The organism is Bacteroides sp. Ga6A2 (assembly GCF_000702225.1).
Lineage (GTDB): Bacteria > Bacteroidota > Bacteroidia > Bacteroidales > Bacteroidaceae > Ga6A1.
Window position 1 is genome coordinate 1 of record NZ_JNKX01000039.1, and the last position, 40,620, is coordinate 40,620.

The following is a 40,620-nucleotide window of genomic DNA, read 5'->3' on the forward strand; positions in this document are numbered from 1 at the left end:
ACCAAAGCCGAGCACTACTAATTGCCCGTCAGCTTTCTTACAGGGATATGTGCTTTGAGTTGTAGGACTGTCGGTTCTGCTGTATTGCTTCAATATGTTGAAAGAACTGAATGCTGACAGAAAATAAAGAAAGAAGGTCAGAAAAAGATATTCAGGTGGTTATAGCAGTGAGGTTCCACCTCTTCCCATTCCGAACAGAGAAGTTAAGCTCACTCACGCCGATGGTACTGCGATACAATGTGGGAGAGTAGGTAGCCGCCGTTTTCAGTGAGAGTCCTCCTCAGGTCAATGTCTGAGGAGGACTTTTTGCGTTTGTGTGAATCTATCTAAAACGGGTCAAACTCTAAAAAGTATCTGTCTGTACGAAAAATTCAAAATAAATTTAAAACCATACAGGCAACAAGGTTTTCAGACATATATCATTATTTAAAGAATGTTCTTTTATATTAAGAAAAGCAGTCCCTTAATCTTAAAATATGAAAAGATGTGTTGTTCCATTTTTGTTTGATATGCATGCATTATTCATAAAATATTAAATAAGTATGATATTTGAAGTATATATATGTAGTAGTTGTTGAATTGCTCCTTATACTTGTCTGATATGTCGCAGAACTGAAGGTCTTATCTATCTGATGTTTGTGAATTTTATCTACGATACTTGTTTCTTTATGGATTATCCCTGAATAGTTATGTATTTCCCTATTTTGCGAGAGAGAATTTCCTATTTTATGTTAAAAAATATATTTTTTAGTTGTTTTTGTATCTTCTTATGGATTTTATTGTTATATTTGCATCCGATTTTGATAATTAGGATAGTACAATTAATTTAATATTTTTAATCAAAAATGAAAAAGTATTTTCTAATGATGGTTGCATGTGCATCAGCATTCGCTGCTAATGCACAGACACAGGCTCTTTCACAGAGCAAGTTGTCAGACAATTGGTATGTAGGTGTGAATGGTGGCGTTGTTGCTCCAGCACATCACTACAAGGTACTTGACAATCTTAATGGTCAGGCTGGTCTTACTATCGGTCGCTACATCACTCCAGTTTATGGTTTGAGCGTAGAGGGTAACACTATCTTCGGTCTTACAAACAGCGCTACTGTTGTTGATCAGTTGAATGTTACTTTGATGAACAACGTGAACCTTAACAACTTGTTCGCAGGTTACAAGGGTGAGCCACGTAAGTTCGAGATCGTTGCACGTGCCGGTGCAGGTTGGGGCCACACTTTCATGAATGGTGGTTTCGATGCTAACCAGATCATCGCTAAGGCTGGTCTTTCATTCAATATCAATGTTACTTCTGCTTTGCAGATTAACATCAACCCAGAGATTACTTGGGCTTTGACTTCTGCTCAGGCAACTTGCCCAACTCTGAACTCTTACGGTACAGCTGCTACTCAGAAGTTCTATGTTGGTCAGGCACAGCCTTACTTCAACTTGAACAATGCTCTTCTTGGTTTGAACGCTGGTATCACTTACAAGTTCAAGAACTCAAACGGTACTCACAACTTCACATATGCTAAGCTTTACGATCAGGCTGAGATCGACAACCTTAACGCTAAGTTGAACGAGCAGAAGGCTAAGATCGCTGATCAGGACAAGGCTATCAAGAATGGCAAGAAGACTATCAAGGATCTTGAGGATGAGTTGAACGAGTGCAAGAACCGCAAGGTTGAGGTTAAGCAGGTAACTGTTGACTCTACTAAGCTTGCTCCAGTTGTAATCTTCGATCAGGGTAAGACTACAGTAAACAACGCTCAGATGCCATCTGTATCTATGATCGCTACTTACATGAAGTCTCACAAGAATGCTAACGTACGTATCAAGGGTTATGCTTCTCCAGAGGGTTCTGCTGAGATCAACGAGAAGATCGCTCAGGCTCGTGCAGAGGCTGTTAAGACTATCCTTGTTAAGAAGTACAAGATTAAGGAGTCTCGCCTTGAGGCTAAGGGTATGGGTGTAACAGACGAGTTGTTCTCTGAGAACGACTGGAACCGTGTTGCTACATTCGAGACATTCCAGAAGTAATAAAATAATATTACGATAATAAATGGCGGTCGCTTTACAAAGGCGACCGCTTTTTTTTCGTTTTAAATTATTTTTTTTATCTTTGCCTTCAATAAAGAGGCTGTAGCCTTTAAAAAAGATAACTATGACTGATATTTGCAAAGACTTTGCCAGAGAACTGGCCCGTGTGTATCACACCCTTTCGTCCGAGGATTTGGAAGCCTTGGCTGAGATTCTTGTCCCTATGAAATTCAACAAAGGAGAACAGGTATTGAGAGAGGGCGAGGTATGCCAGTATATGTATTTCGTTGTGAGGGGGCTTGTCAGACAGTATTATTTCAAGAATGACAAGGATTTGACCGAGCATATATCTTACGAAGGCAAGATGGTTATTTGTCTTGAGAGTTTTCTTCAGCAGAAACCGACTTACCTTATGGTAGAGACGCTCGAAAACTCGCTGCTATGCGGAATCCCTTACAAGGAACTGCACGAACTGGCGGCACAGCGTCCGCAGGTGGAGGTCTTGTACAGAAAGGTTCTTGAACGCTCTTTGCTCGACTCTCAGGAGAAGGCCGATATCATGCGTTTCGAGACGGCTTCGGACAGATACAAGCGACTGGTTAACACTCAGCCTGAGATTCTGAGAAGAACACCTCTTGTCTTTATTGCTTCGTTCTTGCAAATGACACCCGAAACTCTGAGCAGAGTAAGAGCCAAATATCTTTCAGAAAAGAAGTGACGAGACTGCTTTACATAATATTGTTGATGATAGGATTTGGCGTAAATGCCAAGGCCTATCCTTCCATGCTCATTGATCACTACACGCAGACGCAGGGATTGCCCAACAATACAGTGTACTGCTCTCTGAAGGGAAGCGACGGCTTCATGTGGTTCGGAACGTGGTTCGGACTCACGAGTTTCGACGGTTCTGAATTCAGAAAATACAATATCAGAGACAACTATGAGTCTGAGATTCCTCCGCGAAAGATTCAAATGATGGAGGAAGACCGAAATGGCTACCTATGGATTAAGACTATAGACCACAAACTGTATATTTTCGACAAACGCCGAGAGGTATTCTCAACGGTCTATGACAAGATGAAACGGCTGTCGAAAAACGTGCAGATAATCAAACTACAGCGTACTACCGACGGAAAAATCATTCTTCTGACAAAGGATAAGAACATCATTCTTGCCTCTACCAACAAAAAAGGTGAGGTGAGCATGAAACTCGTGCTCAATTCAAAAGGACATGTAGACAACCTGACGCAGAAGATTACGCACAATATCCTTTACGAAACAGCCGATTATATCTGCTGGCTCGGAACGGATTTCAAGATTATATATGTTGAGAAGAAAGGTGTAAAAGCCAAAATTGCGTCGGGATACGACCGATGCGCGAACTTCAGCAACGGTGTTCTGTGCCTTGCCTCGGACAAGGAGTTGCTGACCTACGATGGCAAGAAGAATGTTGGCAGCAAATATTTGTTTGCCAATGTCAGCGGAGTGGTGCAGCAGATTTATTATTCAGCCGACAAACAGCTTTATGTCGTTACATCGACAGGTGTTTATGCCCTAAAAGGCAAGACGTTCAGTCTGCTTTCTGCTCTCGACGGAACTGGTGTGAAGTATGCGATGAAGGATAATAAAGGCTTTCTGTGGCTTCTGAAAAACAACAAAGGCGTTTATTCTGTCGATGTAAAGAACGGAAAATCTACTTTCATTCAGATTCCGCATACTGCCGATATTACCGATACGAAAATCATAGATTCGGGCGTGTACGGAATGTTTCTGTTGTCGTCATCGGCTTGCCTGTGGCATATAGACCGCAACACGATGCAGGCGAATGCGCTTATTCCGTCGAGTGTGCAATCGCTATTGCTCGATAATTCTAATGTATTGTGGATTACAAGCAGCGCAGACGGCGTATTTGCAATAAACTTCCCTCGCGAGCAGTTCCGCATGATTTCTCTTGAAAAAGAAACAGGCGTTCGTGCCATGCACATGTGCCGAAACGGTGAGATGTGGGTAGGCTCAAACCAGAAGAAACTTTATCTCTTTGACAGAAATGGAAACGTGAAGCGCGTTTTCGACTCGCGAAACTACGAGATAGGCAATGTCTACGATGTTTTTGAAGACAAGAGCGGAACATTCTGGTTTGCCACGAAGGGAAATGGCTTGGTTCGTGCCGTTCCTAATGCAAAGAGCGCGCTTGGCTATGATTTTACGCGCTTTCTGAATGATCAGAAGAACCGCAATAGTATATCGAGCAACGATGTGTACAGCGTTTTTCAAGACAGGCACGGACATATCTGGATTGGTTTGTTTGGCGGCGGAATAAATCTTTTGCAAGAGCACAGCGACGGCTCGGTTTACTTTATAAGCAGGCTGAATGGACTGAAGAACTATCCGACATACGGACTCTATCTTGAGGTCAGAGATATTGTAGAAGATAAGGACGGACGAATATGGGTAGCCACAACCGATGGTCTGATGTCGTTCCGTTCATCGTTCAATCGCCCCGACCAGATAAACTTCGAGGTCTATCCAACCCGAAACGGCGAGTCTTTTATCACGGATAACGATGTCTATGCCCTTTTCATCGACCATAAAAAACAGTTGTGGATGAGCGTGTTTGGTGGCGGACTCAGTAAGATGGTTGAGTACGACGCTAAGAATCATTATCCGCGATTCGTGTCATACGGACAGTCGCACGGCTTGATAACCGATGCCATTATGGCGATAACCGAGGATAAACTCGGCAATCTGTGGTGCTCAACCGAAGGAGGACTTGTCCGGTTTGACGTGAAGGACGAGATATTCAGCAATTTTGACAAGTACGACGGAATGCCAACCACCCGAATGATGGAAAATAGCTCGATGGCAACTGCCAACGGCGAAGTCTGGTTCGGCTCAAAGAACGGCATTCTTGTGTGCAAGCCCGAGAAGATGAAGCCCGAGGGTGATGTTTTTCCGCTGTACCTTACTGACATGAAGATTTCAAACAAAGACTTGAAATCTCTGCCTAACGACCCTTCGAAAGGCGTTTCTATAAAATATCTCGACGGCATTACGCTGAAGCACGACCAAGGAATGTTTTCTATCGTATTTTCGGCTTTGTGCTACGTCAATCCGTCGCGAATAAGTTACCGCTATATTCTCGAAGGCTTCGAGGAAGAATGGCACAACAACGGAAAAGGACGCATCGCCTCTTATAGCAGTATGCCTCCGGGCGAATATCTGTTCAGAGTTCAGGCGTTCGACGAATCGAATGCCGGAAAGGTGTTTGAACGTACATTTGCCATAACCATTCTGCCGCCTTGGTGGTGGTGCTGGTGGTCAAAGACCATCTACGCGCTCGTCTTGGCAATCATCGCATATCTTGTTTACCGAAGCATCAGGGAGAATGCCCGAATGCGTCGCGATATCTACATCGAACAGCGAGTAGCAGAGATGAAGCTGAAGTTCTTCACCAATATCTCACACGAACTTCGCACACCGCTCACGCTGATAAAAGGTCCGATTAGAGAAGTGATGCAGACCGAGAAACTGTCGGCGAAGGGCATGAAGTACATGGGCTTGATGGAGAAAAATGCCGACCAGATGCTTACACTCGTGAATCAGATTCTCGATTTCAGAAAGATTCAGAACGGGAAGATGCGCCTTCATGTCTGCGAGTTTGATCTCAACGATTTTGTTGGCAGTTTTGAGAATGAGTTTGGAGTGATAGGCGAGGAAGGCAACATAATGTTCGATTTCAAACTCTCCGACAGTCCGATAAAAGTGTGGGCCGACAAGGAACGAATGCAGATTGTTGTCCGAAATATCTTGACGAATGCGTTTAAATATACGCCACCAGGAGGCGAGGTTCATGTGAGCACACACCTGTCAGATGACGCGAAAAAATGTTACATCGAGTTCCAAGATACTGGCGATGGAATACCAGAGGATAAACTCGAGGAGATTTTCGAACGGTTCACCCAAGCCGATAATGCTCGGCTGAACAGTAATCCGGGCACAGGAATCGGTCTTGCGCTTGTACACGAGATTATAGGGTTGCATAACGGTAAGGTCTACGCCAGTAACGTAGAGCCTCACGGTGCGCTCTTTACCGTTGAGTTGCAGATGGGCAAGGAGCATTACGATGCCAATGAGGTTGATTTCTACATCGACGAGCAGATGCCAATGCAGAGCAACGCCGAGACGCTAAAGGTTCAGGAACAATATGACGAAAGCGAGCCTGAGATGAACGAACAACTGTCGTCGCTTCTGCTTGTTGAGGATAACAAGGGCCTGAGCGACATGCTTCAGATGCAGTTGAGCGGCAAGTACAATGTATATCGTGCTGTGAATGGTGTCGAGGGCTTGAAGAAAGTCCGCCAGTACAGTCCCGACCTCATTGTTACCGACCAGATGATGCCGGAGATGACGGGAATGGAAATGCTTCAGGAGATAAGGAAGGATTTCCAGATTAGTCATATCCCTGTCATCATGCTTACTGCCAAGAATGATGATGCAACTCGAACGAAAGCAATCACGCTCGGTGCTAATGCCTTCATAACTAAGCCGTTCAGCAAGGAACATCTTGAGGCGCAGATTGCGCAGTTGCTTGCCGAGCGCAGGGCATTCAGAGAGCGGCTTATTCGTGAATTGCAGAAGAAATCGGTCGAGAGTGTTGAAGTCGTCAATGATGTTCAGAAATCTGAAGCAGAGCCGAAGGATGAGAAACTGCTCGTAAAGGATGTAGAGGGCAGACTTCAGTTTGTAAACGAGTACGAGAATACTCTGAGTGCTCCGGACAGAGCTCTTCTGGAGAAGATAAAGAAGGTTATCGAGGAGAATATGGCAGACCCCGATTTCAATATCGAACTGATTGCCGTCCAACTTGCCGTGAGCCGCAGCGTCTTCTTCAAGAAACTGAAGGCAATAACTGGACTTGCGCCTGTCGAACTTGTAAGGCAGATAAGGCTTGCCAAATCGTGCGAACTGATAAAGACAACTACGTCATCGTTCACCGAGATTGCACAGATTGTAGGCTTTAACGACCTTGGCTATTTTGGCAAGTGTTTCAAGAAAAGATATGGCATGACTCTGAAGGAGTATGCGGCAAAATACAGGGAGTTTTAATTAAGAATTGACAATTGACAATTCATAATTCACAATTGACAATTCACAATTGACAATTCATAATTCACAATTCATAATTCACAATTGACAATTCAAAATTCATAATTCATAATTGAGAATGAATAGACAAAATAAAAACCCGCTTCTTTTAAAAGAAACGGGTTAAATTTTTTAAGCTCTTTGTAAGGATTACTTACGAAGACCCAAAGCCTTGATGATAGCACGGTAGCGGTTGATATCGCGGTTCTTCAAGTAAGAAAGAAGCGCACGACGCTTACCTACCAACATAGTCAAAGCTCTTTCAGTGCTATAATCTTTACGGTTAGCCTTCATGTGCTCCGTCAAGTGGGAAATACGGTATGAGAACAAAGCAATCTGGCTCTCTGCTGAACCAGTATCAGTGTTAGACTTTCCGTATTGTCCAAAGATTTCCTGCTTTTTAGCTTGATCTAAATACATTATGAATTGAATTTAAATTGTTTACGCCCAACCTCTTGGTTAAGCGGTTGCAAAGATAAGGATAATTTTCTTAATATCAAGCATTTTTCTTAAAAAATATAAAGTTTGTTTTGCAGTTAGCGCACTTTGCAGTATCTTTGCACCCGAAATTAAAGGTAAAATATGCAGAATATTAGAAATATTGCTATTATCGCACACGTCGACCACGGAAAAACTACATTGGTCGACAAGATGATGCTTGCAGGACATTTGTTCCGTAACGATCAGGCAAAGGGTGAACTTATGTTGGATAACAACGACCTTGAGCGTGAGCGTGGTATAACCATTCTTTCAAAGAATGTGTCGATAAACTATAAGGATACAAAGATAAATATCATTGATACTCCGGGACACTCCGACTTTGGTGGTGAGGTTGAGCGAGTGCTGAATATGGCGGATGGATGTATTCTGCTTGTTGATGCTTTTGAAGGTCCTATGCCTCAGACTCGTTTCGTGCTCCAGAAGGCACTCGAGATTGGCTTGAAGCCTATTGTCGTTGTAAACAAGGTAGATAAGCCAAACTGCCGTCCTGAGGAGGTTTACGAGATGGTATTCGACCTTATGTTCTCGCTCGGCGCAACAGAGGAGCAGCTCGACTTCCCAGTTCTCTACGGATCTGCCAAGAACAACTGGATGGCTGAGGACTGGAAGACTCCAACAGACAACATCCTGCCTTTGCTCGATGCAATCCTGAAGTATATTCCTGCTCCAAAGCAGCTTGAGGGTACTCCGCAGATGCTTATCACATCGCTCGACTATTCTGCATACACAGGTCGTATTGCTGTGGGCCGTGTGCATCGCGGCACTCTGACGGAGGGCATGAATGTAACAATCTCACACCGCAACGGCGAGACTGAGAAGGTTAAGATTAAAGAACTTCACACTTTCGAGGGAATGGGCAGAAAGAAGACTGATTCTGTTTCTTCGGGCGATATATGTGCAGTCGTTGGTCTTGAAAACTTCGAGATTGGCGATACAATCTGCGACTTCGAGAATCCAGAGCCACTTCCTCCAATTGCAATCGATGAGCCTACAATGAGTATGCTCTTCACTATCAACGATTCGCCATTCTTCGGCAAGGAAGGTAAGTTCTGTACCAGCCGTCACATCAACGACCGTCTGGAGAAGGAGTTGGAGAAGAACCTCGCTCTTCGCGTAAAGAAGGCTGAGGGCAACGACAAGTGGATTGTCTCTGGTCGTGGTGTGCTTCATCTTTCTGTGCTCATCGAGACAATGCGTCGCGAGGGCTATGAGCTTCAGGTTGGTCAGCCACAGGTAATCTACAAGGAAATCGACGGCGTTAAGTGCGAGCCTATCGAGGAACTTACAATCAACGTGCCTGAGGAGTTCTCAAGCAAGATGATTGATATGGTTACACGCCGCAAGGGCGAGATGGTTTCTATGGAGAGTCAGGGCGACCGTGTAAACATCGAGTTCGACATTCCTTCACGCGGAATCATCGGTCTGCGTACAAACGTTCTTACTGCATCACAGGGCGAGGCTATCATGGCTCACCGCTTCAAGGAATATCAGCCATTCAAGGGTGAGATTTCACGTCGTACAAACGGTTCGATGATTGCGATGGAGACAGGTACGGCATTTGCTTACTCAATCGATAAACTTCAGGATAGAGGCAAGTTCTTCATCAGTCCTCAGGATGAGGTTTATGCCGGTCAGGTAGTGGGCGAGCATGTTCACGACAAGGACTTGGTTGTAAACGTAACAAAGGCAAAGCAGCTTACAAATACCCGTGCATCAGGTTCTGATGACAAGGCAAGAATCATTCCGCCGGTAATCATGTCGCTCGAGGAGGCTCTTGAGTACATGAAGGAGGATGAGTATGTTGAGGTAACTCCAAAGAGCATGCGTTTGCGTAAGGTAATCCTTAACCATCTTGAAAGAAAGCGTTATAATCGCGAAGATTGATAGATAAAAAGTAAAAAATAAAGCCGCATATAATTGGTAGCTCCATTTATATGTGGCTTTTTTGTTTTTGAAAAGTGTGAAAAATATTTACGCGATGATTCTTTTATTTTATCAGATTGAGGAAATTCTTCACCACCTCGAACGAGCGTGTAGCCATCATTCCGAAGAAATCCTGATATTGGGCGTAGCGGTTATCAACTCCCGGAATGTCGCTAATTATTCTGAAACTGAGGAACGGCGTTTTTAGCAGATAGCAAGTCTGTGCAATCGAGTTCGACTCCATATCCACGGCAAGACCTTGCGGGAAGTTTGCCTTTATCTTATGAAGTTGGTCGGCATCGCTTATAAACTGGTCGCCGGTACAGATGAGACCGCTTACCACCTTGCTGTCTGCCTTCACTTGCAGGGCGATGTTGCGAAGATTCTTGTCGCCCTCAAAATAAGTCGGAAGATCCTGCACCTGTCCCCAGTCGTTGCCATCGCCGCACCACATATCGTGGTACACCGTCTTTTCGCCCACAACAACGTCCATCACGTCCAGCGAAGTGTCTATTCCGCCAGCTACGCCGGTATTTATTATCGCGTCGGGATGATGCTCGTTAATCATCTCCATCGCTCCCAAGGCTGAGTTTACCTTTCCTATGCCGCTCTGTGCCAGAATGATAGTGTTGCCGCCTATCGTTCCCTCGGTGTAGCTGAAAAGTCTGCCTTTGTATTCGTGCTTGTTTTCGAGAAGCTGTGCCGTAAGGTTTCTTTCTGACGACATAGCCGTAATAATTCCTAATTTCATAAAACTAATATTATTTTTAATGTTGCAAACTTACACAAAATTATATAACTTTGCCACCTTAAGCGAAACTATTTGAAAACAATGAATAAATTAAAATCATTTTTGCCAGACATAATTGCCGTTGTGGCATTTGTGTTGATATCGTTGGTGTATTTCTTTCCTGCCGATATTGAGGGTAGAATCCTTAATCAGCACGATGCCGGGGCAGGCATCGGAGCAGGGCAGGAGGTAGCCGAATACCATGAACGAACAGGTAAGGAGACGCGCTGGACAAACGCGCTCTTCGGCGGAATGCCGACTTACCAGATTAGCCCTTCGTACAACAGCAGCGCTGTGGTTCGTGTTGCGAAAGATGTTTATCATCTCTTTCTGATGAACTACGTGCAGTTTGTGTTCATCTATCTGCTTGGATTCTACATCCTTATGCGCGCCTTCGACTTCAAGGCGTGGATGTCGGCTCTCGGTGCGATAATGTGGGCTTTCTCATCCTATTTCTTCATCATCATCGCAGCCGGACACATCTGGAAGGTGCTCACCTTGGCATACATTCCGCCAACAATCGCCGGAATGGTGCTCTGCTATAGAGGAAAGTATCTGTGGGGCTGTATCGTTACGGCAATTTTTGCCGCATTCCAGATTTCGTCTAACCACGTTCAGATGACATACTACTTCCTGTTCCCGATGGCATTTATGTGGATTGCCTATCTGGTTCAGGCGGTTAAGAACAAGAAGATGGCCGATTTTGCCAAGGGAACGGGCGCACTCGCAGTAGGTGCGCTGCTTGCCGTGGCCGTGAACCTTTCAAACCTGTACCACACTTACGAGTACAGCAAGGAAACGATGCGTGGGGCAAGCGAACTTACGCATAAAACCCACAACAATCCCGGCGACCAGACAAGCACAGGACTCGGTCGCGACTACATAACCCAGTGGAGTTACGGAATTGAGGAGACATGGACTCTGATGATTCCTAATGCCAAGGGAGGCGCGAGCGTTCCGCTGGTGGAGAACAAGACTGCCATGACAAAGGCTGATAACGAGTTCTATTCTATTTATCAGCAGGTTACGCAATATTGGGGCGAGCAGCCTATGACATCGGGTCCGGTTTATGTGGGCGCATTTGTGTGTATGCTCTTCATTCTCGGACTTATTATCGTAAAAGGTCCGATGAAGTGGGCTTTGCTGGCAGCAACAGTCCTTTCAGTCCTTCTTTCGTGGGGACGCAACTTTATGGGCTTCACCGACTTGTTTATCGACTATATGCCGATGTATGCCAAGTTCCGCACCGTGTCGTCTATCCTCGTGGTTGCTGAGTTCACCATTCCGCTGCTTGCAATGTTTGCTCTTAAGCGCGTTGTGGAAATATGCGGAGAGATTAACGAAGGCGGAGCAAATGCTGCCGTTCTGAAGAAGAAACTCCTCAGAAACATAGCCATCAGTTTTGCGCTCACAGGCGGATTCTGTCTGTTGTTTGCCATTGCTCCGGGCATCATGTCAACACCTATTGCTACGCAAGAGGCATCGGCAATCAACAACGGACTGGGCGAGATGGCAGGTGCAGTTACATCTAACCTCATCGAGATGCGTACCGCAATGCTCACAGCCGATTGCTGGCGCAGTTTCTGGATTATCGCCGTATGTACCGTTCTTTTGGTCGGATATATATATAAGGTGATGAATTTCAGCGCGAAATGGATGGTCGGCATAATCCTTGCCATCACCCTGTTTGATATGTGGGCGGTGAACAAACGCTATCTCTACGACGGGATGTTCAAGCCTGAGTATGAGAGAACAGAGGCTTACCAGATTACCGAGACCGACAAGCAGATTCTTGCCGACAAGACACTCGATTATCGAGTTCTGAACTTTGCAGGAAGCACGTTCAACGAGAACACAACATCATACTTCCATAAGAGCATAGGCGGATATCATGCAGCCAAGATGCGCAGATATCAGGATATGATAGACTATCACATTCAGCGCGAGATGGGCAAGTTGTACAAGCTCGTTGCCGATGCCAACGGCGATATGACAAAGATTGACGGCTCGCAGTTCCCTGTCATTAACATGCTTAACACACGCTACTTCATCTTCCCAATTCAGGGCGGAACAGTGCCTGTAAAGAACGAGTACGCCAACGGAAACGCGTGGTTCGTAAGCAAACTCGTATATGTAGATACTGCCGACGATGAGATTGGCGCGATTGGCAAGGTAAGTCCTGCCACAACGGCGGTGGTAAACAAGGAGTTTGCGTCTGTTCTGAAGGAGAGCGGAAGCACCTTCGAGTTGCCGCTTGCTCAGGCATCGGCAGCCGAGGCAACGATAAAGAACGCAGCAGCCGAGGCAAACCCAGTGCCAGATTCTCTGAAGACATATTCGGCAGCACCGCTAACCAATGGCTCTATCGGTACGGTAAAGATGATAAGCTACGAGCCTAATGCCCTTGAGTACGAAACAAACTCAGAGAAGGGTGGCGTAGTGGTATTCTCAGAGAACTACTATCCGGGTTGGACGGCAAAGATAGATGGCAAGGAGGTAGAGATTGGCCGTGCCAACTACATTTTGCGCGCCCTGCAAGTGCCAGCCGGCAAGCACAAGATTGAAATGACATTCGAACCATCATCAATAGATACAACCGAAACCGTGGCATACGCAGCCATGGCACTTATTGCTTTGATGGTTTGCGGCGGTATTTTTGCTAAATATCGCAAGAAAGATTAAAAATAATTGGCAAAAAGTTTGCGGGTACGGAAATAATGTGTATCTTTGCACCCGCAAACAAGCCAATACGGTGCCATAGCTCAGTTGGTAGAGCAAAGGACTGAAAATCCTTGTGTCCCCGGTTCGATTCCTGGTGGCACCACACAGAACGCTGAATAAATCTTTTTCAGCGTTCTTTTTTTGCATTTTGTCAAGATTTTCCCTTTTTTGTTTTATATTATCATATAATTCATTATATTTGCAGCGGATTTTTTAATTTACTATTTGCGAAATGTTTTTTATAGGTAAAATTTATGAAGAAAAAAAGAAAATACAACACAACGACAGGGCTTATTTTGCATTGTCGAGATTATGTTTTGGGGTAAATCTTAATGACATACATTGCGTTTTTATACGATAAAATGATACTTTTTAACTGATGTCGCTAAGAATTTTAACATTTTTTATGATTTGAATAAAAAAAATGTTATATTTGGTGCGATTATCTACATTTGTGTTAATACGTAATTAATAATTACATAATAATTGATCTATGTGTCTTGATAAAGAAAAAGGTAAAGTTTTGGAACATGTAAGCTTTGCGAAGCCTATGTGTGCAGCTGCAATACTTTGCTCTTGTCTGTTCGCAAGCCCTTTGCAATCCTATGCGGCAGGAAGTCAAAGTCCAGCAGCGGCAGCAGCCGACTTGATTACTATTAAGGGTGTTGTTATCGATCCTATGGGCGACCCTATTATCGGTGCTAATATTGTTCAGGTTGGTAGTGCCGGTAATGGTACAATTACCGACTTCGACGGTAACTTCCTTATTAAAGTGCCTGCTGCTTCGTTTATAGATGTGTCTTACATCGGTTATGAAACACAGCGCGTAAAGGTAACTCCGGGAAAGAATATGCGTATTATTCTTACTGTTGATACCAAGACTCTCGAAGATGTTGTTGTTATCGGTTATGGTACTGCTAAGAAGCGTGACCTTACTGGTGCGGTTGCTCAGGTAAAGAGCGACGAAATTACTCTTGCTCCAACAAACAACCCAATGCAGGCTTTGCAGGGTAAGGTTGCTGGTTTGGATATCACTCGCGAATCTGGTCAGGCTGGTGCTAGTGTAAACATACTGTTGCGTGGTACTCGTTCTATCAATGCAAGTACTAATCCATTGTTCATTATCGATGGAATGCCCGGAGATATAAAAACTCTTAATCCAAACGATATTGAATCTATCGATATCTTGAAGGATGCTTCTTCTACAGCAATTTATGGTTCTGAAGGCGCGAACGGTGTTGTAATCGTTACAACAAAGCACGGTTCTGAGGGTAAGCTTACTGTAAACCTCAACTCATATATCGGTATTAACAGCTGGTCTATGAATCCGGAACTTCGTTCGGGCGAGGCTTATATGGAGACAATCCGTCAGGCTTACAGAAATGCTAATGCATATACTGATGATGCTTCAATGTTTAATAGTGGTCATCTCAAGGAGAACTTATATAATGCATATAAGGCTGGTCAGACTATTGATTGGATTGATGAGATCTTGAACGATGGTTATATTCAGAACTATAGTTTGTCGCTAACTGGCGGTACAGAGAGAACAAAGGCTTATTTGTCTTTGAACTTCTCAGACGAAAAGGGTCAGTATGCAAACGATAAGTATAGTGTATACTCTACAAATATCCGTATAGACCATAGTCTAAACAAGTATATTTCTGCAGGTGTAAACTTGCAGGGGTCATATGTTTGGAAAACAACTCCATACGCTAAGCAGGCTGATGCTATCACTGCAAAGCCTTTCGGTACTTTGTATAATGAGGATGGAACAATCAATCCTTATCCACTTGGCAACCAAGAATCTGTCAACTTGTTGTTGAATACGAATAGCGATGTATATCGTAAGCGTACAGAAAATACAAAGTTGTATATAAATCCATATATTAAGGTCTCTCCTTTCGAGGGCTTTACTTGGGAGTCTCGTCTAAATTGTTCTCTTGTATATGGAAAGCAGAACTCATTTGAAGGTTTATATTCAAATCGTTATTATTCTGGTAGTGAAGATGCTTCTGTAACTCTGGCTTCTGTAAATCATAGCCACAATTATGATTACAAGTGGGAGAATATTCTTACATACAACTTTACTCTTAAGGAGGCTCATGATTTTACTGTTACTGCTGTAAGTTCATGGCAGCATACACAAGCTGAAAATGAAACACAGACCGGCAATGGTATTAAAAACAATAAACTGCTATGGTATAATATGGGCTTGAATTGTGCTACAACTTCTGTGGACACAAAGTATTCAATGACAAAGACTTTAGGTCTTGTTGGTCGTATCAATTACCAATATAAGGGAAAGTATTTGGCTTCTGCTTCTGTTCGTTATGATGGTAGCTCTGTTCTTGCCGATGGTCACAAGTGGGCAACTTATCCTGCTGCTTCTGTGGGTTGGCGTATTTCAGATGAGGAGTTTATGGAGAGCACTCGCGACGTGATGAATAACTTGAAACTTCGTGTTGGTTATGGTGAGGCTGGTGTTGCAAGTATTGAGCCTTATTCATCTATCACTCAGGTTGCTCAGGGACTGACCACTATTGGTGGACAATTGATACAGCCTACATATTTCCCAACTAAGACAATTGCAAATAAGGAACTTACTTGGGAGCGTTCAAAGACATGGAATATCGGTTTGGATGCAAATTTCTTTAATGATCGTATCACAGTAGTAGTAGATTACTATAATACCAATTCGGATGGTGTTATTTGGGATATAAATGTTCCTGTAACAAATGGTGCGTATTCATATAATCAGCAGTATGATACCAATTTGAATATGGCAAAGACAAATAATAAGGGTATCGAGTTTGCTGTAAATACTCGTAATATTGATACTCCAAACTTTAAATGGAATTCGTCTTTGACATTTGCTTATAACAAGGAGAAAATTACCAAATTGTTAGGTTCTGAGGCTGATTTTGTTAACTCAAAAGACAAAGTTTATGTGCATCAGGTAGGACAGGCTGTGTATTCATTCCGTAACTATAAACTGGATGGAGTTTGGAGTCAGTCTGAGGCTGAAGATGCTGCAGTATTTGGCCAGGAACCGGGTGATTTGAAGATCGCTATTCCGGGCTTGAAGCATGTAGCTTCAGGTGTTTATACAAAGGTTGTTGATGGCGAGACTGTTACATACGATGAAGCAAATCCGTATAAGATTGGTGAAAACGATTTTCAGGTAATCGGTCATAAAGCACCAGATTGGTCACTAGGTTTCCAAAACTCATTCATCTACAAGAACTTCGACCTCACGCTTTATATGTATATGCGTTGGGGACAGATGATAAGTTATGAAACTATTACCGACTACGACCCAACAGGTATTAGCAACTTCCCAACATATTTGCTCGACAAGGTTGGTACAACTCTTCCTGCTCTGAATTCTTCAATAGACAATAAGTTGGCATTGACAGGATTTAATGCTCTGAAGTATGTAGACGGTTCGTTCTTTAAGGTTAAGAACATTACTTTGGGTTATACTCTTCCAAAGGATTTGATGAAGAAGATAAATATTCAGAAGTTCCGTATTTACGGTACAATGACAAACCCACTTGTTCTTGCTAAGAGCGATATGATTCAGGATTACGACCCTGAAATGAGGGGTAGCCGTAACTACCCACTGACAAAGCAGTTGGTATTCGGTCTTAACGTAACATTCTAATCTTTAAAAGGTAAAAGAAATGAAGAATAAAATATATAGTGCAGCTTTAGCTCTATGTGCAATGGCTTCGCTTGCTTCGTGTGAATTGGATGAGTACAATCCAAATAATATTTCAGGCGATGAGGAACTTGCAACATACGAGGGCTTATATGGATTGGAGGCTAAGTGCTACGAGCCAATCTACGGACAGCTTTACACCGTATTCGACTTTATGAGTATGGCTGAGTGCGGTACAGATACTTGGTGGGCACAGAACAACAAGACAAACACCGAGCAGATGTTCTACTATGAAGGCTTAACAGTCTCAGATACAAAGGGATGGGATAAGGCTTTCACTCAGATGTACAGTGCTTTGGGTATTTGTAATAGTGTAATAGCAAAGGGAGATAATGTAGAGGCTGAGGAGATTCAGAAAGAGAGCGTAAAGACTCTTATAGCAGAGGCACATTTCTTGCGTGCATACTATCATCTGTTGCTTACAACATACTACGGTCCTATCACACTTGTTACTGCTCCATCTGACGAGAAACCAAAACTTTCAGCACAGCGTAACACATTGAGCGAGATTTACTCTCTCATCGTCAGTGACTTGAAGTATGCCGTTGCAAACCTGCCTGTAAACCCACTTGAGGGTAACAGAGCGCGTGCAACAAAGAAGGCTGCTCAGGGTATGCTTTGCCGTGCATACGCACAGGGTGCAGGTCAGGGCTTGACAGAGAACGGCGTTTCTTACTGGGAACGTGCCAAGGCTGAGGCTGAGGCTATGATTAAGAACCCAAGCGAGTACGGCGCTTATCTTTATGACAATGTAGAGGATGTATGGGCTGATGCCAACAACCGTAACAACAAGGAGGCTCTCTTTGTTGCTGCCGGTATCGATGCTCAGGACGATTCTAACACATATTGGTATGCAAACCCATCTAACAATAAGTTGTTTACTTACTGCTACTTCGGTTTGCAGAGTTTCTCTGACCTTAACAAGGTTTCAAACGATAAGGGTAATTATTTGTATGGTCGTGTAAACAATAACTTGCTTGCACCTTCATACTATCTTGTTCATTGCTTCAACCCATCATGGGACAAGCGTTGGGAGAACTCATTCCAGACTGCCTTCGGTTCATATTCATGTGAGGCATGGGGTGTGGCTTACGACAAGTATTCTGTATTGTGGACTCCTGAACTTGTAAATAAGTATGATCTTGACAAGGAGACAATGCTTGAGAAGATTGACTTTACTCTGGCCTTCGGTGTGGAAGCAGGTATAGACGGTGATGATGCATTCCAGTTAGATGAGGATCGTCTGAAGAAGACAGAACAGGAAGGTAAGCCTGAGTACAAGTGGAAGTCTTATTCAAAAGGCCTTGCAGATAAGGGCTATGGATATGCAGTTGATCCAGACGACTATCCAAAGAAAGTAATTTACAAGTGTCAGTATGTCCGTCCTTATGCAAACGTTGGTACAGATGTTATCAAGAGTTATGCAAACGGTGGTAACCAGTACACTGCATACGTTTGGCCATACGGAACAGGTCGTGTAAACGAGGAGACTGGCGAGTATGGTGCAGCAGACCTTGCTAAACTTGAAACTCCAAAGAAGGTTTACAATGTGGCTTATCCAATGGATTCACTCGACAACCGTTTCTATCTCTACTTGTATCATCCGGCAGATCATGCAAGATTCATGGATAAGAAGGGCTTCCACTATGCTCTGTTCAATATCGACGATTTGTTCAACAATAATAAGGCATACTATACAGATGCTGAATATACAGAGTTGGGAGCTAAGTCTTCAATTTACAGAGCATGTCCTTGCTTGACTAAGTTCAACTGGAGCTATGACAAGGTATTTATGGGTAACAACCTTCAGGTTAAGAACGGCGACATCATGGTTATGCGTATGGCTGAGGTCTACCTTATCGCTGCCGAGGCTTGCGAGCGTCTGGGCGAGAGGGCAAAGGCTGCCGAGTATCTGAATGTTCTTCGTAAGCGTGCTGCTCGTGAGACTGTTGATGCAAGCGTATACACTCTTACATCTTCAGAAATCACAGAGGATATGATTTTCGACGAGTACGCTCGTGAACTTTGTGGTGAGTTTACTCGCTGGGCATTGTTGCAGCGTCACGATGCTTTGGCAACACGCCTTGGCAAGTACAACCAGCGTGCAGCAAAGAGCTATAAGAGTTATATGAAGTGGCGTCCAATCTCACTTACATTCCTTAACCAGATTGAGAACAAGGAAGAGTATGGTGATAACGGCTACGGCGCAACTGCAAAATCTGGTCTTGACGGATTCGAGAAGTAATATTTTATGATATGTTTTAAAAAAGGTCGGGGGATAGCCCCGGCCTTTTTTGTTTATATACCTTAAATTCTGTTTAAATGTCGTTATAATTTATGGCGTTTTTTAATTCCACTTTAATCTCATCTTGTCTGTTGTAACGCTTTTATCTGCAAATGCTTTATTATTAAGATGTTGGAATTGCAAAGTTTCAATTGTGAATTGTCAATTGTGAATTGTGAATTATTAAACCCAAATCGGTTATTAGGATGGCTATTTTCGTGGTTGTTTTCATAACCGTTTGATAACAAGTACTTTACAAATTGAATTTTCTAATGACCGCCATTAGAAAAACGACTTTACAAGTAACTTACTTTCAAGGCTTTACAAACTTAACCACGGATTTATGAACTTCTAACGACCGATTTGGGTTAAAACTCTCAATTTTCCAATTATTCATGCCGAACCTTCCCAAAACCTTCCGGCTTGCTTCCCCCTTACTTCCCCCTTACTATCCCCTTACTATCCACTTGCTATCGGCTTACCTGAACGAACCTTGAACGTACCCTGAACGTACCTTCCCCGTAGCTACCCCGTACCTACCTCCTTGCTTGCCTCTACCTTGACTGTTACTTTTGGGGCTGTTTTCCGCATAACGATTCTCAGCCTTGCATATTATTACGGATTTGTGCTGAACTCGCGTAGCTGTAATAATTATTGATGAAAAGTGCTTTTCTGTAGCTTTTAGAACTATTCGATGCAGAGAGGAGGGCTGAATAACAAATACAGAATCCAATAAGCGTGTGATGCTTGAAATATGGGGTAATTACAAATCCCCACAGACAACTGTTTTAACACAATAGGCATAAAACAATCGTGGCGTTACAGTCGCTGCAACGCCACGATAAAGGTATTTACTATTTGAGTTTGTTTAAGTCTATCTCGACGAATTTTATTCGGCGGCGACGCCATGTGTAGATGCAGTAGACCTTTCCGTCGCTTCCCTGAATGATGGAAGGGTAGGAGTACTGACTCACAGGGCTTGTTTCCAAATCCATCAGCTTGCGCCAGTGTTCGCCGTCATCGCTTATGGCAAGGCTCAGCGGAGTGCGAGGACCTTTTGGAGTGCCATCGATGGTTGAAAAATCGTTGTAGATGAGCATCTGTCTGCCGTCCTTTAGAGTAACGGCATCCGTACCACTATTATTGTTCGGCAAATCGCTCAGCGTTACCTTGCTCCAAGTCTTGCCCTTGTCGCGGCTCTCGGCTGTTGCCAGATTAGCGTTTCGGGTGCGGGCAAGAACTTTCAGACGACCGTCTTTCAGGAACATGATGCTTGGCTGAATGGCAAGGATTGGCTGAGGCTTTGCCGTCTTTATTGCCTCGCCAGCCTCTTGGTCGTTCTTGTTGTTGCCGAGAGCGTCCTTTGTTGTTACAGGGCTCTTTCTGACAGCCGTAGGAAGCGACAGTTCAGCCTCCAGAGGACCGATTTTCTGCCATTTGCTCAGCTTCTTGTCTGTTACCTCGAAGTGCAGACGCCAGCCTTTGTTTTCGGTGCTCGACGGACAGTAAATCTTGTCGCCTACCATTACAGGTTTGTTCTTGATAGGACCAAGGAAGCCCTCAGGAAGAGCCTGAGGAGTCTGCCAAGTCTTTCCGCCGTCCTTGCTTCGGGTAACGAATCCTGTCCAGTCCTTTACGTTCAGACCAATCTTGTAGAACAGCAGAAGGTCGCCCTTCGGAACTTGGAAGATAACCGGGTTCCAGCAAGCCTTGCGTGTTACGCTGTCTGTCTCGTGGAATGCACTCTTAGTCACCGCGCTGTATTTTCCGTCGGCCACCAACTGTGGTTCTGTCCACTTGTCAGAGCCTTTAGGCTTGCGGCACACCCAGATGCAGACATCAGGATTGCGCTCCTTTGTTCCGCCGAAGAATGTGGCTACAAGGTCGCCCTTCGGAGTTTCGGCAACGGTTGCTGCGTGGCACTCCCTGAACGGTGCTTTTTCGTAGAGGAACTCGCTGCAAGTAACTGCCTCGTTTATCTTTGGCAGACTGATGTCGAATGTGTGAGTGCCCGAGCCAACCTCGTCGGTGCGGCCGTCGGGCAGATGGATTGTTGCCGTAGTGTTGCACGGAACAGTAACCTGCCAGTGCATCTTTTGCAGATTCTTGTGCCATTTGCTCACAACCTCGCCGTAAGGAGTTGAGTATGAGCAATCGACCTTGCTAAGATTCTCTATGTCGGTCTGCGGACAGAGGTCGATATGATGATATGCCGGCTCTGTGGCTCTTATTCCTGCCAGATTCTGATAGAGGAACGGAATGAGGTCGCCCAGAAGCATGACATGGTTTCCGCTGTTCATCTTAGGGTCGGCGGTATTGCCGTTCCACAGTTCCCAGATGGTTGTTGCGCCCTGCTTTGCCATGTATCCCCACGAAGGATAGTCGTCGTTGCTTGCAAGGCGGAAAGCCAAGTCTGAACGGCCGTGCTGGCAGAGTTGCTGCAATATCCACTGAACGCCGATTACGCCGCACTCAATCTGACCAACGCCCTTGTGCTTGTTGAGCGTTGTGGCTGAGATGTTCTTCACCACCTCGTCTTCATACTCGCTTGGGACGATGCCGAATGCCACAGGCAGAAGGTTTGCCGTTACGGTGTTGTTTGAATAGTATATGCTGTCGGGATAGAGCGGATGCCCCGGACGCAGCGTCATGCCCTTCTTTACCTTCAGGAAGGTTGAGTTGAATACCTCTGCCATCTGGTTTGCCTGCTTGAGGTAGAGTTGCGCCTCGTCATTCAGATTCTGCATCTCGGCAAAGCGGCTCATCATCTTTAGCAGACCGATGTAGTATGCCGATGATATAAGCGTTCCGTCGGTAATGCGCGAAGGGTCTTCGCTGTGTATCAGGTTCAGTTTCTCTGGCGGAACACACCAGTCGCCGTATTTGTCGCGCGTGATGAGTCCGTTCTTTGTGTAGGTTGATGAGATGTGTTGCATCCACTTCTTCATGGCTGCGTAGTTCTCGATGATAGGCTGTTTGTTGCCAAACTGGTTGTATAGCATCTCGCAGCCAAAGAAGAAGGCGGCAGGCCATGTAACATTGTCGGAATAGTAGTTCCAGAAGGCAGGCGCAACATCAGGAATACAGCCGTCCTCGCGCTGTGCCTCGCGGATGTCGTCCATCCACTTGGTGTAGAGGGCGGCATTGTCGAAGATGAAACTCTCGCCCAGCGAGCCCTTCGTTCTGTCGCCAAGCCAAGGCTGACGTTCGTTGCGCTGAGGGCAGTCTACAGGCATTCCCTTGTAGTTGCTGCGTATGCCCCAGAAAGCATTCTTGTAAATCTGATTCAGAACATCGTTGTCGCATGCAAAGTTGCCGATGACGTTCATCTCGTCGTAGATAACCTCACCTGTGAAGTCGGCTGCCTGCGGAGCGTATTTCAGACCAGTAACCTCGACAAAGCGGAAGCCGTGGTAGACGAATGTAGGCGACCACTCGCGACCCTTCTCCTTGCCGTTGGCAACGTATGTGTCGGTGCATTTCGCATCGCGCAGGTTGGCAATGTACAGACTGCTGTCCTTCTGAAGAGTCTCGGCAAAGCGCAGGCGGATTGTATCGCCCTTGGCTGCCGACTGAACCTTAATCTTGAGCCATCCGGCCATGTTCTGTCCCATGTCGATGATGTAGCCGTTGCCGCGGCGTGCCTTGAACACGCGCTGAGGCTTTATCTGCTCCATCACCTTCATGCCCGGCGCCATGGATGCGCGCAGAGTGCCGTAAGGGATTGACACGCGCTGTGCCTTCATCCACTCTTTGTCATCGAAGCCCGGCTCGCTCCAGCCCGGCATTTCGCGGTTGGCGTCGTAGTCCTCGCCGTCGTACTCGTTGTTGCTTAGTATCGGACCTTTGCAGAAGAGTTTCCAACGCTCGTCGCTGCCTATGCGCTCGGTTGTTCCGTCGGAATACTCGACAATGAGCATGAGGCGCATCTTTGGATATCCGAAGTTGGTTATCTTGTAAGGCTTGTAGTTCTGGCGCATGGTGTAGAAGCGGCCGTTGCCGAGCGTTACGCCAATGGCGTTGCTCTGCTTAAGCAGGCTCGTAACATCGTATGAGTTGTACAGAACCGTGCGGCGATAGTCTGTCGGCATTGGGTTGAGAACGCGGTCGCCCACCTTCTGTCCGTTGATGAACGCCTCGTACATTCCCAGACCGCAGATGTGCAGCGTTGCCTGCTTCATCGTCTTGCCCTCCTTCAGCTTGAACTCCTTGCGGAGATAGCGAGCTGACAGACGGCTCCACTGAGTCTCGCTTTCCCAGCCCATGGCGCGGTCTAATCCTATCCAGCGCGAAGACCAGTCGTTCTCGCTAAGCAAGCCCATGCTCCACATCGAGGGTGCGCTCCACTGCGTGTTGCCCTTGTTTGTGAAGACGCGCACCTTCCAATAGCATCGCTGATTGCTTTTCAGCGGTGCGCCCTTGTAGCCCACGAGCACAGAAGAGTCGCTCTCTACCTTGCCCGACGACCAGATGTCACCTTCGTCCTTGGCAAGTTTCTCGGCTGATGATGCCACGATAATCTCGTAGGCTGTCTGCCTGACATCGTTCAGCGTTGAGCCGATGATCCAGCTCAGGCGCGGACGACGGGCGTCGATGCCCATCGGACTGCTCATCTGCTCGACCTTAAGACTGCCGACCCATAGCGACGGGCTCTTTGGCTTTGCCACGGCTATGTGCGCAGCCGTAAGGACGATTAGTAAAAGTATAGTTAATCTTTTCATTTACTTTTGATAGCTTGGTTTCAGTTTAGTAGGAATCAAGGAATCTGTGCCCAGTCTTTCTTGATGTAGTCGGCAGCCGAGTCGATGGCTATTAGCACCTGGTCGTTGCCGCTGCAATAGCCGCTGTCGTGCTGGAATGGCACAACCTTGCTGTCGAACTCGCCGATGTATGTAAGATGTCCGTTCTTGGTGTTGTACCACCACACGTTCTTCTTGCTTCCGCTGATTTTTGAAAGGTCAATCTGCATTGGACGGCCTGTGTAGTTGTATACAAGCAGATAGTCGTTGCCTCGGGTTGCGATGGCGCGGTCGTAACGCTCGCCGTTTGTGCCGGCAATGACACTCTGGTCGGGCACGCGCTCAAAGAACGGGAAGGCAAGCATCAGCTTCTTCAGATGAATCATCTGCGAGAAGCCCGGGTCTTTCATCGCCTCGTACCAAGGCTTTACAGAGCCGTCAGCTCCGTAGCTGCCTATAACGCCCGGCTTTATCATCTGCATGATGTTGTTGTGGCCGTATGTGTGGCCGAATGAGCCGGCAAAGACGCTCCAGTAAGCATAGCGGCGCACGTCGTAGTCCATCCACAGTGTTTCTTTTGGGTTGTGCAGTCCCTGCGGAATGAACTCGTAGATTGGCTCGGCATCGAGCACTGGCTTCATCGGCTCGGTTGCCAGACTGCGCTCTACGAATCGCCAGTTGTCCTCCTCGGTGTTCTCCTCGATAGGATAGTCGCCGTCGCCATTGCGCTGTCCGTAACGGCGGTGTCCGCTCTGGAACATATTGAAGTCCAGCCACTTCTCGCTGTTGAAGAACATTGCGCTCGTTGTTCTGCCGCGTGGGTGGAATGTCATCAGATGCTTCTTGTCGATAGCCTTGATGCTGTTGGCAAGGGTCTTGAACACCTCTGGCTTCTTGTCGCCTCGGATGTCGCCGCCGATAACCCAGATGATGTTAGGGTAGTCCTTGTATCTCTCGGCAAGGAATTTGCCATAGGCCTTTGCCTCAGCCACGCCGAAGTTTCCGTTCTCGACCTGCGAGCCCCAGATGCACACCATGGCGATGTAGATGCCGTATTTCTCGGCAGTCTTGATGATGTAGTCCATGTGGTCCCAGTAGCCGTATATTCCAGCACGGTTTATGTTCTTGAAGTCGAATCCGAAAGGGAAAGACGACTGTCCGTACACGTTGAAGGTAGGGCAGGCGTTTGTTGTCTGAACCTGAACAACGTTGTATCCGGCCTTGGCGCAGTTTGCCAAGTAGTATTGAGCCTCGTCGCGGTCGAGACGCTCAGGAAGAAGCCATCCCGTCTCGCCCAGCCAGAAGAAAGGCTTGTCGCCGTTCTGAAGGTAGCGGTGGTTGTCGCTAACGCGCAGGTCGCCGTTCTTCCATGGAATTTCGTTTTTCGAAGGTGCTGCGCTTGCAGTCATTCCCATCATCAGCAGGGCAGCGCAGAGCATTTGTTTAAGTTTAGAATTCATTCTTTTTTAGTTTTTACCTATAATTACATATTTCTTTCCTTTTTTCGTGCCGAGGTCGTAAAGATAAGTGTCCTTTACGCCAGTCGGCTTCAACTCAACCTGCGAATTGTTCTTCATGCCCAATCCTTCGGGAATTTGGAACAAAGGGTTCGGATTGTTGCCGCGAGCCGCTTTCAGTCCGCTGCCCGACAGTTTGCTGAGCGAGCGCAGACGGCAATTTCCGCCAAGGGTTGATGTTATTTCGAGTCGGCTTATCTTGCCGTTCTTCCAGCTCATGTCGATTACGAAGCCGCCGCGCGCCTTCAAACCCTTAATCTCGCCATCCTTCCAAACCGAAGGCAGGGCTGGCAGAAGGTAGATGAAGCCGTCGTAACTCTGCATCAGCATCTCGGCAATTCCGGCGGTGCAGCCAAAGTTACCGTCAATCTGGAATGGTGGGTGAGCATCGAACATATTTGGATAAGTTCCGCCCTTCTTAGGCTCGTTGCGCACAAGCGTGAGCTGGTTCTCTATTAGCTTGTAGGCATGGTCGCCGTCGAGCAGTCGTGCCCAGAAGCACACGCGCCAGCCCATTGCCCAGCCTGTTGATATGTCGCCGCGGTGAATGAGTGTTGTGCGTGCTGCATCGAACAGCTCGGGAGTGCGGTAAGGCGATATCTGATAACTTGGAAACAGACCATACAGATGCGAGATGTGGCGGTGATTGTCCGAAGGGTCGTCCCAGTCGTACATCCACTCCTGAAGTTGTCCCCACTTGCCAATCTGCACCGGAGCCATCTTCTTCTTCAGCCCGGCAAGTTCCGAGGCAAAATCGGCATCACAGTTAAGAATCTTGGATGCGGCAATGATGGTGTTCCACAACTCGCATACAAGTTGATTGTCCATTGTGCAGCCCGATGCGATTGTGTACTTTTTGTTGCTGCCCATGTGAGTGTTCTCGGGCGAGTTGCTTGGTGCAACCACAAGATATTTTGTGTTAGGGTCTATGACCATCGTCTCGGCAAAGAACTGAGCCGCACCCTTCATTATCGGATAGTATTTAGCCAGAAAATCCTTGTCGCCTGTGTACAGATAGTGCTGCCACAGGTGTGAACTGAGCCATGCCGCGCCGCTCATCCACATTCCCGAAGGCGAATTGTCTATTGCTCCGGTAACGCGCCAGATGTCGGTGTTGTGATGCAGAACCCAACTGCCCGGCCTCTTGCAGCCATACATAATCTTAGCCGTTTCCTGCCCGGTTTCGTAAATCTCCTCAATTAGTTTGAATAACGGCTGGTTAAGGTGTGTAAGTTGAGTAACCTCAGACGGCCAGTAATTCATCTCGAGATTGATGTTGCAGGTGTACTTGCTGTCCCACGACGGGAACAGTTTGTCGCACCAGATGCCTTGCAGATTGGCTGGCTGACCGCCCGGCTGCGAGCAGCTTATGAGCAGATAGCGGCCAAACTTGTAGTATGTTGCCACCAGATGCGAGTCGTGCGTCTGTTTGAAGTTGGCAATGCGCTCGTCTGTCGGAACATTTTTGTATTTGTTCTCGCCCAGATTGAGGTCAGATGTGCTTATCTGCTTGTTGTAGAAGTCGAAATGGCTCTGCTTCATCTTCCCGAACATCTGGCTAGCCGATGTGTTGGCATACTTCTTTTCGGCCTCTTTCAGAAAGCCGAGGCATCTCTCGGCAGCGTTTCCGTCGATGCTCTTGTAGTTCTTGAAGTTTGTGCCTATCGAAACAACCAGAACAACATCGTTTGCGTTCTCGACTGACAGCACGCCGTCGCGAGCTGTCACCCGTCCGCCATCGGCATAGGCCTTGGCAATGCCCTGAAACTGAACCTTTCCCTTCAGACCTTCGTGCCAACTTGAAACGCCGCTCATGGCAATGCCCGATTCGGTACAGAACTTGTTTACATCCTGATGCGGACTTGTGAACATTGCCTGAAACGTGATGCTCTGCTTCTTGTCGGCAGAAATGTGCATGACAACGAGGTCGTCGGTAAACGATGTGAGCGTTTCGCGACGATAGTTTGTGCCATTGCACTTGTATGTAACGAGTGTGCGGGCCGAGTCGAGACTCAGTTCGCGATAATAATCGGTGTAGTTGCTTTGGTTGCTGAAACTGATGTGAAGGTCGCCGAACGACTGGTAGGGCATTCCCTGATTTGTTGCCGATTTAACGTGCTGCGTGGCAGCCTTCTGTGCCTCGGCAAAGTTGCCGGCAAAAACCATCTCGCGTATCTTCGGAATCCATTCCAAAGCGTCTTTGTTGGCATTGCCGTTTGGCCGTCCGGCCCAAATTGTCTCTTCATTCAGTTGCAGATGCTCAACGAGCGGATTGCCGAATACCATCGCTCCCAGTCGTCCGTTTCCAAGCGGCAGCGATTCTGTCCATCGCTCGGCAGGACGATTGTACCATAGCCGATAGTCTTGTGCTTGGGTGGCATTGCTTATCGTGAGCAAGGCTGCAATCGTAGCATGTTTAATGTAATTTTTAACTTTCATGGTTCTTAATTAGTAATTTTATGTCTGTATATAAAGACTTTACCTTTAGTTTTTATTTCGTTTTGGAAAAAATAAAAGACAATACGCCCGTAATGTTTTTCACAAGCGTATTGTCTTTATTCTTATTTGTTATCTTTTTATTACCTTCTTACCTCCGACGATGTAGATGCCCTCTGGCAGATTGTCGGTTGCTGTGCCGGCTTCTACATCCTTGCGCAGTCTGATGCCGCTAACGTCGTAGACATCTACGAGAGCCGCTGCGTTTGCTGCGTCTACACCAGTAGGATTGTTTCCGATGGTGAATGAAACTGTGAAAGCATTAGTGTCTCTGGTGATGTTTCTGATAGGGAATTTGTAGTAGAACAGGCTTTCGTCTGTCGGTACAAATTCCGTAACCTTTGTATTAAGACCGTATTGACCGTAGTTGGCAATAAGCGCATCATCAATAGGGAACAGGTCTCCAAATAGACTGACAATATATTTCTCATTATCTTCCTGATATTCCTGTTTATCCTGATAATCCGATTCATTTACGGGGATAGTAAGTACTCCATCGGCAGGAATAAGCGTACAAAGTTGGTCTTCATAACTGTTAACGATGTTATTTACCCACTTGTCGTATATGTAATTTACTTTCATTATCTGCAAACCGCTTCTTATAAGAGTCCAATTGTCTTTTTGTCGATTTTCTATAATTAGATATTCATTACTGTTGTTCGGATTTGTGATTTTGTATGCTTTTCCGCCGTTGGCAATAGAACGAAGGTTTTTGAATTCTTGATAGCCTTCTTTCAGTTCTTCCAATTCTGTCCAGCCCATGAATGCTTTTTCGTAGGCAGTGTATCCTACAGGCTTTGTTCCAACAATCTCCGAAGAGTTCGTGAGGTTGCAGCCACAATCCATAAGACTCCAAATGTCGAGGCCGAAGTATTCGGTGTTTTTTGTCCAGTACATATCAGGCAGTCCCAAGGCATGAGAAAACTCGTGGCATAGTGTACCCATTCCTTCTATGTATGTAACATTTGAATCTGTGTATCTTTCGCTTGAAAATACGGTTGTGCCTATATTGTATATTCCGCAAGTTGAAAAGTTGCTTCTTCCAGGTATACATTTATTCCAAATGTTATTGGATTGTCCTCCGGGAATTCCTTGACTTTGGCCTGCAAAGACGACAATTAGACAGTCAATCTGTCCGTCTTTGTCTGAATCGTATTTTGCAAGGTCGATATTTTCATTCTTGAGATAATTTGCAATCTCGTCTCTCAGTCGTCTGATATTCACATCTTTCGAACTTCCAGAATCCTGGCCGTAGTATGTAGAAGGCTGTTTAGCTCTGTAAATCTTGTTGTAGACATCAAACGATGGTTTGAACAGACCAGAACTCTGGTCAATAAAGTATTGTCTTATGCTTGCGCTGTTTTTCGTTATATCGAAGATTTGTTTTGCATCCTCACCGTTGAACTCAAGGTCGTAGTATGCGACAGGATTGGTGTTGCTTATCTCTTCGGTTTTGAACTGAACATCTGAGAAATCGACAAGCATGACAAGGAAATTCTGTTCGCCATTGCATGTTACGGTCGACAATTCTCGTGTTCCTACGTCGCGGGTTGTCTTGCCGTTGTTTGGAAGGCAGTATGTCTCAGGCTCGTATTCGAAACGCGATGCCACGTTCTGATATTCGCTGCCTTTCAGAAGCTCGTTTTCGGCCTCGGTGCGCTCTTCCTTGTTGTGCGCCAAAATGCCGCTGTTCTTGAAGTTTCCTTCGGCATCGAGATATGCGTAGAAGAAATCGCCATCGACCGAATAGAGGGCAAAGTCGTCGTTTGTAACGTAGAATCCGGATATCGAGTTTCCGGTTGGTTGGATGTTAATTGTCTTTCCATCACTCTGAACGTGTGTTCTAAATCCTTTCAGCGGACGCGAAGCAAAAGTTGCGCCTGAAATGCACAATGCAATAATCGATAATAAAATCTTACGCATATTCTTAAAGAATTACAAATCAAAATAATATTCCGCAGCAAAGATAACATTTTTTTCTCGCACAGCAGCAAAAAATCACAACACTTTCTTTACCCCCGGAATCAATCTCAGAAGCCATGTAAGCACAAACGATGCTATGGTGGTTATGATGCTGATAAACATAAACTTACCAAAAGCACCAATCCATAATCTGTCGAAGATGTTTTGAAAAATGAGCATCAGCGGAAGATGAACGATGTATGCGCCAAAGGCTTGTGCAGCGCACCATGATGCAAATTTGCCCGTATTTGGAAGATATTGGCGGAAAAGCCATATCAATCCGTAGCACAGAAAAACGCACAAAAACGATTCGAAAATTCCGAACCATTGGTAGATGAACGCTCCGATAGCATTGTCGGCACGCAGATAATTTAGCATGCACAGCGCAACGCCAATTGCCAAAGCCGTTAATCCCGTGCGACTGCTCATTTTTGTAAAACCGTCTGAATGTCCGGCAATTATGCCCAGTGCAAACATCATTATGTATTGCAGATAGTGCGCAGGTTCTATTTTTATGATGCCAAGAAGCCAAATCCAATTGTCTTGCGGACTTACCTGACGGATAAAATACGAGCCAATGGCCATCGCCGTTGCCGTGATGGCCATGAACAAGAGCGTAGGGATTCTGTCGGCAGATAATTCTTTGAATTTCAGTCTGATGATTGCATAAATCAGGCAGAACAAGAAAAGGCTTTCGAGAAACCAAGTATGCCCAACCTCCAATTGATGCGAGCCGAGCGAAAAGAGCAGCGTGATTACCGCTGTTGGAATGAGTAGCCGCATTGCTTTTTTGCCGATAAACGTGCCGAAACCTTGTCGGGCATAACTTCGCGGCACAAAATATCCCGAAATCATAAAGAACAATCCCATAAAGAAGGCTGCGTTGGTGCTGAAGAAATGCCATATCCACGGCATAAATTCAGCGGGATTCGAGGGTGTGTAAGCCCATCCGCCTCCATCGCCGTAGGCAATGCCGCCGTGGTGAAAAATAACAAGCACGGTAAGTGCAACTTTCAGATTGTCAAGATAATAATAACGCGATTCAATGCCGGGTTGTTGAGTTGTGTAATTCATGTCATTCTTAAATATTCGGTCAAAATTACCGATTATTTTTCAATTACACTACTCCTCACTCTTATTTTTTGCATCTTCTTACTTCTTACAGCTGAAACTGAATTTTCCGCAGCCAACGCTGTGCCGGCTTCCGTCGGGCATCTGGATTGTTGCCGACGAGCCGCACGGAATCTCACATTCTAGGCTGAAAAGTCCGTCGTCCGACAGAGTCCAGCACGAGCGGATTTTTCCGTAGAGGTTGGCCGTAGTTACATCGGCATTCTTCAGACTGCCGGCGGCAACCGGTGCGATGACGATAGAGCCGTCGGGCTGCGTGATTATTCCGCCGATGGTGCGGAAGAACCATTCGTCAATCTGTCCCATCATAAAGTGGTTCCACGATGAGCCTTGGCGAGGGTCCCACTGCTCGGTAAGCGTTGTTGCACCGAATTTCAGTTGGAATCCGTAGCCCGGAGCCTCGTCGTGAGCCATCATCTTGTACATCAGGTCGTTGTAGCCGTTGCGCGCCAATGTCTGGAACAGATAGCGGTTGCCCACATCGCCCGTGGTGAGGCGGTTGCCGTGCTTCTTTATGTCGCCGAGGAGAGCCTCCATCGCCTTGTCGCGGTTTTCTCCGCAAATGCCAAGGAACAGCGGAAGGGCGTTGCTGCACTGGCTTCCCGTTCCGTAAGTGCCCTTTTCGGTATCGAAAAACTTGTTGTTGAACGACTTGACTGCATCTGCGAGAAGATGTCTGAATCGGCTTTCATCTGAAGCATTGCCAACGATGCGCGCCGCCTCAATCATATACTGAATGTCCATGATATACTGAGCCGTGGCAACGAGCGGAACGGGCGTGTTGCGCGAGAATCCTGCCTTGAAGTCGCCGTAGTCGTACCAGTCGCCCAAGCCGAACGAGAGGATTCCGCTGTCGGCTCTCGACGAAAGATAGTCGATGTATCTTACCATGTTGGCGTAGTATTTGCGTATCAGCGAGTCGTCGCCGTATGCGTCGCGATACTGGAACGGGATGATTATCAGCACGCTGCCCCATTCGGGCGAGTTTGCAAAATCGTCCATTCCCTTGCCTGTGAACACGACGTAGAGCGGTGCTACCGTCGGCACCATTCCGTCGGGCTGCTGTGCATCGGCGATGTCGCGCATCTCCTTTGCCATGTAAGCTGTGAGGTCGTAGTTGTAGTAGAGTCCCGGACCGTTAAGGTGGTTTTGCTCAAGCCAGCCCAGTTTTTCGCGGTGCGGACAGTCGGTAAACACGCTCTGCATGTTGCTTCGCACGGCGCGCTCGATGAGGCGGTGAACTTTGTTGAAGAGCGTGTCGGAGCAGGCGAATGAAGAAATCTCGTCGGCCGAGTTGTAGATGAAGCACGATTTCACATCGTCTATTACCGGCAGATGCCTGTCGTTCTTCTCGCCCTTCAGAACCGCGCCTTCAATCTGAATGTATCTGAATCCGTAGTAAGAGAAATGCGGATGCCATGTTTCGCGTCCGTCGCCCTTCAGAGTGTACTCGTAGAAGTGCTGACGGCCTGTCTGCCGCTGGTTTATCGCGCCCTCGGGAGTGAGGGCTTCTGAAACCCACATCGAAATCTTCTGTCCGCGCTTGCCCCTGACCGTGATTTGCGGAAATCCTGCCAGATTCTGTCCCATGTCGAGCACAACCGCGCTTGAGTCGGGCATTCTCTTCTGAATCTTGCTGATGGCTGTAAAGTCGCTTGGATTCAGTTTCTTAGACGAAACAGAGGAGAAGTGCTCCATAATCCTTACCGGCTTTGCCTGTTGCGGAACGAGTTCGCCCTTCGGCCCTTCGTTCAGTTCGGCATACCGCCATGCCGATGCATCGAAGCCCGGGCTGTCCCATCCCTTTTGTTCAAGTCGGGCATCGTAACTCTCGCCTCCGTAAATGCTGTTGAATGTTACGGCACTCGGCGCGAATTTCCATGTGGCATCGGTCTTTACGGTCTGATGCGTTCCGTCGGAATAGGCAATGTCGAGTTGCAGCCACAGCGTTGGAACGCCGAAAGCCACCTGAAGTTTGGTGTATCTGCCTCTGCCCTGAACGTTGTAGAAACCATTGCCAAGCATCACGCCGATGGCATTTGCGCCGCCTCTGAGTTGCGAAGTCACGTCGAAAGTGTTGTAATAAACCGTCTTGTCGTAGTCGCTCCACAGAGGCGCAAACTCGTCGTTACTTACAGGCTTTCCGTTAATGTTCATAACGTATTGTCCCAGTCCGCTAACGTGCACAATGGCTTTGGCAATCTTCTTGTTCACGCTGAATTCCTTGCGCAGGCAGATGCTGCGTACCGACATCGTGTCGCTCTTGTCCCATTCTGCCTTGGCTTTCTTCAGAACCGCGCCTTGATATATTCTGCCTTCGGGAAGGCGGGCATCGCCATTGCGCATTGCAGCAATCCATGTGGCTTGTTTTGTGAATGAGGGGGCGAAACAGAACATCTGGAACTTGCTCCACGCCGATGGCTGATTGTCGGCATCGTACACTCGCACGCGCCATTCGTAGGTGTTTCCGGCGCATATCTTGTCGGTGTTCAGTTTGATGAACTGACTGTCTGTCGAGCCGATTTTTCCGGTTTTGTAGACCGTTTTTTTGTTGATGGCGTTGCGAACCTCAATCTCGTAGGCCGACTGCTTCTCGCCGTTGCGGTTGGCTTTCATCTGCCAGCCCAGACGAGGCATCTCGGTTACGGTTATGAAGTGTTTCTGAAGTTCGCACGTTGTGCTTAAAACGCAAAGGTGTGAGGCCGCAAAAGCAGCGCCCCACACCCGAATTAAGATAATAGTTAGTAAGAGTATTCTTTTCATTTTATTATTTTATTACGCAGGTGAGCGGATTGAGCGATGTTGATGAGGCTGATTTCTTGCCGTCAATCATCACGCTGAGCCCCTTTCCCTGATGGTATCTTGAGCCGTCCTTGTCCCAGATAACCGTTACGATGTGGCCGTGATACAGAACGTTGTCGAGGCAGAAGTAATCGAGTGCGTCGGCCGTGATAAGCGGATTGACCACGAACGAAGTGCCCTCGGCAGGGCGCAAGCCCACTATGCCGGTTATGACAAGGTCGTTGAATGTGCTGTGGTTGTAGTAGAAACTGCGCAGTTGGTCGTCCTTCAGCCATCGTCCCGTCTTTTCGTCGAGATACTCGCCAATGTAGGGTCTGCCGCGGCGATACTGACTCTCAACATAAAGTTTCATCTGCTTGAAGAAAGTCTGCTTGCCAATGCCCTCGGGCATCTTAGCCGACGAGTTCAGGGCGTTTGCCAAGGCTGTGAGCGTCTGTGCCGATGCGAAAGGCCATATTGCGCCGTCCCACTCGCATTTGCCCTCGCCGTGAGTGCGGAACTTAGGGTGGCGGCGCTCGGCGGTTGTAAGACCGAACGGAGCGGAGAATCCCTCCTCGTCGTCAATCTGCTTCCATGCCACGTTGCAACTGTCTGGAATAGTCATGTTTACATACCAAGGCAGATATCCTATAGCCTCGCGAACGCCTGCAAGTGAGTCGATGCGTGAAGTCTCGTAGAAGTGCAGTTTTGTGCTCCAGAGTTTTGTATTTATCAGATTCTGAATAGTGTCAGCCTTTTGGCAGAAGAGTTTCGCGCTGGCATCATCGCCTGCAAGGTTAGCCATCTGCTCCAGAGCCCACGCGTTGCCGTACATATAACTGTTGATGGTTGGACGGGCATATTTCTTTCGGCGTCCGCCGCTGATGCTCTCTTCCATTCCGTCCTGAACATCGCCCTGCCAGTACAAGCCGTTGCTGCGGCGGTGAGTGCTCTCCCAGCGGTAATATTCGTCAGTCAAATCCTTGCGCTTGGCAAGGAGCGAATCTTTCTTGCCATCGACAAGATAACGCTGGTAGATGGCATACGGATTCCACGAACTGAACTTCATCATCTTAGCCATCGGCTTGCTCTCGTTTCCGTGATACCAAGTGCGTATGATTCCGTCGAGGTACTTAGGGTTGCGAAGCCAGCGGCTCTCCATTATGTGGTGACCGACAGCGCACGCAATAAGATTCCATTTGTCTGAATAACTGCGCTTTACAAGGAATTCGGTCATTCCGTATCCGCCATCTGTAAGGCAGATGTGCTTGCGCAGAGTCCACCAACGGTAGTAGTACATCTCCTGAAGGCTCTTGTCTGAACATTCGAACAGCGGAACATTCTCGTTCATCCATGCCCAAGCCTCGCTGTTAGGAATAGCCTGCTGGTTGCTGTCGGCCTCTGCCTCCATCGTGTTGAAGTAATCGACGTAGTGTTTGTAGTCCGAAGCACGGAGAATTGCTGCGTTGCCGAGAGTCTGAGCCGCTTCGGTGTCGGCAGTCTTCACTTCGGAGATTATAAACGAAGCCAGAGGGTCGTTCTCTCCAGCGCGCGGAAGGTCTGTGTCTCTGTCGGCAGGCGTGTCGATGGTTGGCTCGGTGAATCGTGCTCCGGTGCGGAACACAATTCGGCTGACGCTGCGGATTGGCGCGAACAACATACGCAGTCCCACCTTCTTGCCATCGCGATAGATTGTGATATTGCGGTCGTTTGTTGTAAGATGAACGCTCAGATTCAGTTCCTTGCCAGCCTCGTATTTTCCGATGTTGGCATATCGAGCGCCGCCTTTCACCAGAATCTTTCCGTCGGAAGTCAGTTCTATGCGGCTGCCGGCAGTGCCTCTCTCGTCCTGAAACTCGATGATGAACGGCGCAGTTGTCTGTTCAGCCTTCATCTTTATGCTGAAATCAAGTTCCTTGGTGCTTGGAATAACGCGCTCAACCTTTGCCATGTCGAACGGATCTTGGTCTTGCATCAGCAATGAGCCGTTTTTCAGCGATACAGAAGCCCATACTGGCGAGTAGATGTTCCAGTCGGTCATGTCGGCAACGGTCTTGTAAGAAGCGAAGTTGTCGTTGCAGTGTGCCGTTGCCTTCAGACGAACGGGCACGGGCACGCGGCTTACCCAAATATCTTCTTTGTTAACGCTGTATGTAACCCACAGATTCTTGTCGTAAGGCACTCCGTTTCCCTCCTGAATGCCGCGTGTGTACTGAGGACCGAAGCTTTTGTAGTTTCCGCCGTAGCGCATAGGCGTAATCTCGCCGTGAACGAGGTTAAGCGTGGTGTATTCGAGTCCGTCGCTGCTGAGCGAGATGGCAAGTGGCCATCTGTATTCCGATGGGTTGTAGACAGTTGCGTATGTTCCGTCGCTCAGTCTCTGACCCCAAATCTTAGCATTGCTGTTTACGAATCCCTTGGCGCGCTCAACCGGTTCGAGCCATGTCTTTCCGCCGTCGCTGCTGATGCTTGTAAGCGCATGTTTCCATAGGCAGGCTATGCGTCCGTCGGGCAATGTGTACCAGTTAAAAGCCTTGTACGGCTTTCTGAGCGGAATCATAGGCTCGTCTCTGTCGGCCTCCTCAACCCACTGCATTCGTGCCAGCGGACTTGCCAGAAGTTCGTTGCAAGCCTGAACGAATTTCTTGTCCTTAGCCTTTTTATAGTTAGGGAAATCGGTATTCTTCTCGTTGAAGTTATGGTTGTAGTAGATGAAGTAGATAGGACCGAACGTGCCGTCCTTCTTTATCTCTCTTACCACACGGCCTATGCCGTTGCCGTCGTTAGGGTCGTCTTTTTTGTCGAGAGCCACTCCGTAGTTGCCTATTGTAAGAAGTTTACCGTTCTTGGCAACAAAGAAGCCCACTCTCTGGTGCATAATGGCAATAAGGTTGTGCGCCTTGCCCTTGTAGGTCTCTTTGGTGTAGCCTTCGGGCACTTTGTATTCGGGAAATACTATTGTTGGATTAGTCCAGTTGTAGCCGTCGGCAGATGTCATCAGCAGCGTATGTGATGGCGGAATGTGTTCTCCCACAGGGTCGGCAAGATACTGAAGGTAGAATTTGCCGTTCCAGTAGGCAAGCATAGGCTGATGGTTGTATGTCCATCCGTTTCCGTTGGCGGCCGATGGCTTTTCGCGGTTGGCGCGCATAACCTGAATGTTGTGGACGCCGACTACAGGCGTCAGTCGTCCGTCGTGAGCCGAAGGGTCGGCCCACTCGCTTCCTGTGTAGTGAATTTTTTCCTGTGCGTTGATGCTTGTCGAGGCAATCATCAGTGCAGTTATTAAGTATCCTAATTTACTCATCTCTTCTTTTTTGAATCCTCTATCAATTTCTTTACAATCTTCTTTGGTGCCATGAACACCGTGCCGTGCTTGTGCAGTGCCGGAACGTGGATTTCGCTTGTGGCATCGGCAAATGTCTTGAAATCCTTGGTCTTCAGTGCGCCGAAGCGGTTATAGTTGTAATCGTCGTAATATATGTAGTAGTAGCCGTTTATTGCTTTCGATACCGTAGGACCTTCGGTAAGCTTGTGAGTAAGCGAGTCGCTAAGTTCACCGTAAGGACCGTAGGGCGATGAGGCGAAGGCGACCCTCAGGTTGCGTGCCGGACGGGTGTTGTCTTTCAGAACCATCACATACTTCTTCTTTGCCAGTTTCACGATGGTTGCGTCAATCGAACTGAATCCCGGGTCGTAGATAATCTCGGGTTTGCTGAAAGTGCTGAAATCCTTCGTAGTAGTGTAGTAAAGGCGATGATTATTCTTCTCGTCCTCCACTCCTCTGGGATAGCGTCCCGGAATGCACGATGCCCACACAATTACGAACTGCTCTTTCTCGTCGTCGTAGAAAAGTTCGGGTGCCCACACGTTTACGACGTCCTTTTCGCTCTCCATCACCGGAATGGCACGTTGCTCGCTCCAGTTTATAAGGTCTTTGCTCGATGCGTATCCGATGGTGTTGTCGTGTCGCCAGCTCGTTGTCCACACAAAGTGGAACGTTCCGTCGGGGCCTTGAATGATGGAAGGGTCGCGCATAACCTTCTGCTTTCCCACCTGCGGCTTTAGCCATGTTCCGTTGATGCTCGTCCAGTTTATGCCGTCGTTGCTCGTAATGTAGCGCAATCCGTCGGTAGCCGGTTCATTGAATCCGGAGTACATATAGACCTTCTCGCATCCGCACGAGGAGAGCAGAGCCAATAATGATAATTTAATGATTTGTTTAGTATACGTTTGTATGAAAGTCATGGTTACATTTTTACCTATAAAGCATTTGCGCACAAAAATAATACAATTTTTTAAAGAATCTGTAATGTTGACATATTTTTTACGCATAACTGGCAATATCTGTGTCATTTGGATTAGTAATAATATGCAAAGTTATGAATCAATATGCGGAAAAATGCCAAAAAAGTTACTTTCAAGGTAGGGGGAAGGTTCGAGCTAGCAAGACGATAGTAAGACGGTAGCAAGACGGAAGGTTCGAGATGCGTATATTGATGCAATTATGAAACTTGAAAATTTAAAGTTGAAAATCTGGGACTAATAAGGGATAATTTGTAACTGATTTATTCTTTTGGTAAATACAAAATGGTTGGTAGAAAGAAGGTAGATAGAAGGAAGATTCAAGACACATCCAAGCAAGCCGAAAGTAAGGGGGTAGCAAGGGGGTAGCAAGGGGATAGCAAGAAGGTAGCAAGGGGGAAGCAAGGGGGAAGGTTCAACGAAGAATTACAATTCATAATTCACTTGACTTAGAGTTGACAATGGACAATTCAAAATTTATAATTGTAGAAAAAGTGGACTTTTTTGTCTTTTGGTAAATACAAAATAGCGGCAAGGTAGAGGGAAGGTAGAAGGAAGATAGATTCAAGGTACGTCGAAGGTACGTCGAAGCAAGCTGGAAGGTTCGAGAACGATTCGGGGAAAGTCTCAACTGAGTCTGAACAAGGTTGGCGATGACAACATTGTCCCCTCAATGTGCGAAAATCAGGCTTTTGTTTTCAAAATATTGTCAGAAATAGACTTCATTCATAAAATAGTTTGTATATTTACAGCCGTAAAGCACCAATTTAAATTGTGAAAAAAACATACATCACAGCGGCTCAATATACCGCATGAAGCGTTACGGAGTTAAAATGTTGAATTTTATTCCAGATGCTAAAATATGAGAAAAACAATTCTTTTTATCTTGCTGATGTTTGTTGCAGCAAATTCCAACGCGCAAGAGTTAACACACTACCTTGTTTTTACTTTTGAAAAGACTTGGAAGAAAAATCGTTTTTTCTGCGATGGCGGGGATTATCTCTGGATAGTTCCGTTAGATTCTTGTTTTACACGAGTTTCTTATAAGGAAAAAATGATGCCTTTGTTTGTAATAGAGGATGATCTTGACCTTGATTTGATTAAATCTGATAATGGTATGATTGGTATTGGGTATTGGGCAGTAGATGAGTGTGACTACATAAACGAACCAGGTATGAAAATATTGAAGCAGAACCGAAAGTTAGTCCAACAGATAAAAACATACTATACTCATCCAAAGGACGAAAGAACGATTTCTGTTTATATTACTCCAATATTCGCAAATTGTAAGATTCGTGGTTTCGGCATTCATGAATTTCCTGTTTGCACATTCGAAACACCTCCTTTGATTTGGAACGACTTTTGGTCGTTGCCTCAAAAAGATTTAAAGAGAATTATGTACTGCGATTTTGCTGATTTTGATTACATATTTTTTTACAAGTAAGTCTTTTTGCTCGTGATGATTCCATAATCACGATTCATCTGCAATGTAAAGCAGTTCGCCCGGATTCTCGAATCTAAGAGTCTAAAGTCATAAGATACAAATAAACATAAGAAAAATGGAATTAGTAAAAATTAAAATAAAGCGTTTTAAGGAGCTTGTAACAGGCATCCTTTTAGGAAACGGAACACGCTGGTCATTTGTTAGACTTAATGTTGTTGACTATGTATTAGATGGGTTTCAATTTACAAACAAAAGATACATTTCCGACACTTATGAAATAAAAGAAGATACGTTGCAGTATAAAATTCTATCAATAAAGAATAAAGCAAAAGAAATCTTACCCAAGCTATTTTCAGATATCTTGGACGATGACAACCTGCTATGCTCTTTTCTGAAAGAAAAAAATCTATTGATAGCAGTATGTTTGCATCGTGAAGATGTGCTGTATGTGGGTAAAGTAAAAGAAGTAAATTTCAATTTTTTCACATTAGATTCTTACGATACAGAACTAAGAAAAAGTGGCATCATTAAAATAGAGTATAGCAAGGTAAGATATATTCAGATGCAGACAGATTATCTTGATTCTCTTTGTTTAATTTTAGACAAGGAAAATACAAAGTGAACTTTTTTCTTGTAGGTTCACTATCACCAAACCATCTCTCTGTTCTGTGAAATATATCTATGAAACAGGTAAAGGATGGGAAAAACAAGAGTGAAGATTATGAAGAATTTAGTATTTACAATAATTACAATTATTGTCTTTGCCTCATGCACATGGTCAAACATGATTGAGTTTGATGTCAGAAGGCAATGTATAGTTGCTGACGATGCTATAGGAAATCTATGGATTTCGGAACAAGGCGAAAATGATATCGATTACATTGATTTTGAATTAAAGCCAAACCACAAACCTGTAAAAGAGTTTTATCTCGAAAAAATAGACACGAATTATTCCGCACGAGGTGCTAATGCGGAATTATATCCATCTGCTTGTTTTCATCTGCGTAGTAAGAGGGTGTGTCAAAATAGGCACATCCTTTTTTTATATCAAAGCCCCGACTTTCTCAAGCCAGGGCTTCGTTATGTCGTAAAGTTTTCGTATCTTTACAACATGCAATATAAAA

Annotated in this window: 20 protein-coding genes, 1 tRNA gene and 1 rRNA gene; 12 read left to right on the top strand and 10 right to left on the bottom strand. The window is 46.2% G+C overall.

The features are described from left to right. The first annotated feature begins 151 nt into the window (after positions 1 to 151). The 4 genes from rrf to T538_RS0110590 all read left to right on the top strand — a co-directional run bounded on the left by rrf (position 152) and on the right by T538_RS0110590 (position 7,139). Positions 152 to 264 (top strand): 5S ribosomal RNA (gene rrf, locus T538_RS0110575). A 581-nt stretch (positions 265 to 845) separates the two neighbouring features. Next, entirely contained in the window at positions 846 to 2,033 is a 1,188-nt protein-coding gene (locus T538_RS0110580) for an OmpA family protein (RefSeq protein WP_031533750.1), read from the top strand. Positions 2,034 to 2,157: 124 nt separating this feature from the next. Further along, entirely contained in the window at positions 2,158 to 2,751 is a 594-nt protein-coding gene (locus T538_RS0110585) for a Crp/Fnr family transcriptional regulator (protein WP_031533751.1), read from the top strand. Continuing rightward, complete coding sequence (locus tag T538_RS0110590; protein ID WP_369794996.1) at positions 2,748 to 7,139, top strand: hybrid sensor histidine kinase/response regulator transcription factor; 4,392 nt, start codon at positions 2,748 to 2,750, stop codon at positions 7,137 to 7,139. The genes T538_RS0110585 and T538_RS0110590 overlap by 4 nt, the downstream gene beginning before the upstream one ends. A gap of 189 nt (positions 7,140 to 7,328) precedes the next feature. Here the strand turns inward: T538_RS0110590 and rpsO are convergent, their stop codons facing one another. Continuing rightward, positions 7,329 to 7,598, bottom strand: coding sequence for a 30S ribosomal protein S15 (rpsO, locus tag T538_RS0110595; protein WP_031533754.1), 270 nt, complete (start codon positions 7,596 to 7,598; stop codon positions 7,329 to 7,331). 162 nt (positions 7,599 to 7,760) lie between these two features. Here rpsO and typA point away from each other — a divergent pair, with 162 nt between their 5' ends. Continuing rightward, complete coding sequence (typA, locus tag T538_RS0110600) at positions 7,761 to 9,563, top strand: translational GTPase TypA (protein ID WP_031533755.1); 1,803 nt, start codon at positions 7,761 to 7,763, stop codon at positions 9,561 to 9,563. Positions 9,564 to 9,666: 103 nt separating this feature from the next. Here the strand turns inward: typA and T538_RS0110605 are convergent, their stop codons facing one another. Next, complete coding sequence (locus T538_RS0110605) at positions 9,667 to 10,353, bottom strand: 5'-methylthioadenosine/adenosylhomocysteine nucleosidase (protein WP_031533756.1); 687 nt, start codon at positions 10,351 to 10,353, stop codon at positions 9,667 to 9,669. A gap of 81 nt (positions 10,354 to 10,434) precedes the next feature. Between T538_RS0110605 and T538_RS18950 the strand changes: the two genes are divergently transcribed. From T538_RS18950 to T538_RS0110625, 4 genes are all read left to right on the top strand, one after another. After that, the gene (locus T538_RS18950) at positions 10,435 to 13,074 is read left to right on the top strand and encodes a YfhO family protein (protein WP_031533757.1); all 2,640 of its coding nucleotides are present in this window, start codon (positions 10,435 to 10,437) and stop codon (positions 13,072 to 13,074) included. A gap of 69 nt (positions 13,075 to 13,143) precedes the next feature. Further along, positions 13,144 to 13,216 (top strand) — tRNA-Phe (locus T538_RS0110615). Positions 13,217 to 13,759: 543 nt separating this feature from the next. Next, positions 13,760 to 16,780, top strand: coding sequence for a SusC/RagA family TonB-linked outer membrane protein (locus tag T538_RS0110620; protein ID WP_231497100.1), 3,021 nt, complete (start codon positions 13,760 to 13,762; stop codon positions 16,778 to 16,780). A gap of 19 nt (positions 16,781 to 16,799) precedes the next feature. Next, the gene (locus T538_RS0110625) at positions 16,800 to 19,082 is read left to right on the top strand and encodes a RagB/SusD family nutrient uptake outer membrane protein (RefSeq protein WP_031533759.1); all 2,283 of its coding nucleotides are present in this window, start codon (positions 16,800 to 16,802) and stop codon (positions 19,080 to 19,082) included. 893 nt (positions 19,083 to 19,975) lie between these two features. Here the strand turns inward: T538_RS0110625 and T538_RS0110630 are convergent. From T538_RS0110630 to T538_RS0110665, 8 genes are all read right to left on the bottom strand, one after another. Beyond that, positions 19,976 to 23,842 (bottom strand): family 78 glycoside hydrolase catalytic domain, encoded by a 3,867-nt coding sequence (locus T538_RS0110630; protein WP_051656033.1) that lies wholly within the window; start codon positions 23,840 to 23,842, stop codon positions 19,976 to 19,978. Between the two features lie 35 nt (positions 23,843 to 23,877). Further along, positions 23,878 to 25,320 carry a glycoside hydrolase family 140 protein gene (locus T538_RS0110635; RefSeq protein ID WP_051656034.1) on the bottom strand — a complete coding sequence of 481 codons (1,443 nt, stop codon included), beginning with the start codon at positions 25,318 to 25,320 and terminating at the stop codon, positions 23,878 to 23,880. A gap of 6 nt (positions 25,321 to 25,326) precedes the next feature. Further along, positions 25,327 to 27,816, bottom strand: coding sequence for a glycoside hydrolase family 95 protein (locus tag T538_RS0110640; protein ID WP_031533762.1), 2,490 nt, complete (start codon positions 27,814 to 27,816; stop codon positions 25,327 to 25,329). A 129-nt stretch (positions 27,817 to 27,945) separates the two neighbouring features. Then, the gene (locus T538_RS0110645; RefSeq protein WP_031533763.1) at positions 27,946 to 29,796 is read right to left on the bottom strand and encodes a M6 family metalloprotease domain-containing protein; all 1,851 of its coding nucleotides are present in this window, start codon (positions 29,794 to 29,796) and stop codon (positions 27,946 to 27,948) included. A gap of 75 nt (positions 29,797 to 29,871) precedes the next feature. Beyond that, entirely contained in the window at positions 29,872 to 30,909 is a 1,038-nt protein-coding gene (locus tag T538_RS0110650; RefSeq protein WP_031533764.1) for an acyltransferase family protein, read from the bottom strand. A gap of 78 nt (positions 30,910 to 30,987) precedes the next feature. Next, positions 30,988 to 33,729, bottom strand: coding sequence for an alpha-L-rhamnosidase (locus T538_RS0110655; RefSeq protein ID WP_051656035.1), 2,742 nt, complete (start codon positions 33,727 to 33,729; stop codon positions 30,988 to 30,990). 4 nt (positions 33,730 to 33,733) lie between these two features. Next, the gene (locus tag T538_RS0110660) at positions 33,734 to 37,054 is read right to left on the bottom strand and encodes an MGH1-like glycoside hydrolase domain-containing protein (RefSeq protein ID WP_031533766.1); all 3,321 of its coding nucleotides are present in this window, start codon (positions 37,052 to 37,054) and stop codon (positions 33,734 to 33,736) included. Beyond that, positions 37,051 to 37,986 carry a glycoside hydrolase family 43 protein gene (locus T538_RS0110665; RefSeq protein ID WP_369794998.1) on the bottom strand — a complete coding sequence of 312 codons (936 nt, stop codon included), beginning with the start codon at positions 37,984 to 37,986 and terminating at the stop codon, positions 37,051 to 37,053. Before T538_RS0110665 ends, T538_RS0110660 begins: the two co-directional genes overlap by 4 nt. 928 nt (positions 37,987 to 38,914) lie before the next feature. On the opposite strand from T538_RS0110665, the gene T538_RS0110675 reads away from it, so the two are divergent. The 3 genes from T538_RS0110675 to T538_RS0110690 all read left to right on the top strand — a co-directional run. Then, on the top strand, positions 38,915 to 39,496 hold the full coding sequence (locus tag T538_RS0110675; RefSeq protein WP_031541195.1) for a hypothetical protein: 582 nt from the start codon (positions 38,915 to 38,917) through the stop codon (positions 39,494 to 39,496). Positions 39,497 to 39,611: 115 nt separating this feature from the next. Then, on the top strand, positions 39,612 to 40,118 hold the full coding sequence (locus T538_RS0110680) for a hypothetical protein (RefSeq protein ID WP_031533769.1): 507 nt from the start codon (positions 39,612 to 39,614) through the stop codon (positions 40,116 to 40,118). Positions 40,119 to 40,217: 99 nt separating this feature from the next. Then, positions 40,218 to 40,620, top strand: a 403-nt coding sequence (locus T538_RS0110690) for a hypothetical protein (RefSeq protein WP_155993122.1), incomplete at its 3' end; no start/stop codon positions are given.

What these genes read in the sequence shown, in the direction of transcription:
- T538_RS0110580 (WP_031533750.1), top strand. Translation starts at nt 846, where the DNA reads ATGAAAAAGTATTTTCTAATGATGGTTGCATGTGCATCAGCATTCGCT.
- T538_RS0110585 (WP_031533751.1), top strand. Translation starts at nt 2,158, where the DNA reads ATGACTGATATTTGCAAAGACTTTGCCAGAGAACTGGCCCGTGTGTAT.
- rpsO (WP_031533754.1), bottom strand. Translation starts at nt 7,598, where the DNA reads ATGTATTTAGATCAAGCTAAAAAGCAGGAAATCTTTGGACAATACGGA.
- typA (WP_031533755.1), top strand. Translation starts at nt 7,761, where the DNA reads ATGCAGAATATTAGAAATATTGCTATTATCGCACACGTCGACCACGGA.
- T538_RS0110605 (WP_031533756.1), bottom strand. Translation starts at nt 10,353, where the DNA reads ATGAAATTAGGAATTATTACGGCTATGTCGTCAGAAAGAAACCTTACG.
- T538_RS18950 (WP_031533757.1), top strand. Translation starts at nt 10,435, where the DNA reads ATGAATAAATTAAAATCATTTTTGCCAGACATAATTGCCGTTGTGGCA.
- T538_RS0110625 (WP_031533759.1), top strand. Translation starts at nt 16,800, where the DNA reads ATGAAGAATAAAATATATAGTGCAGCTTTAGCTCTATGTGCAATGGCT.
- T538_RS0110630 (WP_051656033.1), bottom strand. Translation starts at nt 23,842, where the DNA reads ATGAAAAGATTAACTATACTTTTACTAATCGTCCTTACGGCTGCGCAC.
- T538_RS0110635 (WP_051656034.1), bottom strand. Translation starts at nt 25,320, where the DNA reads ATGAATTCTAAACTTAAACAAATGCTCTGCGCTGCCCTGCTGATGATG.
- T538_RS0110640 (WP_031533762.1), bottom strand. Translation starts at nt 27,816, where the DNA reads ATGAAAGTTAAAAATTACATTAAACATGCTACGATTGCAGCCTTGCTC.
- T538_RS0110645 (WP_031533763.1), bottom strand. Translation starts at nt 29,796, where the DNA reads ATGCGTAAGATTTTATTATCGATTATTGCATTGTGCATTTCAGGCGCA.
- T538_RS0110650 (WP_031533764.1), bottom strand. Translation starts at nt 30,909, where the DNA reads ATGAATTACACAACTCAACAACCCGGCATTGAATCGCGTTATTATTAT.
- T538_RS0110655 (WP_051656035.1), bottom strand. Translation starts at nt 33,729, where the DNA reads ATGAAAAGAATACTCTTACTAACTATTATCTTAATTCGGGTGTGGGGC.
- T538_RS0110660 (WP_031533766.1), bottom strand. Translation starts at nt 37,054, where the DNA reads ATGAGTAAATTAGGATACTTAATAACTGCACTGATGATTGCCTCGACA.
- T538_RS0110675 (WP_031541195.1), top strand. Translation starts at nt 38,915, where the DNA reads ATGAGAAAAACAATTCTTTTTATCTTGCTGATGTTTGTTGCAGCAAAT.
- T538_RS0110680 (WP_031533769.1), top strand. Translation starts at nt 39,612, where the DNA reads ATGGAATTAGTAAAAATTAAAATAAAGCGTTTTAAGGAGCTTGTAACA.